Source organism: Nonomuraea sp. NEAU-A123, assembly GCF_018603905.1.
In the GTDB taxonomy this organism is placed as follows: Bacteria; Actinomycetota; Actinomycetes; order Streptosporangiales; family Streptosporangiaceae; genus Nonomuraea.
This window is the reverse complement of the sequence record NZ_JAHFZZ010000003.1, coordinates 338,778-393,466: the sequence shown is the minus strand read 5'-3', so window position 1 is coordinate 393,466 and position 54,689 is coordinate 338,778. Positions and strand designations below refer to the sequence as shown.

Here is a 54,689-nt window from a genome sequence, read left to right as displayed (position 1 = left end):
ACCGCGGCGTGCTCGCCCAGCTCCAGGTCCACGTCCATGAGCGTCTCGACCACGCTGATCCGGCGCTCGACCAGCCGGTCGCGCTGGTGCTCGGCGTACGGCCCGACGGCTCCGGCCAGCGGCTCGCCCTCGAACAGCGACAGCGCGGCCCGCAGACCCTGGGCGGCCTCACGCGGCTTGCCGGCCCGGCGCGCGGCCTCGGCCTCGTGGGTGCCGCGCTCGAACCGGGTCAGGTCGAGCGATCCTTCGGGCAGCCGCAGCGCGTATCCGCGGCCGACGGAGGTCAGCAGCTCGGGTCGCGAGCGGGCGGCCCTGCCGGGCTCCAGGACGGTGCGCAGCCGGGAGACGTACGTACGCAGGGCGCCGAGGGCTCTCGGTGGCGCTTCCTCACCCCAGACCGCGTCGATCATCTCGGTCGGAGTCACCGCACGGCCCTCCCGCAGGAGCAGCATGGCGAGAATGGAACGCTGCAGCGGAGTGCCCAGGTCGATTTCCTTGCCATCGTGCCACGCGCGGACGGGACCGAGCACGGCGAACCTCAGCTCGCCTTCGAAGCTCTGACCAGCCATGTCGCCTGTCTCCAACGCAATGGAAAGATTTGTTACCAAATGATAGGTCCATCCTTGCCCAACACATAGGCATCCGCCCATTCGTTAACCGAAGCGTTGATCGGTCGTTAATCGAGCGTTGAGTCGGGCGATGGATCCTGAGAGTCAACAGTGACATGGCCCCAATTACACGGGGGCGGCCATGACGCTGGCATATATGGCGCAAGACACAGGCCCCGCCGTACGGCGGGGCCTTGGCGGACGGTGCTTATGCTGCTTCGGCGAGGCCGAGCCTCTGGGCCAGCCGTTCTCGAATCCCGGGCCATTCAGAGTTCAGGATCGAGTAGAACGCCGTATCTCGGACGGTGTCATCGGCGCCCCTGCATTCCGCCCGGCGTATCCCGTCGAAATGCGCGCCCAAGGCGGCTATGGCGGCCAGCGACCTGTTGTTGCGGACGTCTGACTTGAGCGTGATGCGGTGGACGTTCCACGTCTCGAAGGCGTGCGAGAGCATCAGGAACTTGCTCTCCCGGTTCGCACCCGTGCCCTGGGCGGAAGCGCCCAGCCAGGTGTAACCGATGTCGGCCACGGACGGGACATCGCCTACCGCGCTCCGCGTACCCGGCGGCCAGGGCATGGGGCCCTGCCAGTACTCCAGGTGCATGAGACGGGTGGCACCGACGACTCGGTCGGTGTTCAGCCACCGGACGGCGAAGGGCAGTGTGCGGCCCTCCGCCTGCTCAGCCAGCGCGGCCTCCACATAGGAGACCATCTCGTCCCGGCTGGCCGGGACACGGGTGAAGGCATACGTGGAGCGGTCTTCACTCGCCGCGGCGACGAGGTCGTCGATCACCGCGAGGCTGAGAGGTTCCAGGCGCACGAGGCGCCCGGACAGGGTGACAAGAGCGGGCATGAGCACATGATGGAGGCTGCTTGGTATGCGGGAGAACAGTACTCGTCCAGCATTCTTTGCAGCTTGTTGCAACTCGGGTGTTTATGCAGCTCAGCGGGCCGATTGCGGGGTCACCGCACCGGCCCGTGGACAAAGTTTCGCCTAACTGTGACATGGCGTCGGCACGAGCGCCGGGTGCCGTTCACGCACCGGGCTCCGCCGTTGTGCGGAGAGCTCCGTCAAGCCCATCGACAGCAGGTCGAGATTGGCCGCGATCCACGGCAGTTGGAGCGGATCTTGACTGTTCAGTGCGGCCAGACGCTCCTCCGAGGTGTCCCCGTAGAGCAGGCTCACCGCGACCCGCACCCGCGCGGCGCTGGGATCGTCGCCGAACGCGTGGCCGGGCAGCACGCCGATGCCGTGGTCGTCGAGCAGGAGGCGGGTGATCTCCGCCGAGCCGCCGAGCCGCAGGTGGCTCAGGTCCGGGTAGAGGTAGAACCCGCCCTGGGGAGTGGGCACCGAGGCGCCGATCTCGACGAACCTGTCCCGCACCTCGTGGGCGAGCATTCCGTGCAGCCTCCGGCTCCGCACGATGCGCTCGACCAGCTCGGGCGGGTCGGTGAAGGCGTAGGCGGCGGCTTCCTGCACGGGAGCGGCCGGGGCGGACCAGATCTCGCTGGCCACCGCGAGCATTTTGGCGCGCAGGTCGTACGCCTCGTCGGGCAGCCTGGCCACGCCGATCCGCCAGCCGCCCAGCGCCAGGCTCTTGCTGAGCCCGGTGGTGACGACCGTGCGCTCGGGCGCCAGGTCGGCGGGCGAGGTGAACGGGAGCAGCGGGTCGTGCAGCAGGTCCCGGTAGATCTCGTCGGAGATGATGTACAGGTCGAGCTCGCGGGCGACCTCCACCAGCCGCCGGATGGTCTGCGGCGGCGCGAGGCGCCCGGTGGGGTTGTCAGGCAGCGTCACGAGCACCGAGCTGACGGTCCTGCCCTGAGCGCGAGCGTGCAGCACGGCCGAGGTCACCCGCTCCGGATCCGGTACGCCGCCCTGTCCCGCGGGGGGCGGAACCAGGATCGGGCGGGCGCCGACCAGGTCGGCCTGCGCCGCGTAGCTGACCCAGCTGGGCATGGGCAGGACGATGTCGCCGCCGATGGCCAGCAGCACGCCGTACAGCAGGGACTTGCTGCCGGGCCCGCAGACGACCAGCTCGGGGTCGGTGGAGAGCCCCCGTCGGGTCCAGTAGCCCGCCGCCGCGCTCCGCAGGTCGGCCGCGCCCGCGACCGGCCCGTAGCCGTTGCGTTCGGATGCGGCGACCAGCTTGTCGCGCAGCGCCGGGTGGACGGGCAGCCCGGCCTCACCGAAGGCGAGGTGCAGCACCCGTTCCCCGGCGCGTCGTCTTCGGTCGATCTCTTCGTTGGCCGCCAGCGTGGCGGAGAGGGTAACCGTCATGGTTGTCACGTTCCCAGCGTGGTTTGATGAAGGCATCAGCACAAGCGAGGCTTTTTGTGGGTAGGCGTAAGGAAGTCCGATGCTCGAATTACGGCGTTTGGTGTTGATCTGCGAGTTTGCCCGTCGGGGCAGCATCGCGGCGACCGCTGAGTCACTCGGATACAGTCCTTCGGCCGTGTCCCAGCAGTTGGTCGCCCTCGAACGCGAGACCGGAACCGCGTTGATCGACCGGACCGCGCGCAGCGCCGAGCTGACCGACGCGGGCCGCCGCCTGGTGACCCATGCCGAACGCATCCTGTCCATGGTCGAGGAGGCCGAATCCGACCTTTCGGCCCACGCGGCGACGCCGTCCGGCCGGGTGGTGGTGACCGCCTTCCCCACGGCGGCGGTCGCGTTCGCGCCCGCGCTCGCCCGCTCGCTGCGCCGTCACACCGAGCTGACGCTCAGGCTCGGGCAGAGCCGGTCGGGGCGGGGCATGCGGGAGGTGCAGTCGGGCGAGGTGGACATCGCGCTCGTGGACGACTGGTACGGGCGGGTCGGCGACAGCGACAGCCTGCGGGCGTTCCCGCTGCTGTACGACCCGCTGGTGCTGGTGGTGCCGCGCAAGCACCGGCTGGCCGACCCGGAGGTGCCCCTGGACCTGCGCGAGCTGCGTGACGAGCCGTGGATGGCCACCCCGGACGGGGAGCCGTCGCGCCTAGCGGTCGACCGGCTCTTCGTGGACGTGGGCGGCACCAGGCCGACGCCGTGGGAGTTCGAGGGGCTGGGCACGATCCTGTCGCTGGTCGCCAAGGGCATCGGGATCGCCGCCGTGCCCGCGCTCGCGCTGGCCGCCGGCGTCCGCGGCATCGCCGTACGCCAGTTCGCCGGCAACCCGGTGGGCCGCGAGGTGCGGGCCGTCGCGCGCGGCTCCAGCGTCCACCGCCCGTCGGTGTCGGTGACCCTGCGGGCCATCCACGTCGCGGCGCGCTACCTGGCCGCCGATCTGGATCCGGTACGCCTCGCGGAGCGATAACGTCTGGTGCCCATGGCGCCCTCCTACGACATCGAGCACCTGCTGCTCGCGCAGCGCAGCACGACCACGGTCGCGGGCCTCGACGAAGTGGGCCGGGGCGCCTGGGCCGGCCCGGTGACGGTATGCGCCGTCATCACCGACCTGTCGGACCCGCCCGCCGGGCTGACGGACTCCAAGCAGCTGTCGGCCGCCAAGCGCGGGACGGTGGCCGCCGCGCTGGAGTCATGGGCGGTCGGCATCGGCTTCGGCGACGCCACCCATGCGGAGGTCGACGAGCTCGGCATGACGGAGGCCCTGCGCCGCGCCGCCCGTCGCGCCCTGGCCGCGCTCCCGGTGCGGCCCGACGCGCTGATCCTCGACGGCTCGCATGACTACATCGGCGCTCCGTGGCCGGTACGCCTTGAGGTCAAGGGCGACTCGGCCAGCATCTCGGTGGCGGCCGCCTCGGTCCTGGCGAAGGTACGGCGCGATGCGTACATGGGGACGATCGGTTGCGAGGAGTACGGCTTCGCGGACAACGCCGGCTATCCGTCACCGGTCCATCAGGAGGCGTTGGCCCGCTTGGGGCCTACGGAGCATCATCGGTTGTCGTGGTCCTACCTGGACGGCCTGCCGCGCTGGCGGCACCTCAAAAGGCACCGGGATCCGGCGGTGGGCGCGGGCCAGGCGAGCCTCTTCGGCTAGTTCTGTTTGGTGAGTCATTATCGGTGGGGTGCGAATCGGGATCTTTCTGATCGTGGCCCGATTTCCGGACCTGAGATCAGAGCATGTGCTGGCGAGTGCCCTTCGGCATCAGTCCGGCCCGCCTCGGATCTGGGGATGCTCAGCCGTTGGCGTCGTCGGTGGCGCGGTAGGTGGCGGAGGCGCTGCCGAGGCGCTCCTCCTCACGCTGGGCGGCCTGGGTGAGGAGCTTGAGGGCGGCGCCGATCGCTTCCAGCCGCTGCCCGTTCACCTGCCAGTACGCGCGCGCGTAGTCGTCGTCACCGAGCGCCTTGCGGGCCGCCTCCTTGTGCGTCTCGTACCGGTCTTCCACGCCCCGCAGTCTGTCCGCGAGATCGCCCATCGCCCCCGCCAGCCCTTTGATCCGGCTGGCGCTGTAGCTGGCGCCGTCGAGTTCCATCCGGCCGCACCCTCCCTGACTCACCGACTTGATCGATAGTATGCGAGCGTCCTGATGGCTTCGTGGGGTTGATGCGACGATGAGTGATTCATGGGATTTGCTCCGACAACTCGTCCAGGACGTCGATCGGCAGACCGAACAGGTCAAGGAGATGCACCGCAAGGTGCGCGACCTGACGGGCTCCGCGCAGTCCGACGACGGGATGGTCACCGTCACCGTCGGACCCCGGGGTGAGCTGCGGGCCGTCGACTTCGATCCCCGCGTGTACCGCGAGCGGACGCCCACCGAGCTGGCAGCGTGCGTCGTCGAGCAGGCCGCCATCGCCACTCAAAAGGTCTCCGCGGAGCTCAGGACCCTGGCCGGGCCGATGGTCGCCGAGGACGTCTCGTTCGAGGATCTGTTCGGCGAGGGCACGAGCTTCGAGTCGTTCCTGCCGGGCGCCGACCGGCGCGGGCCGGGCGCTTGACGGTCCGGGAAGCCGGCTGATGGGGCTGGATCTGGGGTTGGTCCCCGAGCTGGTCAGGCATCTGGCGTTGCCGCTGACGGCCGGCGCGTTCCCGGAGGCCGTTCCGGACGCGCTGGTGCGGGAGGCCGAGGCGCTGGAGGCGCTGGCCGACGAGCTGGCCGCCATATGCGTCGAGGACGCCGAGCCGGTGCTGCGCTACCTGAAGGGCTCGGAGTGGGACGGCGCCGCCAAGGACGCGTTCCAGCGGGTCCTGAACCTGCTCGCCGGTGACGGGCGGACGGCGCCTCAGCTGGCGAACCTGGAGGGTGACGCGCTGCTGAAGCGGGTGGAGAAGGCCATCCGCGAGGAGGCCCGGCGGCTGCGCGACCACGCGGAGGACATGGAGCACACCCAGTGGATGCAGTACGCGGCGCTGGCGCTGCTCGCGCTGGCCATCGCCCGGCTGCTGGTGTGGGTGTACCTGTACGGGCCGTCAGTGCTGAAGCTGATCCAGGTGCGCACGCTGATGACCCGGATGTCGATCCAGGCGCTCAAGTGGCGGCTGCTGATGAACATGCTGGGCTTCGCCGCGGTGATGGGCGGCCTGGACCTGGCCGTGCAGACGGCGCAGCTCCTCTTCGGCAACCGGGACAAGCTCGACCTCGACTCGTTGCTGCTGTCCCTGGGCAACGGGGCGCTGACCGGCCTGGTGTTCACCGGGGTCGACTTCGGGCTGTCGCGCCTGGCCACCCGGGAGCTGGTGTTCATCGTGTCGCGGGCCGAGCTGGGGGTGCGCGACCAGATCGCGGCCATGGCGCAGAGCGTCTACGGGCGGGCGCTGGTCGGCGGCGTGTCGGGCACCGTGGGATCGATACCCGGGCTGGCCCTCAGCGACCAGCTTGACCCGGCGCACCTGTTCTACTCGTTCGTGGCGGGCACGGCCGGAGGCATCGACATCCCGCTGAGCGCCCGGACCCACTACATGCCCATGCCGGCCGGCGAGCTCACGGCCGGGCCGGTCCCGTCGGGCCATTCCCCGTCCGGTCCTCCCCCGCCCGCCCCTCCTCCGTCGGGCCACATCGCGTTACTGGGGGCCGGCGACACGCCGGACCTGGTGCACGGCGCCGAGCCGGTCGCGGGCGGGCGGTCCACCGGCACGGACCTGTCCTCCGCCCGGCACCCCACCGGTCCGGACCCGCTCTCCGGCGGGCACCCCGCCGGTCCGGAGCACGATCTGACGCACGGTCAGGGGCGCGGCCCGGGCGGAGAGGCCGCAGGGGTCAGAACCGCGGACGGCTCCGAGCCGCGGCGGGTCGTCGAGCCGACCCAGGTGGTGCTGAGCGGTGAGAGGCCCCAGGCTCCGGGCGGGCCGGAGCAGCGGATCGGCCCGAGGGACGCGCGTCCGGCCGGGGACGACGGCTCCGTGCAGGCTCGTCCGCACGAGGCGCGGGTGATCACGGGCGAGGCCGTCCGCGCGCCTGACGCGCCGCCGGAGGGCAGGGGGAATCCGTCCACGGGCACACGGGCCTTGCCCGGCCCCGCCCACGAGCCCGTCGGCGTCGCCCCGCGGGCGGGCGACGGCACACCCGGTCTGGCCGGGAACGCCCAGCCGACCGGCCAGGTCGCTCGCCCGGCGCTCGGTCCAGCAGACGGACAGGCGGTCCACCAGGTGTCCGGTGTGGCGCACGGCCAGGCGGGCGTGCTGGGGCACGTATCCGGCGCGTCGAACGCCACGCCAGGGCACCCGCAGCCCCTCTACGACCTCCCGCTCCGCACGCCGTACGTGCCGCCCACCCCGCCACCGCCTGGCCCGGACGCGCAGGACGGCCGCCCCGACCAGGCGGACTCACAGCAGGACGCCGACCACAGGACGCAATCCCCGGCCGCTCTCGACCAGACTCGGGATCCGGTGAACACGGCTCCGGAGCTGGCGACGCACGCCCAGGACGTCGCCTCCGGGCGGACCGCGGACGGGCACGGCGGCGTCCCCGCGCACCGGACCGACGACGGGCAGGGCTTCGCCGCCGGACGCGTGGGCGACGGGCAGGAGGGCGCCCCCGGACGCACCGGTGACAGGCACGGCGCGGGCGGCCCCCGGACCGGCCAGGCCCAGGACGGGCCTGTCGTCCCCATCGGCACGGCACACGAACCGCCCGCTCCCCGCCCCGGTGCCCGCGGGGAGACCGCTCTCGGAGGCGGCGCCCGCGACACCCCGCCCGGAGGCGTCCGCGAGACCCCACCCGCCCGCACCGGCGACCAGCGCACCACGCCGCCGGCCGGTGACCGGCACACCGAGCCCCACTCCGCTGCGGGCGACCAGCGCACCACGCCCCCGGCCCGCGCCTCCGACGCCCATGACGGGGCCCCCGCACTGCGCGAGGGCGCGCCCGCCGGAGCTCACCACGCAGACGGCGACGGCACGGGCAGGGGCCGCATCGACCAGCTCATCAACCGGGACGGCGCACCCCCGCCGCCCCTGGATCCCGACGTGACCTCCTTGGGCCGCCGCATCGCGGGCAGGCTGCGGATCGAGGTGCCGGACGAGGCGTTCGCGCATACCTTGGGGACGATGGCCCGCACCCTGACCTCCACAATGCAAGACCCCAACATGAGAGACATGATCACCCACGTCCACAAGCTGTCGCGTGGCATGGGCATGCCTGCCGCCTTCGACGGGCTGGTACGCGTCTTCGACGAGGCGCAGCGGCAGGGATTCGATCCTGCCGGGGCGACGGACAGGTTGGACCTGGTCGATCGGCTGGAGCTGTTCCGGCAGACGGACCCACTGCTTTTTCCCGGCCTGTGGCTCGCCAACGGGGAGCTCGTGCGCCCCTCCTTCCGGCTCGCGCGGGCGTTCGGCCAGATGGACATGGCGATCGGCACCACCAACGGCACCACGCGCGAGATCAGGGTCAACCAGCTTCGCAGCCTCACGTTCGACCTGGACCTCGGGCTCTACTCGCTTGATCACTTAGGGCGCCTGTTCCTGGACGCCGAGGCGAGGGGCGTGGACGTCCAGGGCGTGGCAGGGCGGCACGACCTGGTGCGCGAGCTGGAGCGGGCCCGGGAGAACGACTCCGAGCTGTGGGACGGGCTGCGGATCGCGGACGAGCACGTCATCGCCGGGCTCGGCGACCCGGCCGCGCGGGCGATGAGCCGTACCGACCGGGCGCTCCGCTCGGTCGCGCCCGATGGTCGGCTGCGTGACCTGGCGGCCGAGGCGGGATTCTCGCACGCGCTCCGGACGTTCTCCGAGATGCTCGTGGAGGTGGACACGCACGGTGCCCTCCCGGAACGGCCGGCGACCCACGCGGAGCTCGTGGAGAGCCTCACGCGGCACCGCGAACGCGACATGGACGGCTGGGACGTGCGTGTCATGGACGAGCGATTCCCCGACGCGAGCCTGGACCCGGCGAAGGCTGCGCTCCTGGGCCGGATGGACCGCGTCATCGTCGGCGACGGCGCGCCGCGTCCCCCGCTGGACCCTCTGCTCGGACTGTCGCGCGAACTGGGCCTCGGCGACCGGGTCGGCCGCCTCGTTCACGTGGCCGAGCGCGCGCAGCGGCTCGGCTTCGACCCGGTAGGCGCTCCTGACCGGGCGGCGCTCTTGGAGGCGCTGCGGGGATACATGGACACCACCCCGGACACCTGGGCAAGGCTGCGGGTGTCCGACCGGTACGCGACCAGGCTCGGCGAGCCCGAAACGAATGCACTGGCGCGCATGGACCGGATCGTGGGCGCGCAGGGCGACGCCCCGGCGTGGGTCCTCGATCCCCTGCGGAAGCTGGCGGGCGACCTCGGCCTGGAGCACTCGGTCAAGCGGCTGGCCCACGTGTTCAGGGGGGCCGAGGAGCGCGGGCTGGACCCGGCCGGTGCCGCCGACCGGGCCGACCTCGTCCACCGGCTGAACTCCTATTACCGGGCGCCGGCGGAGGAGCCGTACCGCTTCACGCCGACCTTGATGCGCCTGGCCGAGGAGGCGCTCACAGACCAGCTCCGCCAGGGGGCCGCCCGTGACGCCGCCGCATCCGGCGCGTCGACGGTGAGGGCCCGCGACCTCGTCTCCGACCTGGAGGCGGAGCACGCTCGTGCGCTGGAGGCCCGCGCCCGCGCCTGGGACAGCCGGCCCCGCGAACCGGAGGTCTCCTATCGGTGGAACCCCGAGGCGTTCGAACGCGACCTCGCGGAGGCGTTCGCGCGGGCGGAGCGCGGCGAGCCGGTCGTGCCCTACCTGACCGAGGACGCCACCGGCGGACTGGCCGCGCCCGGGACCGGGTTCAAGTTCGGCCGGGAGATAGAGTACGACCTGCCCGAGTCGCTCAAGCCGCACCAGGACGCGATCAACCAGGCCATCGCCCGAGACCTGTACGACGCGGGGCTGACTCGGGATCCGTGGACACACCCGTACCACACCGGCCACGACGGCGGCTACTACGAGGGCGACAACGGCTGGCGGCTGGAACAGGACGAATCGGTCGCCGGAGAGCTCGTCTCACCACCGCTGTACGACACGCCGCGCACGTGGGAAAGCATCCAGCTCGTGTGCGAGATCATCAAGTCGCACGGCGGCGTGGCGACGGGGAGCACGGGGGGCCACATCCACGTGGACACTTCCGTGTTCGACCATATCCCCGCCTTCTACCAGCGGCTGCTGAGGCTGGTGAACAGAAACTACTTCGACACGTTCCTACGGCTGATGACGAACCCAGAGCAGGGCCACCACCGGGGGCTCGACTACTGTAAGCCCAACATGTTGGACTCCGCCGGGTACGTCACACTGGACGAGCTGGTGAGCTCGCAATTCGAGCGCGAATCCGTGATCAACGTGCAATCGGTCGAGGGCGGCCGGACGGACCACACGGAGGTCCGCCTCCCCGACGGCTCGTTGGACCCCGGCGTCATCCAGACGCAGATCAAACTGGCGCTGGGAACGGTGGGGCTGGCGCTGCGGCTCGGCGACGACCAGTTCCCGCTCAACCACGACGTCAAGGATGTCGCCGGCAACCATACTGAGCACCGCAAGCGCCTGGACTATTCGTCCTATCTGGAGCTGGCCGACCACCTCTACCACCGGGCGGCCGACAAGGCGCAGCTCACGGCCCTGTTTGCGATCACCCGATGGAACGAGAAGCCGAAAGATCCCTGGTGGCGATGAGTGAAGCGAACCGCGCGGCGGTCGTCATCCGCAACACCTCGGCGGCGGACCGGCCGCCCGCCATGCCGGTCAAGGTCGACGGCTCGTTGTACAGGTACGAGATGATCTTCTCTGGCGGCGGCTCGCGGGCGTACGCGGACGAGCCGGACGCGCTGGTCGGCGCGCTCAGGCCCGGCTACGACGCGCTCGGCACTCCGGAGGAGCGACGCGAGGCGCGCGAGCGGATCGCGCTGGACGCCCAGGTCAGGGCGCAGGCGGAGCTGGCCGCAGCCGGGCCGCTGGAGGAGTGCACGCCCGAGGAGCGGGCCGTGCTGCTCAGCGGCAGGCACGTGCCGCCGGCTCCGGAGGAGTGGGTCGCGCCCGTGCCGCTGGTGCTGGTCACGTCGTTCTACGAGCCGGCCGGGTCACTGCCCCGGCCGCGCGGCCCCGAGGAGCTTCAGGTATGGCTGGACCCGGCGGACGACTGGACGCTCCTGACCAGCCTGCACGCCGCCGGGACGATCCAGGTCGCGATACTCCAGGACTCCCCCTAGCAGCAACCTCAACGCAGTTCCCGCCCCCGTTGCCACTGCGGGAACTCTTCCTCCACACAGCCCCGGTGAGCTCTGTAGCGGTCAGGTCTTTGCGGTCCATTGCTCTGCTGCTTCCTTGATCACTTCGGGTGAATCGCCTGGGCGGTTCGCCGCCGCCTTTACCTGCGGACTCCACGGACAGGTGGTTGGCGCGTTGATGGGACTTGGCCAGCATCTCGGTGGCGGCCGCCTCGGTCCTGGCGAAGGTACGGCGCGACGCGTACATGGGGACGGTCGGTTGCGAGGAGTATGGCTTCGCGGACAACGCCGGCTATCCGTCACCGGTCCATCAGGAGGCGCTGGCCCGCTTGGGGCCTACGGAGCATCATCGGTTGTCGTGGTCGTACCTGGACGACCTGCCGCGCTGGCGGCACCTCAAACGGCACCGGGATCCGGCGGTGGGCGAGGGCCAGGCGAGTTTCTTCGGTTAGTCAGGGCTTGGTGCCCGGGAATCGGTCATTATCGGTGGGGTGCGAATCGGGATCTTTCTGATCGTGGCCCGATTTCCGGGCCAGAGATCAGAGCAGGTGCTGGCGAACGCCCTCGAGCTCATCGTGGCCGCCGAGGAGGCCGGGTTCGCCGATGCCTGGATCGCCGAGCACCATTTCATGTCTTATGGCGTCTGCCCTTCGGCCACCACGTTGGCGGCCGTGGCGATCGGCAGGACCAGCCGCATCGGTTTCGGCACCGCCGTGAGCGTCCTGTCCACCCAGCACCCGGTCGCTTTGGCCGAGCAGGCGGCCATGCTGCACCACCTGTCGGGCGGCCGTTTCACGCTGGGCGTCGGCCGGGGCGGTCCGTGGGTGGACCTGGAAGTGTTCGGCACCGGGCTGGCACGCTTCGAGCGGGGCTTCGAGGAGTCGCTGGACGTGCTGCTGGCCGCGCTCTCAAGTGAGCGGGTGTCGGCGGCGGGGGAGTTCTTCAGCTTCCGCGAAGTGCCGCTGGTCCCGCCGGCCCGGCTGCGCCCGGTCGTGGCGTGCACCTCACCGCCGACCGTGGCACTGGCCGCGAAACGCGACCTTCCGATGCTGCTCGGGATGCACATCGACGACGAGCAGAAGAAGTCGATGATCGCCAGGTACGAGTCTCACGGGGGTGGGGCGCAGGCCCACATGGCGGCGGTCGTCGGATACGTGGCGAACTCCACCGCTCAAGCCAGAAACGATTTGCGGGAATCCCTGCCCCGCTGGCTGAAGCCCGGCCTCGCTGGCTACATCCCGGTGGACAACAGAGAACCACCATCGCGGGATGTTTCGGCATATATAGACTTCCTGACCCGCGTCCACCCGGTCGGCTCGCCGGACCGATGCGTGGAGTCCATCATGCGTACGTCGGAAGCGACGGGGATCCAGCACCTCATCCTCATGGTCGAGGGGATGGGCGACCACCAGCGCACCTTGGAGAACATCCGTCGCCTGGGGGCAGAGGTGTTGCCGCAGGTCACCGGCTGAGCGGCGCGCTACCGGGGGCGGTCAGCCCAGCTGGTCGAACTCGCCGTCCTTGACGCCGCCCAGGAAGGCTCTCCATTCGCCGGGTGTGAAGGTGAGCGCGGGGCCACCACGGTCCTTGCTGTCGCGGACAGCGATGATTCCGCGGATGTTGCTTGCGACCTCTACGCACTGGCCGCCGTTTGAGCCGGACCGGGAACTCTTCCGCCAGACGGCCCCGGACAAGTCAATGTCGCTCAGGTCTGCTGCTTCCATTGGTTCCGCGCTTCCTTGATCATCTGTAGAGACGGACCGGGGCGGAGCGCCTCTGTACGCAGTTTGTCATAGATGTCCCAGATCAGAGTAACGAGTTTATGGTCTGCAGAGACTTCCGCCTTTGCTGCGGAGTCTACTGAGACAGTGGTCGGAGCGTCGGAAAGCTCGGCAATCATGAATGCGGACATCATGCCTGTCGTGCAAGTGGTGTCATAGGGGACGATCTGTATCGTCACGTTGGGGAGTTCCCCGGCGGTGAGCAGGTAATCAAGCTGCTCCTCCATAACCTTGGCGCCGTCGATGGGGCGACGAAGCACCCACTCGTCCAGGAGCACGAGCAAGGTGGGCGACTTGTCTCGTAGGAGGATGCTCCTACGCCGCATACGGGCATCAACCTTGTCTTGTATGTCCTGCTCAGAAACGAATAGGCCACCGCGAAAGACGGCTCGCGCGTATGCCTCCGTCTGGAGGATGCCGGGAATCTGGAGAGGGTCCCAACTTCGGAGCGTCCGTGCGTAGGGCTCGATTTCCTCTGTCCAACCGATGTACCAGTCGGGGCCGGTGGGAGAGGTGATATTGCGACATAGGCGTTTGAATCGGTCACCTGTCCCGAAGATCTCGTCACACCCTGCGGCAAGGTCTGGCTTCGGGGTCCTGTCACCTTTTTCGAGATGCGCTATGAGTGATGACGAGCAGCCCAGGTGTTTGCCCAGCCGGACTTGTGTCATGTTCGCCTCTTTGCGAACGCGGGCGAGCTCCTTGCCAAAGCGCTGAGCTGCCGTCAGACGCGGGTCAAGATCATTGGCCATGTTCGTCCTCCACTTGTGTCTCCCCAAGCGTGACGTACCTTTGACAAGTATTGACAGCTATCCCCGCTCGTAGGGGAGTTTTGGGCTCCGATTGTGCGCCAATTTCGTCTACTACACAAGCTTCTTCGTGGGCATTCTTGAAGCGCAAGACGTTAGGTCTAAGTGTGGCCATGACGATGAATGGACAATTCGGTCATATGGCCGGAGTAATCGTGACAGGCCAAGATCTCGGATGGATGGCCTCAGGAATGCGGCGGTGATTGTGAGGACGGTGTCTCGTTCGGTCCGTTCGGCACGTGGAGAAGTCCGTCATGCGGTACTTCAATCATGAATACGTTGGTCTGGGAGGTGGCGCGGTGAGCGAGCGGTTTCTTGGTGAAGTCGTGTTGCCGGGGGTGGCGTATTCGGTGGCGGTGGCTCGTCACTGTGTCGGGGAGATGTTGGCGGCGGCAGGGCACCGGGACGTGGAGAATGCGCGGCTGATCGTCAGCGAGTTGACCACCAATGCGCTGCTCCACACCGCCTCCGGGCTGCAGGGCGGGGTGGTCACGGTGGAGGCAGTCGCCGTTGATGCCGAGATTGTTCGCGTTGAGGTGACCGATGACGGGGCGGACACGGTTCCACGAGCGCGCGAGTCCGGCGATGACGACTGTCACGGGCGGGGTCTGTGGCTGGTCGAGCAGATCTCGCTCAAGTGGGGCGTACGCCTGCTGGGTGCGGGACAGCGCGCGGTCTGGGCGGAGACGTTCACGGGTCAGGCCATGCCTGCCTGCGCCGGGGAAGGCGTGACGGTCGGGGCTGCGCGCAGCGGGCGTCAGGTGAAGGGATGAGTTGGGTGCTCGTCCACTGGCGGTTTCCGCCTCGCTGCACGGCACCGCACGTATCAGCCGTGCAGTCGCACTACGACCAACTGGCATGGAACCCTCCACGCGGGGGCGAGCCGGACGGCCGGGTTATGCAGTGGACCTGCGACTGCAATGAGGTCGTCTACGAACTGATCACGCTCGGCGGGTTGCGGTTCATTCGCCGGACGGCTTTCCAGGCCGGGAAGACCGTCATTCATGAGAGTGATCGCTGGTCCTTCCGCATGGCAGATGCCATGTGGAGCGCTCTGCTGACGGGGAACGCGAGATGACCGGGAGATCATCGGATGCCCAGCGCGAGGGGCGCTTCACCGAGGATGGCTGGCCACAGAGTGACGGGAATGGGCCGATGGGGAACTCGCCCGCGCCTGCCGGACAGTACCGCGTGTGGATGTGAAAATGCGTGCCCGCATACGGGACGGCGATCAACGAGCATTCGAGGAGCTTTTCGACCAGTACGCCAAAAGCGTTTACAACCACGCCTACCGGCTGACCGGTGACTGGTCGGTGGCCGAAGACGTGGTATCGCTGACGTTCCTGGAGGCGTGGCGGTTGCGGGAGCGGCTCGCCCCGGACGGCGGTTCGCTGCGGCCGTGGTTGCTCGTCGTGGCCACCAACGTGGCTCGCAACCTGCGACGGGCCAGGCGGCGTCACGAAAACGTCATGGCCAGGATGCCCCGTGACGACGCCGTCCCGGATTTCGCCGAGGAGTTGGTCGGGCAGATCGCCGACAAGGAGCGGCTGGCCGAGGTGCGTACGGCGATCGGACGGTTACGCAGACATGAGCAGGATGTGCTGTTGCTGTGCGCCGGGGCCGGGCTCGACTACGCCGAGGCGGCCGAGGCGCTGGGCATCCCGGTCGGCACCGTCAAATCCCGGTTGTCCCGGGCCCGGAAAAAGCTGGAACTGGCCGTGACCCGACGACAGATAGATGGCGACCGCGGCACCGCGGTCCGGTCCACCCAGGAGAGCACCCCATGACCATTTTTCCGGAGGAACGGGATCTTCCTGAGGGCCGTCACCAACTGCTCAAGGAGTTCGTGATGACCGCTCTGCAGGACGAGTCCAAGCCGGCCAAGCCGCGCCGCAAGCTGCTGCGCGCCGGCGTACTGGCCCCCGTGCTGGGTCTGGCCGCCGCGGCCGCGGTGGCCCTCCCGCTGATGTTCGGCGGCACCCCCGCGTTCGCGGTGGCCAAGAACCCCGACGGCACCATCACCATCACCATCAACGAGGCCAAGGACCCCAAGGCCCTCGAGTCCGACCTGAAGAGGATGGGCTACAACATCGTCGTCGACTTCCTGCCCAAGGGCAAGAAGTGCGCCACTCGCCCGCGCGGCGAGAACTGGCTGTCGAAGGAGGAGGCCCCGCTCGCCGTCTTCCCGCCCACCGTCGAGACGGCCCTTGGCGGCCGCGGCTTTCAGATCGACCCGCAAAAGATCAAGCCCGGCCAGACCGGCGTACTGGAGTTCGCCGTGGACGATGACCCCAAGCCGGGTGACGTCGTGGCAGCAATCTGGGCGCGGGTCTCCAACGGCCCTGTAGCACCGTGCGACCTCGTCGACGGCAACTCGCCACTCGGCGACTATTAGCAGACGGGCGCCGCTCTGTGGCGGGCCGGGAGAACCGGCCCGCCACAGGGGAATCAGCAGTCCACCAGTTCGGGTTTCTGGTTGAGGATCTGTGCGCGCGGAGTGACGAACGCTCGCAACGCGGCGGTGGCCGTCGGAGCGAACACCGCCACCCGGTGGCAGTTCTGGAAGGCCAGGCGGATGCCGAAGTGGCGCTCCAGAGCGCCCCGCATCGAGTCGCTGGCCAGGCAGCGCAGGAGCTGGCCGCGGGCCTCCTCGTCCGGTGGGGGCACCTGGTTGTCGGCGAAGTCGGCACCGGTCCTGTCGCGGTGCTGGACCAGCTCGCTGATCACCGACCAGGCGTACGGCAGAGAGTCGCGGACGCAGGCGACGAACGCCGCGTCGTCGACCTCGCCCGCTCTGGCCTGATCGAGTAGATCGTTCGGAACGGTCAGCGACATGCTGTCTCCTCTCAACGGGGATTGACTTGAACGCTAGATGGGCTCGGCGGGGGCTTCCAGACGACCGGAGGGGACAGTCATGTGGTCGGGCAGCCGCCGTAGACGAACTCCGGGTCGATCTGGTCGGCCAGGTCGAGACCGGTCTTGGCATTGGCCCAGGAGCGGGCGTTGCGCAGGTGGAACTCCTCGGCCTGGCGGCCGAAGCGGGACCAGTCCTTGGTCTGCGCGTCGAGGTGCTTGAGCAGCATGGCCAGCGCGTCGGTGTTGGCGGGCTCCAGGTCGTCGAGGGCGAAGCGGCGGCCCTGCTCCATGGCGCGGACGGCGGCGGAGTGCTCCATCCAGGTGAGCAGGTCGTCGCCCACCTGGCCGTGCAGGAAGTCGACGTCGGACTGGTCGTGCACCTTGTTGCCGATCACGGCGAGCGGCACGTCGTAGTCGGTGGCGTACTCGCGATATTGCCGGTAGACGCTGACGCCCTGCCTGGTCGGCTCCGCGACGAGGAACGTCAGGTCGAAGCGGGTGAACAGGCCCGAGGCGAACGAGTCGGCCCCGGCCGTCATGTCGACCACCACGTATTCGGCCGGACCGTCCACCAGGTGGTTGAGCAGCAGCTCGACGGCTCCGACCTTGGAGTGGTAGCAGGCCACGCCCAGGTCGTCCGCGCTGAAGGGGCCGGTCGCCATCAGCCGCATGCCCTCGCTCGTGGTGACCGCGAACTCGCTGGTCGCCAGGTCCTTGAAGCTCAGCAGCCGGGAGCCCCGGCCGGGCGGGGTCGTCTTGACCATGGCCTGGGCCGAGGGGATGCGCGGGTTGTCGCCGCGCAGCAGCTCCTTGATCTCGGTGAGCCGGGAGCCCAGCGGCTCCGGCGGCTCCTCGACGCCGAGCACCAGGGCCAGGTGCTGGTTGATGTCGGCGTCCACGGCCACCACCGGGCCGCCCTGGCTCGCCACGTATCTCGCGAACAGCGCCGACATCGTCGTCTTGCCGCTGCCGCCTTTCCCGACGAACGCCACTCTCACGAGCACCCTCCCGATGATTATGAAAACCGTTACCGTTTCAGGTCACGCTCATCATGGCACACTGAGCGCGTGCGTGACGATGAATTGGCGCGGGCCGTGGGGCTGCGCGAGGCGGGCGAGCGCGACGAGGCCCGCGAGCTCCTGGTCGCTTTGGCGGCGCGGCATCCCGAGGACGCCGAGGTGGCCTATCAGGCCGCGTGGGTGCACGACGCGCTCGGCCTGGAGGCCGAGGCGGTGCCGTTCTATGTACGCGCGCTCGCGGGTGACGGGCTGAGCGCCGAGGACCGGCTGGGCGCCTTTCTCGGGCTGGGCAGCACCTACCGGGTGCTGGGGCGGGTGGCGGAGTCGCTGAAGACGTTCGAGCGCGGGCTGGCGGAGTTCCCCGGCGACGCGGGGCTGCGGACGTTCAACGCCATGGCGCTCTACAACGCGGGCCGGGCGCGCGAAGCCGTCAGCGCGCTGCTCACGGTCGTCGCCGAGTCAGACCGGGCGGGCGGCTACGCCAGGGCCATCTCCCACTACGCCGAGAACTTGGACGAGACGATCTGAGCGAAGGTGACTTCGGTGAGCAGTCGTTCCTCGTGCTCGCGCAGCGCGGTCCAGACGTCGGCCAAGGGTCCCGCGACACCTGGATAGCCACCGTGCGCGGGATATTCGGGTTTGCCCTCGATGACGGCGATCACGTCGGCGAGCGTGATGTCGTCCGCCGGGCGCGCCAGCCAGTAGCCGCCGTCGGGGCCGCGCAGGCTGTGGATGAGCCCGGCCCGTCTGAGCTGCAGCAGGATGTTGTCGAGGAAGCGGCGCGGGATGTTCTGGGCCACGGCGATGCGTTCGGCCGGCACCGGCCCCGGCGGTGCGGCGGCTAATTCGCTGACCGCCCGCAGCGCGTAATCGGTTCGCGCGGAGATCCGCATCACACCGGATTGAGGCCCCAGCGCCGCCGCAAGGCGCTGTCGGCCGCCTCGAATAGCATGTCGATCACTATACCGATCACCAGGATCACGATCATCGTGCCGATGAGTCCCGGCGAGTCGGACAGTTCTCGCGAGATCGCCAACTGCTCGCCGAGTGACGACTGATAGGCGATGATCACCAGCAGCTCACCGGCCATCAGCGAGCGCCAGGCGAACGCCCATCCCTGCTTCAGCCCCGCCAGGAACGACGGCAGCGAGGCGGGCAGGATCACATGCCGATAGAGCTGCAGCCGCCGGAACCCGAGCACGTGCCCGGCCCGCAGGAGCAGCGGAGGTGTGTAGTCGACGCCGGTGATCAGGCCGTTGGCGATCGACGGCGCGGCGCCCAGGATCACCACGAACGTGATGGCGCTCTCGGTCAGCCCGAACAGCAGGATCGCGAACGGGAACCAGGCGATCGACGGCATGGTCTGCAGGCCGGTGATCAGCGCGCCGAAGGCGGCCCGCAGCACCTTCACCCGCGACACGGCCGCGCCGACGACCAGTCCGACGAGCACGGCCAGCGCGAAGCCGGTGACGGCCCGGCGCATGGTGGTCGCCACGGCCTGGTAGAACTCGGGGTCGCCGAGGCGGTGCCCGAGGTCCTGGAACGTGGTGATCGGCCCGGCGAAGACGTACTCGGGCCAGCGACCGCTCAGCACGACCAGTTGCCAGGCGACCAGCACCAGCGCGATCGCGGTCAGCATCGGCCAGACCCGCGCCCAGACCCGGGACGCTATCCCGGCGCGCTGGTCACCGGCCAGCTCCAGCGCGTCGAGCCCGGCGATCTGCCGCGCATGCGTGTCAACGGCCATCGCTCGCCTCCTTGCGTCGAGCGGCCGAGCCGTCAGTAGCCCAGCCTTCAGCAGCCCAGCCTTCAGTGGCCATGGCGCATGACCTCTTCCTTCAGCCGGTCGGTGATCTTCGCGGCCAGCTCGGCGACCTCCGCGGAGTCGGTGCGGCGGGGCCGGGCGAGCTCGATGGGGAACTCCTCGACCACGCTGCCGGGACGGCTGCTGAGCAGCACGACCTTGTCGCCGAGCCGTACGGCCTCGCGGACGTTGTGCGTGACGAACAGGACGGACAGCCCCCGCTCCCGCCAGATGCGTTCGAGCTCGTCGTGCAGCAGGTCGCGGGTCATCGCGTCGAGCGCCCCGAACGGCTCGTCCATCAGCAGCACCGCGCCCTCCTCCGCCGAGGACGCCGAGGACGAGGACGACTGGGCGAGCGCGCGGGCCAGGGCGACGCGCTGGCGCATGCCGCCGGACAGCTCGTGCGGGCGCTTCTTCCCGAACCCGCCCAGGTGCACGAGGTCGAGGAACTCCGCCGCCCTGGTACGACGGTCCTGCTTGGACAGGCCCTCAGCGCGGAAGGCCATCTCGACGTTGGCCGAGACCGTGAGCCACGGGAACAGCGCCGGCTCCTGGAACATCATCGCGACCTGCCGCCCGACCGTGGAGATCTCCCCCTGCGTCGGCTTGTCGAGCCCGGCGACCAGCGAGAGCAGCGTGCTCTTGCCGCAGCCGGATGCGCCCAGGAGGCAGACGAACTCGCCGGGCCGTACCGACAGCGAGACCTTGTCGAGGGCGAGCAGCCCGTTGCCGCCGTGACCGTAGACCTTGGAGACGGCCTCCAGCCGGACCGCCGTCGTGCGATCGACCAACTGCGTCGTCATGTGCGTCACCTGTCCGAAATCGACTGCTGGCCCTGCGCGGCCAGCACCTCGTTGAGGGGCTTCAGGTTGTAGATGCCGTTCAGGTCCACCGGCTTGAGCAGCCCGACCTTGACGGCGTGGTCCGCGCTGCCGGTGAGGGAGGAGGCGATGGGGTCGTTCGTGAACGTGATGTTCTTGAACGCGCTCTGCAGCACCTCGGGCTTGAGCGGCTTCTGGGTGAGCTTCTCGATCGCGGTGTTGACGGTCTGCGCGGCCGCGGTGGGGTCGTCATTGAGGTACTTGGTGGCCTCGACATGCCCTTCGAGCAGCTTCTTGAGCAGGTCGGGGTTGGCCTTGGCCCAGTCCTGCCGGACGATCAGGTGGGTGATCACGAACTGCTTGTTCGGCCACAGCTCACGCTCGTCCTGAAGGATCTTGCCCTTGCTCTCGATGACCAGGCGGCTGGCGAACGGCTCGGGCACCCAGGCGCCGTCGATGTCGCCGGTCGCGAAGGTCTGCAGCGTCTGGGCGTTCTCCTGGGGCACGATGTGGACGTCGCCGCCGCCCTTGGTGTCGGTCTTGAGCCCCTTGCTGTCCAGCCAGTAGCGCAGCGCCACGTCCTGGGTGTTGCCGAGCTGCGGCGTGGCGATCTTCTTGCCCTTGAGGTCGGCGGGGGAGTTGATCCCGGGCTTGACGACCAGGTAGACACCGCCGGACGCGGCGCCCGCGACGATGTTGATGGCCTTGCCCTTGGACTTCTCCCAGGCGTTGATCGCCGGGTTCGGGCCGATGTAGGTGGCGTCGATGGCGCCGGAGAAGAGCGCCTCGATCGCGGCCGGGCCGGCGTTGAACGTGCTGGTCTTCACCGGTACGCCGAGGTGCTTGGCGTAGAAGCCCTTCTCGACGCCGACCAGGGCGGTGGAGTGGGTGATGTTCGGGAAGTAGCCGAGGCGCAGTTCCTTGGCGGCACCGGCGCCGGTGGGAGACGCGCTGCTCCCGCAGGCCGCCGCGAGCGCGGTGAGTGCGGTTGCGGCCAGAGCGGCGAGCACCCTGCGAGCGTTCATGCTCTACTCCCTATTCCCTACTTAATAAGTCGGCTATGTGCATATGAAACCCTCCAAATTCCTACACGTCAAGTTGGTATAGGGGGATAACTAGGATCTGTCCATATGGAGAGACAGCTGATCAGCCACCTCGCGCACGCCGACCACCCTGTCGCCTCCCCGATCAGCGAGGCGAACCTGACCCGGCTGCTGCGCCGGGCCAAGCTGCCGAGTGGCGTGGCTAGCGGCAGGCGGAGTCGAGGGCGATCGGGGTCTCGGGGCTCGGGGTCCGTGGGGTGGTACGCGGGGGTGTGGTGCTCGGGACCTGTTCGGCCAGCGCCTGGGTGACCTCGCGCCGGATCAGGCTCCAGTCGGGGTAGACCGTGCTGATCAGCGGCGGTACGAAGCTCAGACTCCTGATCTTGTTGGCCTTCACCCGCTGCGCCAGCTCGACCAGGTCGGGCAGGACGTTCTGGGGGATGTCGGTGGAGATGGCGCGCTTCGTCGCCACGGCCAGCTTCTCGAAGCTGTTCAGTACGGTGACCGGGTCGGCCTGCTTGGCGACGGCGTTGAGCAGGCATTTCTGGCGGCCCATGCGTACGTAGTCGTCGCTGTCCGTACGCGAGCGGCCGAACCAGAGGGCGTCCGCGCCCGAGAGCTTGCGGGTGCCGGGGCGCAACAGGCCCTCGCGGTACTTGCCGTAGACGATCGGCTGTTTGATCGTGACCGTCACGCCGCCCATCGCGTCGATGATCTGCGCGAACCCCTTCATGTCGACCATGGTGTAGTAGGTGATGGGGATGCCGAGGATGCCGCTGATCGTCTTCTTGAGCAGGGTCGGGCCGCGCTGCCCCTTGCGTATGCCGGGCTCCATCTCGGGATAGTCCTCGGCGTACTGGAACACCTCGTTGAGCAGGCCGGGCGTCTCGGGGCCCGCGCCGGTGAAGCCGTCCGGGAAGCGCTCTCTGGGAGGACCTTCCGGCAGGCGCACCCGCTGCAGGTTACGCGGCAGGCCGAGCAGGATCGTCGAGCCGGTGGCCACGTCGACGCTGGCCACGGTCATGCTGTCGGTACGTACCCCGGGCCGGCCGGGGGCGGCGTCGGCGCCGAGGAGCAGCAGGTTGACCCGCTTCGCGCCGTCCCACGGATCCTGGGACACGACAGGGGAGACGTTGGCGGTGAACAGGCTGTTGACCACGTCACGCGACACGTAGGTCACGCGGGCCGCGTAGACGGCCGGGGTCAGGATGAGCGCGCACAGGGCGATGGTCAGCGCGCTGGTCAGCGCGCGGCCCACGCGGTTCGCGGGCGCCGGCCGTACCAGTACAAACGACCAGATGACCACTCCCGTCCAGATGATCGCGATCGTGGCGATCATGATGGAGAAGGCGGTGAGCCAGGCGGGCTGGACGGCCAGCGGGAGCAGCTTGCTGCCGAACACGGTGATCACGGTGAGGATCATGGCGAGCATCAGCACGTGCGCCGCCATGAGGGCGATGCCGGTCTTCCGGCGGTCGGCGGCCAGGTGGGCCACCCCCCACAGCAGCGTCGACGCGAGGGTGAGGATGATGCTGAAGCCAAGCCCAAAACCCCGTGTTCTTACTGTCATCCCTGGTAAGCCCCCTGTTCTACGAATTACTCCCAAGGCTAGTAACGGGTTGCACGCGGGGTATTTGCGGAAAAGGCAGTGTCACGGCAAGTTTCGGTGAAGTCCATCTTGCGATATAACGTGAGTGTGAAGCGCGGTAGCTATGGATTCGACGCGCCATGGGCCCTTGCCGGACTCTTCTTCGGGGCAGTGGTCCTGTTGGTGCTGGCAGCGGTCTCGTACGTCAACGATGTCCCGGCGGCGGCGATCGCGTTTCTGCTCGGCGCGGTCTACACGCTGGCCAGCGCGGCCAGCTACCTCTATACGACTCGCCGGGGGAAGTTCGCGGTCTGGGCCGAGGAGCTCGGCCGGATCGAGGGCGACGAGCGGATTCTCGACCTCGGCTGCGGGCGCGGGATGGTGCTGCTGCTCGCGGCCCAGCGGCTGCGCGAGGGCCGGGCCACCGGCATCGACCTGTGGCGCGGCGTAGATCAGTCGGGCAACGCCGAGGGCGTCACCAGGGCCAACGCCGAGGCCGAAGGGGTGTCGGATCGGGTCGAGCTGGTCACGGGTGACATGCGTGAGCTGCCGTTCGACGACGGCCGGTTCGATGTGATCGTGTCCAGCCTGGCCATCCACAACATCCCGACCGTGGAAGGACGCGAGCGGGCCGTCAAGGAGGCGCATCGGGTGCTGCGTCCGGGCGGGCTGATGCTGATCGCCGACTTCCAGCACACGCCCCAGTACGAGAGCGTGCTGCGCGAGCTTGGCGTGGTCGACGTGCGCAGGCGCGACCTGGGGTGGCGGTTCTGGTACGGCGGACCGTGGTTCAAGTCGGAGATGCTGGAGGCACGCAAGCCAAGCTCGAACGGCGGTGAGGCGGTGCTTCGCCGGCCTCACCAGGACGCGGCGCCTGCGAAAGACGTCGGCGAGGGCGCGTAACCGAGTCGTTCGCGGGCCGCGGTGATGTCCAGGGTGCGCTCGACGGCCAGGTGGCCGACGGCGTAGCGGGTCAGGCGCGGCTCGCGGGTGAGCGTCTCGGAGATCGCCGCCAGGCCGTGGGCGAGCCGTCTGGGCAGGTAGAGCGGGGTCGCGTCGATGCCCTTCTCCCGCAGTACGGCACGGAGCGCGTCGTCCAGGAGCACCGGCTCGGCGTCGGTGACGTTGTAGGTGCCGAGAGGACCCGTGACGGCCAGCAGGCAGGCCTGGGCGAGGTTGGCCACCGAGGTCAGGCTGACGCGCTGCCGCCCGTCGCCGACCGCGACCAGCCTGCGGCCCCTGACCGCCCGCAGCACCCGGGGGAGCAGCGTGGTGTCGCCGGGACCGTAGACGGCGTGCGGGCGCAGGATCACCGCCCGCCCCTCGACCAGCCGCTCGGCCGCCGCCTTGGACGCGCCGTACGCGTTGACGTACCGGCTCACCGGGGCCTCGTGCTCGCGGGCCATGACGGTCGGCCGTCGCGGGTCGTACACGCTGGCCGTGCTGACGTGCACGAACCGGGCGCTGGGGAAGGCGGCCATGGCGTTCCGGGTCCCGTCGAGGTTGGCCCGCCAGATCCCGGCCGGCGGGCCCCAGTCGGTGACGCTCCCCGCGCAGTGGATCAGCGCGTCGAGGTCGAGGTCCGGGTGGTCGCGGCCGGTCAGGTCCCAGGTGAGGTACGGCACGCCGCGGATCTCCGTGGGCCTGCGCCCGAAGCCGTACACCTGCCACCCCCTGGCCACGGCCGCCCGGCAGACCGCGCCACCCACGAAACCGGACGCCCCGGTGACCCCGACCCTCATGCGGCCCTGATCAGCAGCCGCTCGTAGGTCGGGATGAGCACGCCCCTGGCCGCCCGCCGCGCCACCACCTCGACCGGGCGGGCGAGCACGACCCGGGCCACCGCGCGGATCTCGGCCAGCGCCAGCGGGTAGCCGATGCAGAAGTGCGGCCCGGCGCCGAACCACAAGCGGCGCAGCTCGGGCGGATGCGGCCGGGACGGGTCGAACGGTCCGTACGCGCGGGCGCAGTTGTGCGTGACGATCACCACGCGGTCGCCGGGCCTGGCCAGGACCCCGCCCAGGCGTACGGGCTCGGCGACGGAACGCAGCATCACCGGGGTCGGCGTGGTGACCCGCATCGCCTCCTCGATCGCCAGATCCAGGGCGGCGCCGAAGGCATCGTGGTCGTGCAGCAACGCGACCAGCCGGGGCACGAACGTGGCGACCGTCTCCGTGCCGGTGAGGAAGAACGCCCCGGCCGCCCCGCGGGCCTCCGCCGCCGACAGCCCGAGCTCGCGCATCCGGCCCATCACCGTGGCGGGATCCCCCGCGTCGTAGGCGGCCTGCGCGATGTCGCCGATCCCGTCGAGCACCTCGCGGGCCACGGTGAGCTGGCGGGAGTTCAGTCCCCGGGTACGCAGCGAGACCATCGACACCACCCGCTCCCCGTCGGCGAACAGCCGCCTGGCCCTGGCCGCCGGCACCTCGCCGAGGCCGATGACCCGGCAGATCACCGCTCCGGCCAGCAGCCGCATCTCGTCCACCAGGTCGACCGTGTCGCCTTTCGCCAGCCGTACGCGGAGATCGTCCAGCGGGCCGGCGAGCACGTCGGAGACCAGCGTGGCGACGGACGACGGCGTGAACAGCGGGGCCAGCTTGGCGCGGAGCGCCGCGTGCGGCTCGCCCTCCATGTTGAGCAGCACCGACGGGCCGAGCACGGGCGTCCACAGGTCGCCGGGCGAGCCGGGGCCGTCCTTCCGGAAGCGGCCGTCCATGAGCACGCGCCGGGCCAGTGCCGCGTCGTTGACCACCACGCCCAGCCCCGGAACCCGCACCACCGCGCCCAACCGGGCCAGCAGGCGCATCAGCGGGTAGGCGAAAGGGTGGGCGGCGAGGTAAAGGCGAGTCTCGTGTCGGGGATTCAGGGGGCCGTTGATGCTGTTCACAGGTCCGCCAGCATGACGCCCAGGCTGATGCCGCCGCCGAGGCCGAGCAGTGCCACGCGGTCGCCCTCGCGGGCGTGCGCGAGTTGGAGCGGGAGTGTGGCCGACGCGCAGTTGCCGTGGTCGGGCAGCGTGATCACCAGCCGGTCCTCGGGGATGTCCAGCGCCTGCGACAGGACCTTCAGGTACGGCAACGCCACCTGGTGCACCGCGATCACGGCGAAGTCGTCCCAGGTCAGGCCGGTGCGTTTGAGGGCGTTGAGGAAGAGGTCGGGGCCGATGAGCTCGAACGCCTCCTTCAGCCTGCGGCCGTCGCCACGGAAGTAGGAGTATTCAGGGTCGCGCGGGTGCATGGAGCCGCCGCCAGGGAGGGTGCCGATGCCCCACGCCCTACTATCAGCCGAAAATTCGCGATAAAAGATGCCGCGCGTGGGGTCGGCCTCCACGAGCACCGCCGCGCCCGCGTCCGACAGCGTGTATCCCGCGAACGCGTCCACGAACTGCGCCCGATCCCTGACCCGCCAGCGGATCGCCCGCGAGGGCGTCTCGCCGGAGCACACCAGCACCCTGCGGTACGACCCGGAGACGATCAGGCCCTCGGCCACCTGGATCCCGTTGAGCAGGCTGTTGCAGGCGTTCTTGACGTCGAACACCGGGCACGACAGGCCCAGCTTGGCGGCCACGATGTGCGCGGTCGCGGGCTCGACCAGGTCCTGCGAGGCCGAGGCGAAGATCAGCAGATCGACGTCGGTCGCCAGCTCCTTGGCGGCCTCGACGGCCAGGTCCGAGGCCTGCTGATCGTCGGACGCCACATGCCGGCGCCTGATGCCGGTCATCCGCTCGACGATGCCGCGCGGCGGCCGGTACCCCCGGATGCGTCGCTCGACCTCGTCGCTGGTCAGCGTGCCTGCGGGGAGGTACGTGGAAATCCTGGTGATGCGGGCCTTCATCTGCCGCAACCTAGCGGGTCGCCCTTGCAGAACGTTTGCCGGCCGTTCACTGAGGTGCCTATAGGCGATGCGGAGACGGCGCGGGCCGCATGACGCGCAGCACCTGGGTGCTGTCGGCGAGGTACAGGTGCGGCACGTCCACGAACACCCGCATCGGACCGGTGCCCAGCCCCAGCCGTCCCGCCATCCCGGCCTGGACGTCCGCGAGCGGCAGGTAGTTGAGGTAGCTGGTGAAGGCATTCTGCGACCGGAACGTGGCGGTCATGACCAGCGCGTCCTCCCTGATCCTGAAGGCCAGTCCGATCAGGCAGGGCACCGAGTCGTACGGCTCGCCGGGGGTGGTCAGCGAGATCCAGGCGCTCTTGCTGTACGGCTTGGCCCGCAGCAGGTCGGCCGCCCATTGGAGCTGGCCCTTGATCCTGGCGCCGTAGCTGTACTTGAACGGCGGCACGATCGTGTCCTGGCTGAACTTCCTGCGATACAGCGCCAGCCGGTCCGTGTCGCCGTACCTCTCGATGATGGGGTCGTTGCCACTCGTGACCGCGATCTCGAACAGCACGGACGGCGCCTCGATGACGGGACCCCGGTCATCGTCGGCGAGCGCCCCCGCCGTCCAGACATGGCGCATCAGCCATATCCACGCCTCCCCACACGACGCCCAAAGTGTTGGGCCGGGCATTCAGGTCTCCAGGTTCGGGAATTCGTAGGGATTGTGCGGGAGCCGGCGCCGCCTGCTGACGTTGCAGCGCACGTAGTAAACGGAGTAGTGGACGAGAGCCACCAGCGTGATACTGCTCAGCAGTATGGGCAGGTTCGGATCCTGCCCGCTGAGGCCGCTGACACCCACGGTCAGGTACGTCGAGTTGACGATCGCCAGCATCATCACGTTGATCCCCGGCCAGGCCAGAGGCGCGTACGTCTCGGGAAAGCGCGGATCGACCGGCAGGTTCGGCGACCAGTTCAGTTCGTCCTTGAGCCGGGCCACGTACAGCAGCCGGAAGTTGTTGATCGCCCTGGCCGTTCTGGCGTGCGCGTTGACCGCCTCGATGAGCCGCAGGAACGGCAGCACGCTGAGCAGGCCGAACGCCGCCACCAGGGCGAACAGGTACCACGGCACCCGGTGCCACTCCGTCAGGCTCTGCGGGTCGACGACCTTCGCGCTGGTGAGCGCGATCGTGGCCAGGAACGGTCCAGATAAAAGGCTCATCGCGAGCCTTGTCATCTTCAGACGCTCTTCCTTGGCGGCCAGGTGGACCGCGTATACGCCGCTGAAGTCGATCGCGGCGAGTTGAAGGAAGTGGTTTGACTCCAGCCTTGACTCCGGAGCCATGCGTGGGGGTGTCTTCCGCATGATCGTGCTCCTGTGGGACCAGCTTCCCCAAGTATGAGCACACCGTTCCCGGATTTGACAGGATTTCTACCAATCATTCCAACAAATCGCCATGGGCGGTCGGCTGTTCTTTAGTGAAGGCGGTTCTCCATCCGATGCTCACGGCGGTCTTACATCCCACGGTGACGGCGGTTGTCCGTCCTGCGACCACGGTTGATGTCCGTCCCACGGCTCGCCGGTACGCGGGCGGACGGTTCGACAGCGTCCGACCCGGCTATCCTGCTATCCGGTGCACTGCTCCGAATGCCCAGCCTGGAGGCGAGCCGAATGGCGGACACGATGCGCGCGGACGGCCGCCGCAACTACGACCGGCTGCTCGACGAGGCCCGCGCCGCGTTCGCCGAGCACGGCACCGACGTCTCCCTGCGCGACGTCGCCCGCCGCGCGGGGGTCGGCATCGGCACGCTGTATCGCCACTTCCCCACCCGCGAGGCGCTCATCGAGGCCGCCATGCGTCACGGCCTCGACGCTCTCTGCGCGCGGGCCGACGAACTCATCGACACCGAGCCGGCCGGCGAGGCGCTGACCGCGTGGCTGCTCGCCTTCGCCACCGGCTCGACCCGATATCAGGGCCTGCCCGCCTCAATCCTCGACGCTCTCGGCGACGAGACCTCTGAGCTGTACCGCTCCTGCCACGCCATGCGCGCCGCCGCCGCCCGGCTGCTCCACCGGGCCCAGCAGACCGGCCAGGTACGGGGCGACCTCGCCGTCGACGATCTGCTGGCCCTGGTGGTCGGGGTCGCCTGGGCGGGCCAGCACGCCCGCGACGGAGCGGCCCTGACCGGCCGCCTGCTCGGCCTGATCAGAACCGGCATCGAGACCCCCGGCGGTCAGTGAGGGCGCCAGGAGGCCAGCAGTTCCTCAGGCCCCCACGCCTGGTCCAGCGGAAGGCCGGGCTCGAACCCGGCTCTGGAGACGGCGATGGTCGGCGTGTCGCTCGAGACGCCCGGTACGAAGGCGGCGCCGCGGACCAGTTCCGCATGATCGCGCTGATCGAACAGGCGGTTGTCGTACCACTTGATCGATCCGACGAAGTGCACGTCTCTCGCGACCGGACCTCTGTCGGCGCCCACCAGGTCGATCTCGGGATTGTTCCGGCGGTTCCACCAACTGCCGATCTCCTCGGTGTCCGGCCACCGGTCATCCGGCAGCGTTCTGGCCAGGGTCTCGCGGATGATCGGCTCCACGGCGCGTCCTCGCCAGGCCGTCCAGGATCGTTCGATGCGCCGCAAGGCCAGATCCGGGCGACCTCGCTCGCTGTCGGCGATGGCGCGCTGCAGGAACGCCAGCCAGAAGCGCAGATAGTGATCGGATATCCGATATCGCTTGTTCTTGGTGTCCGGCTTGGTGGACAGGGGCAGGTCGGTGGCGATCACTCGCTTGGCCGCCAGACTCGTCAGGATCGGCGCGAGTGTGCCGGGCAGGAGCGGGGTTCCGCCGCCCGTCTTGGCGGCGATGTTGGAAAACGTACGCTCGCCCGTACCCACCGCTTCCAGGACGGCGCGAACGTGCGAACCCGCGGGAAACTCGCCCAGCATCGAAAGCTCTCCAGCGGCGAGCAGCGGGGACAACGGCGAGTCGAGGCTCCTGCGCAGGAAGTCGACACGTGACAGCGCCTGCTCCCAGGAGCGGACTATTTCCGGGAATCCTCCTGTGATCAGGAGCGCGTCGATGGCGTCGGCCGCCGGCAGTCGCGTCATCTCCGCGACGTCGGCGAGATTCAACGGCTGAACGGTCATCCGGGCGGCCCGTCCGAAGAAAGGCCGGCCGTATTGCTGTAGCGCCTCCATCATCGTCAGATCGCTGCCCACGAGGAGGAGCAGGATGGGTTTGGCGGAGAGGAACCTGTCCCAGACGGTTTGCAGCGCCCCCTCGAACTCGCCGTCCTGCTCGACCAGCCACGGCACTTCGTCGAGCACCACGATGCACGGGGCGGTGGCTGCGGCTGTCACCAGCGACTTCAGCGCCTGGTTCCAGTCCTGCGGCTGAGTGTCCTGGACCAACTCCGACATCGGGAGCCCCGCGGACGCCACCTCTCCGATGAAGTCGCTTCGCTCCGCGCCGGGGGCTCGCCCACGAGATGCTTGGAAGACGACGTACGGCAGCCCGGAACGATCGCAGAACTCTTGCGCGAGGCGTGACTTGCCGACCCTGCGGCGCCCGGTCATGATCACCGCTCGACCGCGGGTGGTCAGCTTGCCGTCCAGGGCCAGGCGCAACTGTTCGTCGAGCGTCCTGAGGTCGTGGGACCGTCCCGAGAATTCGGCGACCATCCTCGCTCCAAACTATGATCCAGTCATACTATGAACGATACATAGCTTAGCTCAGAAGCGCATGATGGCGTGGTGATCGGACACATCGGGATCAGCGTCCCCGACCTGGCGCGAGCCAAGGCCTACTACGACCGGTTGATGCCGCTCCTGGCCTTCGACGAGTTTCTGAATGACGCCGACCAGTTCGCCTACCGGCCCGCCGGGGGCAAGCCCGGCACCTTCCTGTTCTTCTATCCAGCGGCCGTCGGAACGCCCGGCTACTCCCGCGACCACCCAGGCCTGCAGCACCTGGCGTTCATGGTCGGGAGCCGGTCCGCGGTCCGTGCGGTTCACGAGCTGGTGGTCTCGCTGGGGGATGTGGTCGTGGAGGAGCCGCGCGAATTCCCCGAATATCCGCCGCCCTACTACGCCACATTCTGGCGGGATCCGGTTGGATTCCTCCTGGAGGCCGTCTGCCACCATGATCGCGATTGACCATCACACCATGTCAGGCCGTAGACAGGGAAGTCCCAGCGAAGAGGAGGTCGTCATGACATTGGCGGATCGAGTGGACAGTGTCCTGCGGGCGGGTAAGGCGCCGAACCTGCACGGGCTCGTGGTCGTCGAGAACGGGCAGATCATCCTCGAACGGTACGGTGCGGGCCAGGACTTCCAGCTCAACGAGCCCCTCGGGCACGTCACGTTCGAGCCGGACACACTGCACGACGTCCGATCCGTCACCAAGAGCGTGGTATCGCTCCTGTACGGCATCGCGCTGGCCGAGAAGCTGGTGGCGCCTCCGGAGGAGGGCTTGCTCGCCCAATTCCCGGAATATCCGGATCTGGCCGAAGACCCCGAGCGGGCCCGCCTCACCGTCGAGCATGCCCTGACGATGACGCTCGGGCTGGAGTGGGACGAGAGCGTGCCGTACACCAGCGCCGCCAACAGCGAGATCGCGATGGAGTACGCGCCCGACCGCTACCGCTTCGTGCTGGAGCGGCCCGTCGTCGAGGAGCCGGGGCAGCGGCGGACGTACTGCGGCGGAGCGACGGCCCTGATCGGGCGGCTGGTCGCCAAGGGAACCGGTCGGTCGCTGACCGAGTTCGCCAGGGGCGCGCTGTTCGAGCCGCTCGGCATCGGCGAGTTCGTGTGGACGCGGGGCGATGACGGCACCGAGCTGGCGGCCTCGGGGCTGCGGCTGGCGCCGCGCGACCTGGCCGCCATCGGCACGCTGCTGCTCGACGGCGGGCGCGGGATCGTGCCGCGGAGCTGGATCGAGGAGCTGTCGCGGCCTCGGGTGCGGATCGACGACGAGTCCGCGTACAGCTACCAGTGGTACGTCGGCACCGGTGCGCACCCCTGGCTCGCCGCGCACGGCAACGGGGGTCAACTGCTCCACCTGGCGCCCGAGCGCGGGCTGGTCGTGGCCATGACGGCGGGCGAGTACAACCTCGAATCGCTCAGCTCTGCAGCCGTGCGCGACGCGGTCCTCCAAGAGGCTTGACGGCTTCGACATCGGCTGGGACTCCTACACGCGCGTCGACGTGGCGGGTGACATCCTGCGGCCGCTACGCCGCGGTGATCCAGGTCCCGGACCCGGCGACGGCCGAGGCGGGGGCGCGGCTGATCGACATCCTGGTCGCGGCCCTCAGGGCGTACGGACTGGAGGGCTCGGACGCGATCCACGCGGCGCGCTCCCTGCGCGCGGCCGCCCACGGTTTCTCGGTGCTGGAGGCGGCAGGCGCGTTCGGGCTTCCCGAGCAGCTCGACGAGAGCTACGAGCTGCTGATCCACATGATCATCTCGGGCCTCCACCCTCCCCGCTAGGGGGTCAGGATGATTCTGCCCAGTGCGGTGCGGCTTTCGAGGCGGCGGTGGGCCTCGGCGGCCGACTCCAGCGGCAGGGTGTCATCGACGTACGCGCGGCTGCGCCCGTCGGCCACCCTCGCCAGCATCTCCGGGTAGTGGACGCCGAACACCTCGGCTCCCCACGCGGGCCCGCCGCACCCGATGACGGTCACGCCGCGAGCCAGCAGATCGGCGGCGCCCACCGCGGCGGGTTCGCCGCTCAGTGAGCCGTAGCAGAGCATGCGCCCGGAGCCGGGCGTGAGGTGATCGAGCACCGGCTTGGCCGACGCCCCGCCGACCGACTCGAAGACCACGTCCACGTCGGGCAACTCGCCGGGCCAGCCGGGCTCGCGGTGGTCGATGACCTCGTCGGCCCCCATCTGCCGGGCTCGCTCCCGCTTCGCCGGGGCGCCCGCGGTGGCGATCACCCGTTCCGCGCCGAACTCCTTGGCATGGCGCAGCAGGTACGTCCCGATGGAGCTCGCCCCGGCCTCCACCAGCACGGTCTCCCCACCCTTGAGCCCGGCCCGGTGCAGCAGCCCCAGTGCGATGGCGCCCGGCGCGGCGGCGGCGACGGCGTCGACCGGCGATACACCCTCGGGCACCGGGCAGATCAGTGACGCGGGCACCACCGCGTACTCGGCGTAGGAGCCGACCCCGCCCGTCACGCAGGCGATCGTGGCGCCCAGCAGGGCCTCGTCGACTCCGGCCCCGACCTCGGTCACCACGCCGGCCGCCTCGGCGCCGAACACCGTGGGCAGCGGCACCGGCAGCGGGTAGATGCCCGTCCGCAACTGGGTCTCCGCGTAGCTGACCCCGATGGCCTGCGTACGGATGACCAACTGCCCTTCTCCCGCCTTCGGCTCCGGCCAGTCCTCGGCCTTGAGCACTTCCGGACCGCCTAGTTCGTGGACAACGATCGCGCGCATGCGACACCCTTCTAAGTGAACCGTTGGTCCAGTTAATATATGGACCGTCGGTCAACTTGTCTATAGGGAACAATGATCTGATGGAACGGCGGGAGCGGGCCGACGCGGCACGCAACAGGCGGGCGATCCTGGAGGCCGCCGAGGCGCTGCTACGCGAGCATCCGCCGGGGGAGGTCTCCGTCGAGCGGGTCGCCGCCGCCGCGGGCGTGGGCAAGGGGACGGTGTTCCACCGGTTCGGCAGCCGTGTCGGGCTCATGGAGGAGCTCATGACGGAGCGGGCGCGTGCGCTGGAGCAGGCCGTCATGGAGGGGCCGCCGCCGCTGGGGCCGGGTGCTCCGGCGGGGGAACGGCTGGTCGCCTTCCTCGACGCGGTGGTCGCGATGGCGGCCGGGAACGTGGGGTTGATGGCGGCGCACGAGCACGCCAGGCTGACCCAGAAGGCCGGGGGCGGGTCGCGGCTGGCCAACCCGATCTACGTGGCGTGGCACGAGCACATCTCGGCCCTGATCGCCGAAGCGCGGCCGGATCTCGACGCCGAGCTGGCCGGGCACGTCCTGCTCGGCACGCTGCACACGGAGCCGATCGGCGGCCTGCTGCTCGGCGGCCAGTCGGCCAGGGTCGCGGCCACCCTCGGCGACCTCGCCAGAGGCCTGCTCGGTGAGGGAAAGGGTCCGCTCAGAGAGGGAGGTGGGTGATCGCGGTGTGGAAGGCCGCGATGGCCGCCTTGATCGCGGGGTGCTCGCCGTACCCCCGGCGGAAGGCGGCCAGGGTGCGGCGGCTGAGGGGCAGGCTGGTCAGCGTCACCCCGTGCGGCGGCGTGAGCGCGGCCAGGCGCGGCACGAGCGCCACGCCCTGACCGGCGGCGGCGAAGGCGAGCACGGTGTCGAAGTCGTCGATCTGGTGACGGACCCGCGGCTCGAAACCGGCCGCCTGGCAGGCCCGGATCGCCATCGCGTGGCACAGGGTGCCGGGCTTGCCGACGATCCAGGCGTCGTCGCGGGCGTCGGCGATCGTGGCGCGGTCAGTGAGGTACATCCGCTCCCCGAACAGCGGCTCCGTCTCCAGCGACGCGTCGGTGACCGGCGGCACGAAGTCGTACTCGTGCACGAGCGCGACGTCCACCTCACCCGCCCGCAGCGCGGCGGAGACGTCGGCGGGGTCGATCTCGGAGACCATCGGCCGCAGTCCCGGATGCGCGCGGGACAGCTCGGCGAGGGCGGGCGGCAGCAGCACGCGCGCCGCCGACGGGAACGCGCCGACCCGCAGCGGCCCCGACGGGCCGCTCCGCACCGCGGCGAGCGCCGCGGACGCCCTTTCCAGCTGCTCGAGTATGTCCTGCGCGTGCTCGACGAGCAGGTGTCCGGCGGGCGTCAGCGTGACCGTACGGCCCGTGCGCCGCAACAGCGCCACGCCCGCCTCCCGCTCCAGGGCGCTGAGCTGCTGGGAGATCGCCGACGGGGTGAAGCTGAGCGCCTCGGCGACCGCGGCGATGGTGCCGCGTTGGGCGAGTTCGCGCAGGAGGTGGAGCTTACGAGGGTCGAGCATCAGACAAGCTTAAGCTCAACAGCAGAAATCCGCGCTGGACCTAACGTATTGTTCCGCGTCATGCTGAAGCATGCTGACAGGACTTCATGTGCCACTGGTCACGCCGTTCACCGAGACGGACGAGGTGGCCGTCGAGGCGATCGACAAGCTCGCCCGCCACGTTCTCGACCAGGGCGCCGCCGGACTGGTCGCGCTGGGCACGACCGGAGAGGTCGCGGCGCTGACGCCCGCCGAGCGGGCGCGGGTGATCGAGGTCTGCGTCCGGGTCTGCGCGGAACGCGAGGTGCCGCTGACCGTCGGCATCTCCGGCAACGACACGCGCTCGACGGCCGCGGCGTTGCAGGACCTGCCCGCGGGGGTCTCCGCCGCGCTGGTGACCGTGCCGTACTTTCTGCGGCCCTCGGAGCGCGGTGTCGTCGCGCACTTCGAGGCGCTGGCGGAGGAGACGCCGGTGCCGCTGGTGATCTATCACATTCCCTACCGGACCGGGCAGGCCGTGAGCGCGGCGACCCTGCGTCACCTGGGCGGGCACCCGATGATCGCCGGGGTGAAGTACGCGGCGGGCGGGATCGACCAGGACGCCGTGGACCTGCTCGGGGACCTGCCTGAGGGGTTCGAGGTGCTGGGCGGCGACGACCTGTTCATCTCGCCGCTGCTGGCGCTGGGCGCCTCGGGCGGCATCCTGGCCTCGGCGCATCTGGCCACCGACCGGTTCGCCGAGCTGGTCGCGGCGTGGCAGGCGGGTGACGTGGCCAGGGGCAGGGCGCTGGGTCACCGGCTCGCCCGGCTGTCGGCCGCGCTGTTCGCCGAGCCGAACCCGACCGTGATCAAGGGGGTCCTGCACGCCCGGGGCCTCATCCCGACCCCGGACGTGCGCCTGCCGCTGCTCCCCGCGAGCCCGGAGGCCGTCTCACAGGCTGACGTGGTGGCGGTACATCCAGGACAGTGACTCCTGGCTGGCCGTCTTCTTGAGGAAGAACGGCATCATCAGGTCGCGGAACACCCGGCCGACGGGCCCCGCGGCCTTGCTGTTGCTGATCGTCCGCGAGTAGGCGACGACCCGCTCAGCGCGCTCACGCCGCTCGGCCTCGAATCGCTCGAACGCCTCCCGGTGGTCCGCCGCGTCCCGCAGGCACCTGGCCAGCACGATCGCGTCCTCGATGGCCTGTGAGGCGCCCTGCCCCGAGCTCGGAGAGGTGGCGTGCGCGGCGTCGCCGGTGAGCACCACCCGCCCCTTGTGCCAGGTCCGCAGCGGCGGCAGGTCGTAGACCGGCAGCGCCAGGTCCACCTTGGAGCGGCTGACCAGCTCGGCGGAGAAGTTCGCGTCGTCCTTGAACGCCTCGACCAGCAGCGGCTTCCAGTCCGGTGGTACGTCCCCGAGTTCGCGCGGCAGGTTGGCGAACCACCAGGTCTCCCCGGAGGCGGCCACGGTGTAACCGAAGAACGCGCGCTTGCCGAACACCATGTTGTAGACCCCCGGCTCGCCCGTGAAGTCGCTGTCGCGGACGATCCCGCCGAAGCTGTACAGGCCGCTGTAGCGGGGCGCGGGCGCGCCGGGGTCGAGCTGGGCGCGGGTGCGCGAGTGCACGCCGTCGGCGGCGATCAGCACGTCGCCCGTCTCCTCCGTGCCATCCTCGAAACGGGCCGTCACCTGGTCGCCCGTGTCGTCGAAGGAGACCAGGCGCTTGCCGTACGAGATCGGGATGCCGCGGGAGGCGGCCTCGTCGCGGACGATGCGGTAGAGGTCGGAGCGCAGGATCGTGTGGCTCACCGTGCCGTCGTCGAGGGCCAGGCCGTTGGCCACCTCGCCGAGGCGCTTGCCGGAGCCGCTCCACATGACCATGTGCGGGGTGGGGATGCCGGCCGCCATCACCTGGCGGTGCGCGCCCAGCACCCGCAGGGCGTCCAAGCCGTTCGAGGCGACGTTGAGGAACGAGCCGACGCCTTCCGCCTTATCCTGGTACGCCTCGAAGATCGCGGCGTCGATGCCGGCCTCGCGCAGGGCCATCGCGGTTGCCGGGCCACCGATGCCGCAACCTATGATCAGAGCCTTCATGGTGATAACCTTTCGTTCGGTCGAACGAAATATATGCCGGGAAGGAGGGCCATGTCCAGAGATATTTCGGAGCACCGAAAGAAATTGCTCGAAGCCCTGTTCGTGGCCGGGCGGGACAACAGCAACGCCGCCGTGATGTTCCACACCGCCATCGGCGAGCGGCTGGGGGTGGGAATGACCGAGGAGAAGGCCCTTGACCTGCTCCAACGGCTGGGCCCGCTGACCGCGGGCGAGCTCTCGAAGCACACCGGCCTGGCGCCCGCCTCGGTGAGCGGGCTCATCGATCGGCTGGAGAGCAAGTGGCTGGTGCGCCGCACCCGCGACCCCAAGGACCGGCGGCGGGTGATCGTCGAGGTCAACCACGAGCAACTGGCCGGGGGCGCCGAGCTCTTCGCGCCGTTCGTGGCCGGGCTGTCCGAGCTGTACTCCAGCTACTCGGACGAGCAACTGGAGCTGATCCTCGACTTTCTCGACCGGGCCACGGCCATCCAGCGAACCTGTACGACGCAGCTGACCTCGTCGCAGTGACGCGTCAGTCCGCCGCGTTCTCCCTGATGGCCGTGCCGACCTCGCCCACCCGGTCCGCGAGCAGGCCGATGGCGCCCACGGCCCTGGTCATCGGGTCGTCCTCGGCGCCGCCGAGCGCTTCGGCGCGCAGGTAGGCCGCCTTGATGTCACGCCAGCGGGCCGCCTGAGCGGGAGTGAGGCGGCCGCGGAGCTCGGCGAGCTTGAGCAGGTTGGCCTCCGCGTCGCTGGTCAGGGTCTGGGCCTCGCCGAGGTAGTGGTCGTCGATGACCGCCTCCAGCTCGGCGTCGTTCATGGCGGGCACGATCCGTTCGGCCAGCTTGTTCATGTTCCGGTACGAGCCCTGCAGGCGGAACGGCGGCTCGGTGCGGGCGGCGTCGGACTGCCCGGCCGAGGCGATGTAGGCCTGGTTGTTGGCCAGCACGACCTCCTGCACCCGCACCAGCTTGCGCAGCACGCTGAGGATCTGGTCCAGCTCGGTCTTGGCGTACGGGTGCCGGAGCTGGTCCGGCCGGGCCGTCTGGTCACCGCGGGCCAGGCGTACCAGCAGCTCGACGTCGGCCCGGTCACGGGCGGAGAGCGGCGCCAGCACCGGGTTGGAGGTGAGCGCGTTGTCGATGTAGCTCAGCGCGAACAGCTCTTCCTTGCCCGACAGCACGTCGCCGAGGTTCCACACGTCGGCTCGGTTGGCCAGCATGTCGGGGATGCGGAAGCGCCGGCCCGACTCGGTGTACGGGTTGCCCGCCATGCACACCGCGAACCGCTTGCCGCGCAGGTCGTACGTACGGGTCCGGCCGTCCCACACGCCCTCGATGCGGCGCTGGGCGTCGCACAGCGAGATGAACTTCTGCAGCAACTCGGGCGAGGTGTGCTGGATGTCGTCCAGGTACAGCAGCGTGTTGTTGCCGGTCTCCAGGGCGAAGGAGATCTTCTCGACCTCCTGCCTGGCCGTCGCGTCGGGCGCCTCCGCCGGGTCGAGCGAGGTGACGGCGTGGCCGAGCGCCGGGCCGTTCACCTTGACGAAGACCAGGCCGAGGCGGCTGGCGACGTACTCCATCAGCGTCGTCTTGCCGTAGCCGGGGGGCGAGATGAGCAGCAGCAGGCCCATCTGGTCGGTCCGCTTGTCCGCTCCGGCGGCGCCGAGCTGCTTGGCCAGGTTGTCGCCGATCAGCGGCAGGTACACCTCGTCGAGCAGCCTGTTGCGGACGAACGCGCTCATGACCTTGGGCTGGTACTCCTCCAGCCGCAGCCGGGCCCGCTCGGTGGCCACCAGCTCGGTGCGCCGCTTCTGGTAGGCGCGGTAGGCGGGGACGCGTTCGGTACGGAAGCGGCGGGTCCTGGCCAGGGTCTCGTCCAGGCGCAGTTCCAGTTTGCGGTCGGCGACGCGCGGGTGGGTGCCGAGCAGACCTTCCACGGTGGCGGTGAGCGCGGCGCTGGAGTCGTGCCGGGGCAGGTCGCAGAGCAGTACGGCGATGGACTCGGGCACCTCGGGGCCCTTGCCGAAGGCGCCGATCCAGGCCCGGGCCAGCTCCAGCCGATCAGGCAGCGCCACGGCCTTGAGATCCTCCTCGAACTCGCGTGACTTGGCCGGGCCGAGCGCCTGGTGGAAGCCTTGGAGGAGGGTACGGGCCGCCGCGCTGGTCACGAAGCCGGCGGGTTTGGCGGCGAGCTCCTCGACGAGGTACTCCCCGGCGAGCGCGGCCGTCTCGCCGGGCCCGGTGTGGAATGCGGCGATTTGTGCGCCCAGTTCCGTTGCCAGAGCGGCGATCTCCGGTGTGGGGCCGAAGACCGAGCGGGCGCGCACCAGGGATACGGCCCGTGTGGCGAATGTTTTACGTGAAACCTCGTCCGCCCCGAACGCCCAGTACAACTGCGCCGCCGCCCGGGCATCCGGCGGATACCGCAGCAGCCCCGCTCCCTCCCGGAGCCGGAGCAGCGTGTCGAGAATGGCGGTCGCGTCGTGGTCGTGGACGCCGCGCTCGTAGCCCTCGTCGTAGCGCTCTTCGGCGGCCTGCCGTACGAGATCTTGGAGTGGCCCGCCCGGCACCGCCACGTCGAGCAGCGAGGCGGCCAGATGTTCGGCGCGGTAGACCTCCGGCGTCTCGGAGGCGAGCAGTTGGTCCCAGAACGGCTGGGTATCGGCGAACGAGGTAGGGGCGGGGGACCGGTAGTCGGTGCCGGTGATGGCGAAGTGCATGGCGCCGTCGTGCGGCACCAGCGTGAGGTCGATGGGCTGGGTGTTGACCGCGAACCGGTGCCGGCCCAGGCGCAGCGTCTCGCCGCCGTCCGAGAACAGGTCGAGGCGGTCGCGCAGGGCCCGGCCCGCCTCCTGCTGCGCGGCCTTGATCCTGCCGTCCAGCTCCTCGGCCCGTACGGCGTCGCCGAGCCCGCGCAGCTCGACGGAGACCGAGCGGAGCTTGGCCACCATCGGGTCGGTGGCGAAGAAGGTGTTGACCTCGTCGAGCGAGCCCAGCGACGGCAGCCGTCTGGTGACGCTGCCCAGGATGCGCTCGGCCGAGGCGAAGATCCGGTCGGCCCGGCGGGCGAGCTCGTCGAGCTGCGTCTGCTTGCGGGCCGAGAACGCCTCGTAGACGTCGTCCCGCTTGCCCGCGAGCCGGGCGGCGAAGTCGTCGAACTCGCCGAAGCGCGTCTCCAGCGCCTCCAGCCGCAGCATCAGCTTCCCGAGCTGCTCGTCGCACCGCTGCGGCGTGTCCGCCACCGCCAGCGCGCCGGTGATGGCCTGCCCGAGCAGCGCGAACTCGGCCGCGAACGCCGCCCGTCCCTCGGCCCCGAGCAGCTCGCGCCGGCGGCCTTCCAGTACGGCCCGCGCCCGGTTCACCCCGCCGAGCACCTCGGCGATGCGTTCCAGGATGGAGGTGCGTACGGTGGGGTCGGCGATCTCGAGCGAGCCCACGACCTCGGTGACGACCTCCAGCCCCTCCGACTGGGTGGCCAGGCGTTCTGTGACAGGCTCGGCCTCGGCCACGGTGGTGATCGCGGCGGCCTCGGCGGCCAGCGCCTCCACCGCCTCGTGGTAGCCGGTGAACGCGTCGGCCCCCTGGAGGAACGCCACGGCCCGCTGTCCGACGGAGACCAGCTCCTCGGCCAGCGATCCGGCCAGCGTGTCGAGCCGGGCGAGGTCCAGGTAGCGGACCTCGCGCAGCGTCACCAGGCGGCCCTGGGCCCGGCGCAACGTGGCCAGCAGCGTCACCCAGGCGTCGGCGGTGGCGGGGGTGTCGCCGCGCGCGTGCCGTACGAGCCGGGTGGTCTCCTCCGTGGCCTCGGCCAGGGTGCGGGCGGCCTGGCGGGTGAGCGCCTCCACGTGCTCGTACTCGTCGAGCACCTGCTCGGCGGTGGCCCGTACGTCGGCGAGCGGGCCGCGCAGGTCCTGCTCGCCGAGCCAGTGGTAGTGGTCGAAGGCCCGCGTGCAGGCGGCGATCAGCGCCTCGAACGTGGCGGCCGACGGCGCCATCTCGCCGATCATGCGGGCCACCGACAGGCAGTCGGAGATGCCGCGCACCAGCTCGGCGTTGCCGATGCGCTCCAGCGGGCCAGTGCCGGTGGGCTGGGCGGCGGCGTAGGTGTCGGAGACGTACGGCGTCTGCCAGACCTGCATGGGGTGGACCCGCGTCGGCTCCTCGGAGGTGGCGCGGAAGACCACCATCGTGCCGTCGTCGAACAGGGAGTAGCCGTGGCAGACGATGGGGTTCGCCACTTCCTTCCTGATGACGTTGTACGGCAGGAGCAGCGAGCGGCCGTCGCCTCTGGCGTGGAAGACGTACAGGACGTCCTCGCCGTTGGGGGAGCGGACCACGCGGTCGAACTCCAGGTCCGTGACGTCGGTGTCGAACGTCTTGCTGACCCCGGTGGCCAGGTAGTAGCCGCCGGGGAAGATCAGCCCCTGGTCCTCCGGGAGCCGCTGACACGCCTGGCCGATGCCGTCGAGCCTGGTCACGGCCTTGGTACGGATGTTGAAGACCAGGTGGCGCCAGCCGGTCTCCTTGTACGGGCGGATCCTGATCAGGATGAGCGGGCCGATGACGGCATGCTCGACGTCGGCGTCGGCCAGGCTCTGGAGGGGTTCGGTGACGGGCTCGGCGTAGATGCCCTCGCCGGTCTCGGTGTTGTTCTCGATCTTGATGGTCAGGTCGCCGCCGACCGTCTCGACGAACACCTCGTCGCGGATGGAGATGTGCGGGTGACGGCCGAGCACGTGGTCGTCCCGGGTGGCCGGAGTCCACACGAAGTCGTGCGAGGGCGGGAAGGAGTGGTCCCGCTCACCCCTGTTGTCCTGATATTTCGTGACTCCTTGGGGGTCGACCGTCCATCTGAAGACCCGCGTGTCGGCCGGGCCGGTCTGGAAGACGGCCAGCAGCTTGCCCTCGACGCGTCTCAGATGGTGGAGCCTGGACTCCTTGTAGTAGCGGTACAGCTCGGCGAAGTCCTTCTGGAACCCCGGATCGTCGAGGGCCGGCAGCCGGTCGGGGTCGAACCTGAAGGCGTCGCCGTCCCTGGTGAAGCGGTGCACGGAGAAGACGTCGGCGACCGTGGTCTCGGGTTTCAGCCCGATGAACACGTTGTAGCCGAACAGCATGACGCCGCCCAGCGAGACGATGTCCCGGGGGACGCAGTTGTTGTCCGTGCGGATGCGTTCGGTGCCGAGCAGGCGGAGCTCCGTGCCGCCGAAGACGGTCAGGCGCTCGGCGTTGACCGCCTCGGCCGCTCTGGCCAGGGCCTTGGCCTGGGCTTCCAACCGGGACTTGAGCACCTCGTAGGTCCCGGCCGCCAGCCCGCTCGGGGCGGCCGCGCCGGGCTCCGCCGTACGGGAGCCCTGGCGCTGTACGTCGTCGGTCACGCGCGATCAGACCTTCGCGGCGGTGAGCGCGGCCACCGGGGAGTCGGCCACGCCCAGGCGGCGGGCCGTCTCCAGGAGCTCGCTCAACGGGACCGAGTCGGGCCCGCCGTTCTGGATGAGCCGCATCAGCAGCGCCGACACGGTCAGGTTCTTCAGGTCCTCGGTGCTCACCCCGCCGACCAGCGCGCTGAGGTCACCCGCGAGACTGGCCGACCCGTTGAGGTACGGCGCCGCCAGCGAGCCCGCGACCTGCGAGTGCTCCACGAACCCGTCCACCACCTTGCCCGCGGTGATCGAGCCCACCACCTTGTCGAAGAACATCGTGTCGCCGCCGACGATGTCGATGTTCGCCTTGGCCAGGCCGGCGGCCAGCACACTGGCCTGCGACTCCGCCACCTGCCGGGTGACGTCGATCTGCTTGAGGCGTACCTCCGTGTCGGCCTCCAGCCGCAGGCGGTACTCCTCGTGCGCCCGGCTCGCGTCGTCGAGCGCGGCCATCGCGGCCGCCTTCTCGGTCAGACCCTCGGCCTCGGCCTTGAGCTTCTCGCCCACCGCCGTCGCGGCGGCCAGGGCCATCGCCTGCTCGCCTTCGGCCCGCGCCTTGAGCCGGTCGCCCTCGACCGTGGCCATGGACCTGGCGCCCTCCGCCTCGGCCCGCAGCTTCTCGGCCAGGGCCACCGCCTCCGCGCGGCCGACCTTCTCGATCGCCTCCGCGTCGCGCTCCCTGACCTGGACCTCGGCCAGCCCGGCAGCCGCCGACTCGGCCTGCACGCCTTCGGCCAGCCTGATCTTGGCCCGGGTGTCCAGCTCGGCGGCCTGCTGCCTGGACTCGGCGAGCGTCAGCTCCTCACGGGCCTTGAACTTCGACGCGGTCTCGGCGGCCTCGGCCGCCTTGATGTCCTTGACCAGGTTCTCCTGCGCCTCGGCCTCGGCGGCGATGATCACGACCTGGCGGGTGCGCTCGGCCTCCTCGACCACGCGCAGCCGCTTGATGCTCTCCTCCTGCTCGGCCACCGTCTTGTCGACGGCGATCCGCTCGCGCACCACCTCGGCGATCAACCGCTTCTCGGTCTCGACCTCTTTGTCCTTGGAGATACGCGACAGCTCGGTCTCCCGCTCGCGGGCGATGACCTCCAGCATGCGGTCCTTCTCGATCCGCTCGGTCTCGATCGCGATCACCCGCTCGCGGTTCTTCTCCGCGACGGCGACCTCGCGGGCCCGGTTCTCGTGCTGGACGCCGAGCTGCTCGTCGGTCTTGATGTTGGCGGACTGCGACTTCAGCCGCTCCTCGGCCGCCACCCGGGCGATCTCCGCCTCCTCGCGGGCCTTCATGGTCTCGATCTCCCGATGCTGCTTGATCTCGGCGTCGGCCTGCCGGCGCTGCAGCTCAAGGATCGCCTCGCGGGCGTCCACGTTCTGGCGGGTGATCTCCTTCTCTTCGCTGCGCTGGAACTCGTTGGTCCGTACGTGCTCGATCGCGGTCAGTTCGGTGATCTTGCGGATGCCCTGGGCGTCGAGGATGTTGCTCTTGTCCAGCGCGGTCAGCGAGGTCTGCTCCAGGTAGTCGATGGCCGCGTCCTCCAGGCTGTAGCCGTTGAGGTCGGTGCCGATGAGCCGGACGATCTGGTCGCGGAACTCATCACGCTTGGTGTACAGATCCACGAAGTCGAGCTGCTTGCCGGCGGTCTTGAGCGCCTCGGAGAACTTCGCGCTGAACAGCTCCTGCAACGTCGACTCGTCGCTGGCCCGTACGGTGCCGATGGCCTGGGCGACCTTGATGACGTCCTCGGCCGTCTTGTTGACGCGTACGAAGAATGTGATCTTGATGTCGGCCCTGATGTTGTCCTGGCAGATCAGCCCCTCGCGACCGGTCCGCTCGATCTCGATGGTCTTCACCGAGATGTCCATGATCTCGGCCTTGTGAAAGACGGGGAGCACCGTGGCCCCGGTGAACGTCACGTCGACCTTGTTGACCTTCGAGATGATCAGCGCCTTGCCCTGCTCGACCTTCCGGAAAAGGCGGCTGATGACGGCAAGCAGGCCGATCACGATGACCAGCACGACGGCCAGGAATAAGCCGAATCCAGTGGAGATGACGTCCATCAGTGCTCGCTTTCGTAAGGCATGACCCAGAAGAATTCGCCGTTGGCGTCGTATTCGAAGATGAGCGCGTTGTCGCCGCGCGCGAGCCGATCCTGGCCGGTTGTCCTGACCTGGACGACCGCAGAGGAGCCGTCGGACGCGGTGACTTCGGCCTGGCCGAAGTCGGCGCCTGCGTGGCCGGTCCGGATCACGCACATCCGGCCGACGAAGTCACCGCGTGACGGGCGCCGCGCGTCGGGGAACAGCCGGCGCAGCGGAATGAGCAGACCCCGCATGCCCAACCAGGCCCCGAGCAGGGCAAGGATGGGTACGGCCAGCAGCGCGCCCCCGTGCGCCACCTGGCTGCCGATCAGGGTGAGCAGCCAGGCCAGTGCGATCAGCAGCGACAGCGCGATCCCGGCGGGCACTCCGCCCAGCCCCAGCCAGGGCGCCTCGCCGTCTTCGAAGTCGAAAAGACCGGATATGACAATGAACCAGTAGCCGGCGACCACGACGAGAAGGAAGGTGAATACCACTGTCGGGAAGCTCAACGCGACATGTAAGAACTCGGTCATCAGACCCCGGTTACCCCGCCCCCTGCTGTGCCCCCGTCGGACTATATACAGATAAAGCCGGACTAAAGCTGAAAGTTCCCGAACTGCGATCTGGCTTGACCTCAAGTGCGGTCGGGGATGCAGGGTCGGCGGTATGACCAGCGGAAATTTCATGAAAGCGGCGGCGTTTGCCGAGTTCGGGGGACCTGAGGTGCTTCGCCGGATGTCCCGACCCCTGCCGGAGGCAGGGCCGGGACAGGTTCGGGTGCGGATCAAGGCCGCCGGGGTTCAGCCCTTCGACGCCGCGGTACGTGCCGGGTGGACGCCGCCCGGTTTGACGGACCCGTTGCCGCGGGTCCCCGGCAACGAGTTCGCGGGCGTGGTCGACCAGGTGGGTCCGGACGTGACTCTGGGTGTGGGGGAGGAGGTGCTCGGATTCTCCCTGCTGAACAGCTACGCCGAGTACATCGTGGTCCCCGCCACCGACGTGACGCCCAAGCCGCCGGGTGTTCCCTGGGAGGTGGCGGGTGCGCTGACCGCCGCGGTGCAGACCGCCGAGATCGCCATCGACCAGCTGAACCCGGCCGCCGGTGACACGCTCCTCATCCACGGCGCGGCCGGAGCGGTCGGCGGGGTCGCCGTCCAGATCGCCGTTGGCAGGGGCGCCACGGTGATCGGGACCGCTCGCGAGGAGAACCACGCCTACCTGCGCGACCTCGGCGCGATCCCGGTCGTGTACGGGGAGGGTCTCGCCGCCCGGGTACGAGCGCTCGCGCCGGGCGGGGTGGACATGGCTCTCGACGGAGCGGGCGGCGCGGCGCTGGACGTCTCGCTGGAGCTGGTTTCGGACCCTGGCCGCGTTGTCACGCTGGTCGAGCATGGCAAGGCGGCCGGGCTGGGGGTCATGACCACGCGGGGTGTCCGTACGGCTGAGCGTCTTGGCCGGTATGCGGCGCTTTATGCGAAGGGGGAGCTGAAGTTCTTGATCCGCCGGACGTACCGGCTGGAGGAGGCGGCGGACGCGCACCGCGAGATCGAGACGGGCCACGGTCGCGGCAAGCTCGCCCTCCTCATCTGACCCCGGTGATTTGTCCTACAGGCGGTGGTGGACCGCCTCGGCCACGGCGAGTTGGATCTCGTGGAGCTCCCGCTCGCCCCGTGCCACGTCCCAGAGTGAATTCTGCAGCACCCGGCCGAGCGTCCACCCCGCAGCCCGCTGCCGCTCCAGCCCGAGCCCATCCACCATGAAGTCGAACCGCCGCAACACCGCCCGCCGCACATCCCCCGTCGCCACGGCCTCCTCCCACCGGTTGTGCAGCGCGGGCAACAGGTCGAACCCGGGGTCCCCGGCGAGCGGCTTGGGATCGATGGCCAGCCACGGCTCGCGTTCCCCGGCCAGTACGTTGTCGTAGTGCAGGTCCCAGTGCAGCAACCGATCGCCCGGCTCATCCACGAGCTCGCGCACCGCCCCCGCGCAGACCCGTAACCAGTCCCGATCCCGCTCCCTGCGCAAGGCCGCCACCGCATCGGGAACCCCGCCGAGCATGTCACCCGCGATATCCCCCAGCCGCCGCATCCCCTCGGGAGCGGGCAGCGCCACCAGCCGCCGGAGCAACTCGGTGAGGATCCCGAGCGCCTTCATGACATCGGGTTCGGACGACAACGGGCGCCCGGCGTCGAGCCGTTCGAGCAGCAGAGTGCCGGTGGCAGGGTCCTCGTCGAGCAGCAACACCGACCCGCCACCCGCCCAGGCCCGCAGGCCCGGCCCCTCGCCGGCGTTCTCGTGGCTCACGGGCTGCAACTTGAGCGCCGCCCGCGTGCCATCGGCCCGCACCACGGGCAGCACCAGCGACACCATCCCGTGCGCGGGCCCGCCATCGAGACGCAGCTCCCATCGCTCGAGATACCGCTCCGCCAGCGCGGGCAACCCCGCCGACCAGGCACGCCCGGCCTCTCCATCGTGCTTCACGTGAAACTCGGTCAAAGCGTCAGGCACAACGATCTCCACCCACACAGTCTGCCGCAGGCACACCCATTCCCCGGCAACGTATGCAGTTGTTACACTCAATCGTATGCAGACGAAGGACAAGCGAACCAGCTTCTCCCACACCGAGGACGTCGGCAGGCAACTCAAGCAAGCCGCAGCCGCCCACGGCGTCACCGTCTCCACCTACATAGACGAGGCCGTCGCCGAGAAACTCGACCGTGATCGCAGAATGGCGGCCTGGCGCGAGCTCGTCGGCTATGACCTCAACGACGCCCCCATGGACACGCTCACCCGCGTCCGCGCCATGTTCGACCGTATCGAGGAGAGCCACCGATAGCCGTGCGCTTCCTGGACACCGGCCTGGTCCTCGACCACGCCGCCCTCACCGACTGGCTCGCCAAAGACATCGAGATCGAAGTGATCATCGGCGAAGCCGTCCGCCGTGGATACCCCATCGTCATCCCCACGATCGTCGCCGCCGAGGCCGCCCGCCAGGTCCGCACCGAACCCGCCCGCGAACGCCTGCAGGGCCTGCTGTACATGATCGCCCACCACGTCGACTCACTCGACACCGATGACGCCGTCACCGTCGGCTCGCTGGCGGCAGAACACGACGTCGCCTCACTGCCCGCCGCTCACACCGCACTCGCCGCATCACACCGCCGCACCGACGTAGGCAACGCCACCGACTGGCGCATCATCACCCGCGACGCGAGCCCCTACCAGCGGCTCTGCCCGGACGTCCCGGTCAACTGGCTTTGACGCCGAGCACTCCATCAGAGCCCAGCGGGAAACCACCCATCATCTGGTCCGGGGCAGGGCACGGGGGTGAGCCGCCGACGTTCCCAGGCTCCCGGGCGTCTATCAGCAACAGACGGGGGTCGATCGTCCGGGTGAGGCGGCCGCGGCGGCTGAAGACGTGCCGGCGTTCGCCTCTTGGTCTTGGGCGATGCGGCCGCGCAGCATGGTCGCCATGAGGATCATCGTTGAACCTCATGAGCACTTGAGGTCAAGATGTGGCGACATGACACACATCACAGCCGGATCTGGTGGGTGATCGAGGGGTCGGTGATGGCGGTGTCGTTCGCCAACAGGAAAGCCTTGCTGAGGATGAGTGCCAACCGGCCGTCCTCCTCGAAAGGGAGGAACAGCCCCGCGTGGGGGTCGACCGCGGAGACGATGCACAGGTAGGCGTCGTTGGGCTCCATCAGGATGTTCGCCGACCCCAGGTGGATCTTGTAGGTGCGCAGGTCACCCTGGACCACCAGGAAGCGGTCGGTCATGGCGCACCGGTCGGCGATGGCCGTTCGCCCGATCAACCGAGACAGCACGTCCCGGCGCACCTCGGCGGAAGGGGGCAGCGCCGCGAACGAGCCGGTCCGCCAGTAGTCCTGCAACCGGTCCGGCCCGCTGTCGGCCCACTGGGGATCGGTCGTGATCGAGGTGACGGCAACGAACAGGTCCACGTCCCGCATCGCCTCGCTGAACACCAGCGCCGGGACCTCCGTCAACGGCGCTTGGTGCCACCCGCCCTCGGCCAGCCGATGGAAGCGGAGCTGGTCGGTGACCGCGTAGCCCTCGTCGTACAGACCGTGATCCAGCGTCGCCCGCCACCGTCCGCCGGCCAGCAGCCGCTGGGCCTCCCCGTCGCCGCCGCCGTCCCACGGCCCCAGGAAGTTGGACTGCCAGCCGCGCTGCTTGAACAGCGCACGAAGTCTGCGGTAGTCCACCACGTGCCCGGCGAACCGGTTGGAGTAGGTCCCGGTCGCCTCCTCGGCGGGGGTGAGCAGGTAGATCTCGCGGAAGGCCTGCTTGTACGGCTGGCGCAGCTCTTTGCCCTGCACCACCTCCCGCCAGGCGCGCACCTCCTCCAGAGACGCGCGGGCCGGATGCCACAGCCGCACCGGCACGTCCGGCACGGTCAAGCCCAGCTCGCTGCGCCACACGCCGGGCGAGACCTCGAACTCCCAGATCAGCCGATCGGTGACCGGGCGACCCGCCAACTGCCGGTACGGCGGAGCCATCTCGCTGGTGTATCCGGCTTCCAGTGCCCTGACCAAGGTGGCCTGCTGCTGCAGGGTCTGCTTGGCCAGTTCGCGCAGCCGTTTGACCTCCTCGGGGTGCTCCCGCCTGGCCGCTGCTGGGACCGCTTTCAGCTTCTTGTCCCCGTGCCACCACGACAGCTCGACCTCGCCGTCGGTTGAGATCACCGCCGTGTGCGCGCCGACGGCCTGCCGTACCCGCCCGTCGGGCAGCCGGAACGCCACCTCCAGCCGGTTGACCAGGGCGGCCTCGATGCGCTTGAACATGCGGTCCAGTTGCTTGGGCACCCCGGCGTGCCGGGTGGTCTGGCGGGCGGCCCGCAGCGCGGAGATCGCCTCGGGGATCGGGTGATCCTCCACCGCGCGGGCGATCTCGAACAGCAGCCCTTGGGAGGGCAGGGTCTTGGCCTGGGTGGGTGCCACCGCGATCCCGCGCAGTAGCCTGTCCAACAGCTCGGGCAGCCAGGGCTCATCCCGGAAGAGCGCTAACCGTACGGCCCGGCCGATGGTCGCCTTTTCCCCGTCATCGAACGCCTTCTCCGCTTTGTAGGGAATCTCGCCGGCGTGGATCGCCGCGACGCGGGCCTCGGCCGCCTCCAAAGCCGTCCGGGCGAAGTTCAGGTAGCCGGGCAGGCCGCTGCGCCATTCGGTCACGCCGGGCAGCGGCGGGGCACCATAGGGCAGTGCCCTGACCGTCTCGGCGAACAGCGCCCGCAGCTCCACGTCCCACCCGAGCAGCACGCCCATCTCAGCGACCGCGATCGGCCCAAGCTCCTCGGCGAGCCGGGCGCTCACCTCTGCGTCCAAACCCGCGAGCCCTGCCGCCACCAGCATGGAGAAGGAGCCGCTCGGTCGTCTCTCGGCCCGCAACAGGAATCCGACCAGCTCGCGGGCCGGCTCGGTCAGCCGCTGCCTGGTCTGCTCGTCGATCGCGTATCGCGCCGATGTCGAGACCGGCGAGCCCAGCCCGACGCTCAGTTGGGAGGCGTTGGGCCAGTACGTGGGGTCATTCGCGGCCCCGGTGAGCAGATCGGACAGGCGCTGCGCTGGAGGGGAGAGGTGCATGCCGAGGGTCCCTGTCAGAGGTGGATCTGGCGGGTGATGGATGGGTCGGTGATGGTGGTGTCGGCGGCCAGGAGGAAGGCCTTGGACAGGATGATCGACAGCATGCCGCCATCCTCCTCGAAGGGCAGGAAGACCTGGTCGCCGGAGCCGCGGGGGACGATGCACAGATAGGCGTCGTTGGGTTCCATGAGGATGTTGCCCGAGCCGAGGTGGATCCGGTATGTGCGCAGGTCACCGCGGACACGCAGGAACCGCTCTTCCAGCGTGCAGTGGTCGGCGATGGTCAGGCGGGGCAGCAGCCGCGTCAGGGCGTCCCGGCGGACCTGGGCGGACTCGGTCAGATCGCCGAAACTGTAGGACTGCCAGTAGTCGCCGGTTCCGTTGGGGTCCAGCCCGGTGGAGGTGACGCCGACGGCCAGGTCGGCGTCGCGCAGCGCTTCCGACAGGATGAGCGGCGGCACCTCGGCCAGCAGGACTGTCTCGCCCTCGGAGGTGAAGCGGAGATCGCCGCTGACGCAGATGGAGGCGGTGCCGTAGTCGTCGCGTTCGTAGGAGTGCTCGTCCAGGTGGAAGTCCCAGGCGGCGGTCAGGCCGCCGGGCAGTTCCTTGGTGGCGGTGCACCATCCGGATCCTCCCGCGCCGTCCCAGTGGCCCAGGGTCATGCCGGTCCAGCCGCGGCTGGTGAGCAGCGCCTTGGCCTGGCCGTACCGGAGCAGGTGGTTGGAGAAACGGCGCGAATGGTCGCGCGTCTCCTCCTCGGCGGGGGTGAGCAGGTAGAGCTCGCGGAACGCCTGCTTGTACGGCTGGCGCAGACCGATCGCCATCAGGTGGTCGCGCCAAGCCCGAACCTCGTCCGCCGTGTGTGAGATGGGGTGCCACAGCAGGACAGGAGTGTCGGGGCGGGGCTGGATGCGACGTCCGGCCGGGTCGGTCAGCTCCCAGGCGCCGTCGACGCGGACGGGAAGCCCGGCCGGACCCTGGAGGATCTCCCAGATCAGGGTGCGGGCGAAGAAGCCGGTGACCGGGTGGTCCAGGTAGAACTCGCACACCTCGTGCCAGCGCCAGAGCCGCTCGGACGCCAGGGCGCGCTCGACGCGGAATCGTTCGGCCGGCATCGCCTTCTTCAGCTCCTTGGCCGTGGCCTTGAACTCGGCCAGCAGTCCGCGGTCGACGCTCTTGGGGATGGTCTTGCGGCCGTTGAAGGTGATCGTGCCGTTGACTGAGAGGGTGACCCCCTGCTCGGAGCGGGTGCCGTCCGGGCTCAGGCCGAAGGTGGGGACAGTACGTTCCAGCAGTTGTTCCGGAGACAGTCCCGTACGTACGGCTACCGCGTCCAGCATTCGGGTGACCTTGGCCAGGATGCTCTTCTTGCGCACCTTGGCCTGGACCCTGGCCAGCTGGGGCACCACCTCCAGCCCGCCGCGCCTGGACAGGGCTCCGAGTGCGGCGTTGGCCACCCGCTCGCTGCGTGAGTTCGGGCCGGACCCGCCCATCCCGGTGCCGGTGGCCACGGCCACGTCGCCCAGTAATCCGGCCACCCAGGGTTCGTCGATGAGCTCGCAGGTCCAGATCATCCCGCGCACAAGCTCTGCGGTGCGCTGCTGGAGATAGGTGATCTCGTCCCGGTAGGCGGTGTTCCAGAGACTCTCGCGGTAAGCCGGGATGCGGCCGAGGATCTCCCGGGACAGCGCGACGGCCTCGGGCGTGAGCAGCTCGCGTGCTTTCGCAGTCCACTTCGGCCCGGGATCGGGCGAGGTGGCGGTGACCCAATGCCTCAGGATCGGGAGCACCTCGGGGACCTCGAGCCGCTCGATGTACTCCCCGCGCACCAGGGCGGCGAAGCCGTCGCACTCGGGCACCAGGGCGCGGATGGCTTCGCCTGGCTCGCCGGTCGGGTGCTCGGACATGAGGATGTCCAGGGTGCGTTTTGCCGGCCAGAGGTGGGCGAAGGGCACCTGGTCCAGCTCCCGATGGGCCTGGCGGAGCTGAGGCAGCAGCAGTCCGAGCTCAGCCGCGGTCAGGCCCTTGATCGCGGAGATGGGGAGCTGGAGCAGGTAGCCGGGTTCCGGCGCGGCGAGGGTGGTCCGCCACAGCAGCTCGCGTTCGCGGGCGGTCCAGCCGATCTTGCGGCGGGTCAGTGACTCGAGCACCGCGAACGAGGGCATGCTGCCGTCAGTGGTGCGCAGGGCGAGCTGGGTCCACAGTGCCATGGCCCGCCACCCGGCCTCATCGACGGCCAGGGACGTCAGCCGGGAGTCGTCGGGATAGCGGTAGGGATGACCGCCGCCCTGCAAGGTCTCGTCGAACTGCCGGAACCGCTCCAGGGTGGCCGGATCGAGTTCGTCGAGCACGTGCCGGACCTCGGGCGGAAGGCCGTCGAGAACGCCCATGTCAGCCGCCGACCAGCGGGACGAGCTTGACGAAAGAGACGACGGGATGGGCGATCAGGCCGCGAAAATGGTGGGAGGGGGCAGCGTTGTATCGGGCCACCTCATCGCGAAACATCACCAACGCCATTGAAAACCCTGCCTCCGTACGAAGATCGGATAATGGCGTCATTCATAACAGCGGTGGCCGACAGAATCGCGATCACGGCTGCTGTTTCGGTCCCTTGTTCAGGGCTTGGCCGCGGAGCGGCGGCGCATGAGCAGGCCGCCGATGCCGGCCGCTGCCATCAGGGCGGTGCCCGTCAGCACGAACATGCGTCCGTCCGGACCGGCGTCGCCGCCCGCGCCCGTGTCGGCTCCCGCCTTCGGGGTTTTCGAGGTCTTGGAGGAGGTCTTGGCCTTGGGAGTCGAGCTCGGGGTCTCTTCGGGATCAGGAGTGGAGGAAGCCTTGCTGCCTGCGCCGATGGTGAGCGGGTACGTCTTCAGGGCGGAGGCGCTCTGGACCTCACACTCGATGGTGGGGACGGTCGGTGAGGTGCCGATGTTGATGGCCGCCGGCTTCACCGTCGCCGAGCCGGAATTCTTGGACGTTGTCTTCATATCGACGCTGGTGGGCAGCGTGATGGGGCCGCCTGCGGTGACGGTTCCCAGTTCGCCTACTCCGGTGGCGGAGGTCAGTTGGGAGAGGCCGGAGATCGAGGCGTAGGCGTACAGCTTGCTGCCCGCGGGGAGCCCGGTGGACGGGGCCTCGAGTTCGGAACCTGTCTCATAGGTGCCCGCCCAGCCGATGGAGAACTGTTCGCCGGTCTTGGGGGCGCTCGTCGGCATCGTGAGCGTGACCCGGATCTTGACGGTCTGGGGGGTGGCTTCCGTGCCGGTCTTGCACGAGTAGGTGACCAAGTCGCCAGTTCCGGTGTCGGTCCCGGTGCCTTGCCCGACCGTGACCACCACGCTCGTCGTGCTGGTCGTCGTGCACGAGGTCACGTCCGACGGCGCGCTGGCCAGGCTCAGCTTCAGGCTGCCCTGGTCGGTGGCCCCCTTGACCGTCACCTCGTCACCCGTGGTGGCGGTGACCGACACCGTGCTCGTCACCTGTCCGGCCAGTACGGACGTGGATCCGGTGGTGACGCTCGCCCCTGTCTTTTCGAGATCCGTGTGCGTCCCGCCGGTCACCGCGAGTTTCCCGGCGACGTGGACCTGGGTGGTGGTGTTCGGCGGCGTGCGCAGGGTGAGGGCGGGAATTCGCCACTTGACGTCGAACGTGCCGGTCGCCGTATCGGGCAGGGTGAGCGGGACGCTGAGCGACGTGTCGGTGAACGGGCCGCCTGTACAGGTGTAGGCCAGAGTGAGGGTCTTGTCGGCCAGGGCTTGGGCGGGAGACGGCAGGGCTAACGCGATCACCGCGCCGACGAGCCAGAGAGCGGACGCGTGCCTGACGAAGCGGCGCCACACCCTGGATGCCGGCAACTGTCTCATCCCCATCCCATGGCCGAGTCAAATGACGTACCAGAATTGCAGCCCATGGTCACGATTGGGTGGAGATAGGCAGTAAAGAGACCGGAATGCTCACCACCGCCAGCGCCAGAAGCGGTGCTGGTGCCGGACGAGCAGCCGACCGGCTCGCTGCTTGCCGCGGACCACGAAATGTCGCCCATATCCCGCGATCGGCGAGCTGGGGACACCCTGCACCTTGGAGGGGCTCGCGATCAGCTCGACGTTGTCGATGTCCACGGTGGCGCCGGGCGGCAGTATGAGCGTGGTGGAGCCCGCCCACACGTCCAGCTCGATCTCCACGACCTGATGGGCCATGACGGCATCGGTGAAGTCCAGCTTCACCGCCCCGGCCTTGGCCGACACCCGCAGGAGCCGGGGCACCACCCATTGGCCGCGCCGCTTGAGAGCAGCCGCCGTGGAGCGCAGTTCGCCGCTCTCCGGTGCCGATGCCGCCACCCGGCTCCCCGGCAGGTCGGCGACGAACGGCTCAGCCTCGCCGAACGTCCGGGCGCCGAGCACCCCGCTCAGCCGCTGCTCGAACTCCTCCATCGTCAGCCGCCCCTCGCTGACCGCCGTACGCAGCCTGCCCGCGACTCGCTCGCGATCCGCGTCGGACATCCGCGACTCTGGCGGCTGTGGGACTAAATCTCCGCTCACGCCGCAACTCTAGATAATCGGGGACGGATTTCCGCGCCATCGGTCGGTGAATCACGGCATGGGTCCCCAGAGCGGCGGCAAGCGGATCAGTAGTGCCAGGGAAACGGTGACCAGTCGGGAGAGCGCTTCTCCAGGAACGAGTCGCGCCCCTCTGCGGCCTCGTCCGTCATGTATGCCAGCCGCGTCGCCTCGCCCGCGAACACCTGCTGCCCCACCAGCCCGTCATCGATCATGTTGAAGGCATATTTCAACATCCGCTGAGCCGTAGGCGACTTGCCGTTGATCTTGCGG

The 54,689-nt window shown here is 69.4% G+C and carries 54 protein-coding genes and 2 pseudogenes (2 of these 56 cut by a window edge); 23 read left to right on the top strand and 33 right to left on the bottom strand.

What is annotated here, in order from left to right; genetic code table 11:
• The 3 genes from KLK06_RS10060 to KLK06_RS10050 form a co-directional block, all read right to left on the bottom strand.
• Positions 1-569, bottom strand: the beginning of a protein-coding gene (locus KLK06_RS10060; RefSeq protein WP_214635078.1) for an AfsR/SARP family transcriptional regulator. It extends 2,440 nt beyond the left edge of the window; the window shows 569 of its 3,009 coding nt (coding positions 1-569); the start codon lies at positions 567-569; the stop codon falls past the left edge of the window.
• Between the two features lie 247 nt (positions 570-816).
• A complete protein-coding gene (locus KLK06_RS10055) occupies positions 817-1,461 on the bottom strand; it encodes a GNAT family N-acetyltransferase (protein WP_214635077.1) in 645 nt (214 codons plus the stop codon).
• 141 nt (positions 1,462-1,602) lie between these two features.
• Positions 1,603-2,889 (bottom strand): pyridoxal phosphate-dependent aminotransferase, encoded by a 1,287-nt coding sequence (locus KLK06_RS10050; protein WP_214635076.1) that lies wholly within the window; start codon positions 2,887-2,889, stop codon positions 1,603-1,605.
• Positions 2,890-2,968: 79 nt separating this feature from the next.
• Here KLK06_RS10050 and KLK06_RS10045 point away from each other — a divergent pair, with 79 nt between their 5' ends.
• Both KLK06_RS10045 and KLK06_RS10040 read left to right on the top strand, forming a co-directional pair.
• A complete protein-coding gene (locus KLK06_RS10045; RefSeq protein WP_214635075.1) occupies positions 2,969-3,904 on the top strand; it encodes a LysR family transcriptional regulator in 936 nt (311 codons plus the stop codon).
• Positions 3,905-3,916: 12 nt separating this feature from the next.
• A complete protein-coding gene (locus KLK06_RS10040) occupies positions 3,917-4,588 on the top strand; it encodes a ribonuclease HII (protein ID WP_214635074.1) in 672 nt (223 codons plus the stop codon).
• 139 nt (positions 4,589-4,727) lie between these two features.
• Here the strand turns inward: KLK06_RS10040 and KLK06_RS10035 are convergent, their stop codons facing one another.
• On the bottom strand, positions 4,728-5,024 hold the full coding sequence (locus tag KLK06_RS10035; RefSeq protein ID WP_214635073.1) for a hypothetical protein: 297 nt from the start codon (positions 5,022-5,024) through the stop codon (positions 4,728-4,730).
• Between the two features lie 79 nt (positions 5,025-5,103).
• Between KLK06_RS10035 and KLK06_RS10030 the strand changes: the two genes are divergently transcribed.
• Genes KLK06_RS10030 through KLK06_RS59720 form a run of 3 tightly spaced genes read left to right on the top strand, consistent with a single transcriptional unit; the run spans position 5,104 to position 11,157 of the window.
• Positions 5,104-5,490, top strand: coding sequence for a YbaB/EbfC family nucleoid-associated protein (locus tag KLK06_RS10030; RefSeq protein ID WP_214635072.1), 387 nt, complete (start codon positions 5,104-5,106; stop codon positions 5,488-5,490).
• Between the two features lie 19 nt (positions 5,491-5,509).
• On the top strand, positions 5,510-10,624 hold the full coding sequence (locus KLK06_RS10025) for an amidoligase family protein (protein WP_214635071.1): 5,115 nt from the start codon (positions 5,510-5,512) through the stop codon (positions 10,622-10,624).
• A complete protein-coding gene (locus KLK06_RS59720) occupies positions 10,621-11,157 on the top strand; it encodes a hypothetical protein (protein WP_250905166.1) in 537 nt (178 codons plus the stop codon). Before KLK06_RS10025 ends, KLK06_RS59720 begins: the two co-directional genes overlap by 4 nt.
• 25 nt (positions 11,158-11,182) lie before the next feature.
• Here KLK06_RS59720 and KLK06_RS59715 read toward each other — a convergent pair.
• Positions 11,183-11,257, bottom strand: a pseudogene (locus tag KLK06_RS59715) (hypothetical protein); the annotation flags it as partial.
• A gap of 100 nt (positions 11,258-11,357) precedes the next feature.
• On the opposite strand from KLK06_RS59715, the pseudogene KLK06_RS10015 reads away from it, so the two are divergent.
• Positions 11,358-11,627, top strand: a pseudogene (locus KLK06_RS10015) (ribonuclease HII); the annotation flags it as partial.
• A 39-nt stretch (positions 11,628-11,666) separates the two neighbouring features.
• On the top strand, positions 11,667-12,647 hold the full coding sequence (locus KLK06_RS10010; protein ID WP_214635069.1) for an LLM class flavin-dependent oxidoreductase: 981 nt from the start codon (positions 11,667-11,669) through the stop codon (positions 12,645-12,647).
• 21 nt (positions 12,648-12,668) lie between these two features.
• On the opposite strand, the gene KLK06_RS10005 is transcribed toward KLK06_RS10010, so the two are convergent.
• Positions 12,669-12,899: a DUF397 domain-containing protein gene (locus tag KLK06_RS10005; protein ID WP_250905165.1), complete on the bottom strand. Its 231-nt coding sequence runs from the start codon at positions 12,897-12,899 to the stop codon at positions 12,669-12,671.
• Positions 12,881-13,708: a helix-turn-helix transcriptional regulator gene (locus KLK06_RS10000; protein ID WP_214635068.1), complete on the bottom strand. Its 828-nt coding sequence runs from the start codon at positions 13,706-13,708 to the stop codon at positions 12,881-12,883. The genes KLK06_RS10005 and KLK06_RS10000 overlap by 19 nt, the downstream gene beginning before the upstream one ends.
• 311 nt (positions 13,709-14,019) lie before the next feature.
• Between KLK06_RS10000 and KLK06_RS09995 the strand changes: the two genes are divergently transcribed.
• The 4 genes from KLK06_RS09995 to KLK06_RS09980 all read left to right on the top strand — a co-directional run bounded on the left by KLK06_RS09995 (position 14,020) and on the right by KLK06_RS09980 (position 16,160).
• Complete coding sequence (locus KLK06_RS09995; protein ID WP_214635067.1) at positions 14,020-14,538, top strand: ATP-binding protein; 519 nt, start codon at positions 14,020-14,022, stop codon at positions 14,536-14,538.
• On the top strand, positions 14,535-14,843 hold the full coding sequence (locus KLK06_RS09990; protein WP_214635066.1) for a hypothetical protein: 309 nt from the start codon (positions 14,535-14,537) through the stop codon (positions 14,841-14,843). The genes KLK06_RS09995 and KLK06_RS09990 overlap by 4 nt, the downstream gene beginning before the upstream one ends.
• 127 nt (positions 14,844-14,970) lie before the next feature.
• Complete coding sequence (locus tag KLK06_RS09985) at positions 14,971-15,552, top strand: RNA polymerase sigma factor (protein ID WP_250905164.1); 582 nt, start codon at positions 14,971-14,973, stop codon at positions 15,550-15,552.
• A complete protein-coding gene (locus KLK06_RS09980) occupies positions 15,549-16,160 on the top strand; it encodes a hypothetical protein (protein ID WP_214635065.1) in 612 nt (203 codons plus the stop codon). Before KLK06_RS09985 ends, KLK06_RS09980 begins: the two co-directional genes overlap by 4 nt.
• A 53-nt stretch (positions 16,161-16,213) precedes the next feature.
• On the opposite strand, the gene KLK06_RS09975 is transcribed toward KLK06_RS09980, so the two are convergent.
• Positions 16,214-16,600, bottom strand: a complete 387-nt coding sequence (locus KLK06_RS09975) for an SCO5389 family protein (RefSeq protein ID WP_214635064.1) — start codon at positions 16,598-16,600, stop codon at positions 16,214-16,216.
• A gap of 77 nt (positions 16,601-16,677) precedes the next feature.
• Positions 16,678-17,619, bottom strand: coding sequence for an ATP-binding protein (locus tag KLK06_RS09970; RefSeq protein ID WP_214635506.1), 942 nt, complete (start codon positions 17,617-17,619; stop codon positions 16,678-16,680).
• Between the two features lie 69 nt (positions 17,620-17,688).
• Between KLK06_RS09970 and KLK06_RS09965 the strand changes: the two genes are divergently transcribed.
• Positions 17,689-18,168 carry a tetratricopeptide repeat protein gene (locus KLK06_RS09965; protein ID WP_214635063.1) on the top strand — a complete coding sequence of 160 codons (480 nt, stop codon included), beginning with the start codon at positions 17,689-17,691 and terminating at the stop codon, positions 18,166-18,168.
• On the opposite strand, the gene KLK06_RS09960 is transcribed toward KLK06_RS09965, so the two are convergent.
• The 5 genes from KLK06_RS09960 to KLK06_RS09940 all read right to left on the bottom strand — a co-directional run bounded on the left by KLK06_RS09960 (position 18,138) and on the right by KLK06_RS09940 (position 22,878).
• Positions 18,138-18,533 (bottom strand): Rrf2 family transcriptional regulator, encoded by a 396-nt coding sequence (locus tag KLK06_RS09960; protein WP_214635062.1) that lies wholly within the window; start codon positions 18,531-18,533, stop codon positions 18,138-18,140. The genes KLK06_RS09965 and KLK06_RS09960 overlap by 31 nt on opposite strands.
• Complete coding sequence (locus tag KLK06_RS09955; RefSeq protein ID WP_214635061.1) at positions 18,533-19,387, bottom strand: ABC transporter permease; 855 nt, start codon at positions 19,385-19,387, stop codon at positions 18,533-18,535. The genes KLK06_RS09960 and KLK06_RS09955 overlap by 1 nt, the downstream gene beginning before the upstream one ends.
• A gap of 62 nt (positions 19,388-19,449) precedes the next feature.
• The gene (locus KLK06_RS09950; RefSeq protein ID WP_214635060.1) at positions 19,450-20,247 is read right to left on the bottom strand and encodes an ABC transporter ATP-binding protein; all 798 of its coding nucleotides are present in this window, start codon (positions 20,245-20,247) and stop codon (positions 19,450-19,452) included.
• Between the two features lie 5 nt (positions 20,248-20,252).
• A complete protein-coding gene (locus KLK06_RS09945; RefSeq protein ID WP_214635059.1) occupies positions 20,253-21,290 on the bottom strand; it encodes an ABC transporter substrate-binding protein in 1,038 nt (345 codons plus the stop codon).
• A gap of 220 nt (positions 21,291-21,510) precedes the next feature.
• Positions 21,511-22,878, bottom strand: a complete 1,368-nt coding sequence (locus tag KLK06_RS09940; RefSeq protein WP_214635058.1) for an LCP family protein — start codon at positions 22,876-22,878, stop codon at positions 21,511-21,513.
• Between the two features lie 126 nt (positions 22,879-23,004).
• On the opposite strand from KLK06_RS09940, the gene KLK06_RS09935 reads away from it, so the two are divergent.
• Entirely contained in the window at positions 23,005-23,799 is a 795-nt protein-coding gene (locus KLK06_RS09935; RefSeq protein WP_308168187.1) for a class I SAM-dependent methyltransferase, read from the top strand.
• Here KLK06_RS09935 and KLK06_RS09930 read toward each other — a convergent pair.
• Genes KLK06_RS09930 through KLK06_RS09910 form a run of 5 tightly spaced genes read right to left on the bottom strand, consistent with a single transcriptional unit; the run spans position 23,754 to position 28,081 of the window.
• A complete protein-coding gene (locus tag KLK06_RS09930) occupies positions 23,754-24,638 on the bottom strand; it encodes an NAD(P)-dependent oxidoreductase (protein ID WP_214635056.1) in 885 nt (294 codons plus the stop codon). The genes KLK06_RS09935 and KLK06_RS09930 overlap by 46 nt on opposite strands.
• The gene (locus KLK06_RS09925; RefSeq protein ID WP_308168186.1) at positions 24,635-25,783 is read right to left on the bottom strand and encodes a cytochrome P450; all 1,149 of its coding nucleotides are present in this window, start codon (positions 25,781-25,783) and stop codon (positions 24,635-24,637) included. The genes KLK06_RS09930 and KLK06_RS09925 overlap by 4 nt, the downstream gene beginning before the upstream one ends.
• Positions 25,780-26,730 (bottom strand): 3-oxoacyl-ACP synthase III family protein, encoded by a 951-nt coding sequence (locus tag KLK06_RS09920; RefSeq protein ID WP_214635055.1) that lies wholly within the window; start codon positions 26,728-26,730, stop codon positions 25,780-25,782. Before KLK06_RS09920 ends, KLK06_RS09925 begins: the two co-directional genes overlap by 4 nt.
• Positions 26,731-26,788: 58 nt before the next feature.
• Positions 26,789-27,358 (bottom strand): hypothetical protein, encoded by a 570-nt coding sequence (locus KLK06_RS09915; RefSeq protein WP_214635054.1) that lies wholly within the window; start codon positions 27,356-27,358, stop codon positions 26,789-26,791.
• 51 nt (positions 27,359-27,409) lie between these two features.
• Positions 27,410-28,081: a hypothetical protein gene (locus KLK06_RS09910; protein ID WP_214635053.1), complete on the bottom strand. Its 672-nt coding sequence runs from the start codon at positions 28,079-28,081 to the stop codon at positions 27,410-27,412.
• Positions 28,082-28,363: 282 nt separating this feature from the next.
• Between KLK06_RS09910 and KLK06_RS09905 the strand changes: the two genes are divergently transcribed.
• On the top strand, positions 28,364-28,957 hold the full coding sequence (locus tag KLK06_RS09905; protein ID WP_214635052.1) for a TetR/AcrR family transcriptional regulator: 594 nt from the start codon (positions 28,364-28,366) through the stop codon (positions 28,955-28,957).
• Here the strand turns inward: KLK06_RS09905 and KLK06_RS09900 are convergent.
• Complete coding sequence (locus KLK06_RS09900; RefSeq protein ID WP_250905162.1) at positions 28,951-30,393, bottom strand: DUF234 domain-containing protein; 1,443 nt, start codon at positions 30,391-30,393, stop codon at positions 28,951-28,953. The two genes, KLK06_RS09905 and KLK06_RS09900, sit on opposite strands and share 7 nt — an antisense overlap.
• A gap of 72 nt (positions 30,394-30,465) precedes the next feature.
• Between KLK06_RS09900 and KLK06_RS09895 the strand changes: the two genes are divergently transcribed.
• The 3 genes from KLK06_RS09895 to KLK06_RS09885 are packed head-to-tail and all read left to right on the top strand — an operon-like array spanning position 30,466 to position 32,199.
• Entirely contained in the window at positions 30,466-30,867 is a 402-nt protein-coding gene (locus KLK06_RS09895) for a VOC family protein (RefSeq protein WP_214635051.1), read from the top strand.
• A 55-nt stretch (positions 30,868-30,922) separates the two neighbouring features.
• Complete coding sequence (locus KLK06_RS09890) at positions 30,923-31,876, top strand: serine hydrolase (RefSeq protein ID WP_214635050.1); 954 nt, start codon at positions 30,923-30,925, stop codon at positions 31,874-31,876.
• 47 nt (positions 31,877-31,923) lie between these two features.
• Entirely contained in the window at positions 31,924-32,199 is a 276-nt protein-coding gene (locus KLK06_RS09885) for a TetR-like C-terminal domain-containing protein (RefSeq protein WP_214635049.1), read from the top strand.
• Here the strand turns inward: KLK06_RS09885 and KLK06_RS09880 are convergent.
• Complete coding sequence (locus KLK06_RS09880; protein WP_214635048.1) at positions 32,196-33,149, bottom strand: zinc-binding dehydrogenase; 954 nt, start codon at positions 33,147-33,149, stop codon at positions 32,196-32,198. The two genes, KLK06_RS09885 and KLK06_RS09880, sit on opposite strands and share 4 nt — an antisense overlap.
• A gap of 80 nt (positions 33,150-33,229) precedes the next feature.
• Between KLK06_RS09880 and KLK06_RS09875 the strand changes: the two genes are divergently transcribed.
• Complete coding sequence (locus tag KLK06_RS09875; protein ID WP_214635047.1) at positions 33,230-33,844, top strand: TetR/AcrR family transcriptional regulator; 615 nt, start codon at positions 33,230-33,232, stop codon at positions 33,842-33,844.
• Here the strand turns inward: KLK06_RS09875 and KLK06_RS09870 are convergent.
• The gene (locus tag KLK06_RS09870) at positions 33,825-34,694 is read right to left on the bottom strand and encodes a LysR family transcriptional regulator (protein ID WP_214635046.1); all 870 of its coding nucleotides are present in this window, start codon (positions 34,692-34,694) and stop codon (positions 33,825-33,827) included. The two genes, KLK06_RS09875 and KLK06_RS09870, sit on opposite strands and share 20 nt — an antisense overlap.
• 70 nt (positions 34,695-34,764) lie before the next feature.
• On the opposite strand from KLK06_RS09870, the gene dapA reads away from it, so the two are divergent.
• Positions 34,765-35,643: a 4-hydroxy-tetrahydrodipicolinate synthase gene (dapA, locus tag KLK06_RS09865; RefSeq protein WP_214635045.1), complete on the top strand. Its 879-nt coding sequence runs from the start codon at positions 34,765-34,767 to the stop codon at positions 35,641-35,643.
• On the opposite strand, the gene KLK06_RS09860 is transcribed toward dapA, so the two are convergent.
• The gene (locus tag KLK06_RS09860; RefSeq protein ID WP_214635044.1) at positions 35,605-36,750 is read right to left on the bottom strand and encodes an FAD-dependent monooxygenase; all 1,146 of its coding nucleotides are present in this window, start codon (positions 36,748-36,750) and stop codon (positions 35,605-35,607) included. The two genes, dapA and KLK06_RS09860, sit on opposite strands and share 39 nt — an antisense overlap.
• Before the next feature lie 51 nt (positions 36,751-36,801).
• Between KLK06_RS09860 and KLK06_RS09855 the strand changes: the two genes are divergently transcribed.
• A complete protein-coding gene (locus KLK06_RS09855) occupies positions 36,802-37,278 on the top strand; it encodes a MarR family winged helix-turn-helix transcriptional regulator (protein ID WP_214635043.1) in 477 nt (158 codons plus the stop codon).
• Between the two features lie 4 nt (positions 37,279-37,282).
• Here KLK06_RS09855 and KLK06_RS09850 read toward each other — a convergent pair whose 3' ends face one another.
• The 3 genes from KLK06_RS09850 to KLK06_RS09840 are packed head-to-tail and all read right to left on the bottom strand — an operon-like array spanning position 37,283 to position 44,787.
• A complete protein-coding gene (locus KLK06_RS09850; RefSeq protein WP_214635042.1) occupies positions 37,283-42,130 on the bottom strand; it encodes a DNA repair ATPase in 4,848 nt (1,615 codons plus the stop codon).
• A gap of 6 nt (positions 42,131-42,136) precedes the next feature.
• Positions 42,137-44,233, bottom strand: a complete 2,097-nt coding sequence (locus tag KLK06_RS09845; RefSeq protein WP_214635041.1) for a flotillin family protein — start codon at positions 44,231-44,233, stop codon at positions 42,137-42,139.
• Positions 44,233-44,787, bottom strand: coding sequence for a YqiJ family protein (locus KLK06_RS09840; RefSeq protein WP_214635040.1), 555 nt, complete (start codon positions 44,785-44,787; stop codon positions 44,233-44,235). Before KLK06_RS09840 ends, KLK06_RS09845 begins: the two co-directional genes overlap by 1 nt.
• 202 nt (positions 44,788-44,989) lie before the next feature.
• On the opposite strand from KLK06_RS09840, the gene KLK06_RS09835 reads away from it, so the two are divergent.
• Complete coding sequence (locus KLK06_RS09835; protein WP_308168185.1) at positions 44,990-45,844, top strand: NADP-dependent oxidoreductase; 855 nt, start codon at positions 44,990-44,992, stop codon at positions 45,842-45,844.
• Positions 45,845-45,859: 15 nt separating this feature from the next.
• Here KLK06_RS09835 and KLK06_RS09830 read toward each other — a convergent pair whose 3' ends face one another.
• Positions 45,860-46,780 (bottom strand): aminoglycoside phosphotransferase family protein, encoded by a 921-nt coding sequence (locus tag KLK06_RS09830; RefSeq protein WP_374197107.1) that lies wholly within the window; start codon positions 46,778-46,780, stop codon positions 45,860-45,862.
• Between the two features lie 58 nt (positions 46,781-46,838).
• On the opposite strand from KLK06_RS09830, the gene KLK06_RS09825 reads away from it, so the two are divergent.
• Both KLK06_RS09825 and KLK06_RS09820 read left to right on the top strand, forming a co-directional pair.
• Complete coding sequence (locus tag KLK06_RS09825; protein WP_214635039.1) at positions 46,839-47,090, top strand: hypothetical protein; 252 nt, start codon at positions 46,839-46,841, stop codon at positions 47,088-47,090.
• Between the two features lie 2 nt (positions 47,091-47,092).
• The gene (locus tag KLK06_RS09820; RefSeq protein WP_214635038.1) at positions 47,093-47,515 is read left to right on the top strand and encodes a hypothetical protein; all 423 of its coding nucleotides are present in this window, start codon (positions 47,093-47,095) and stop codon (positions 47,513-47,515) included.
• A gap of 272 nt (positions 47,516-47,787) precedes the next feature.
• Here KLK06_RS09820 and KLK06_RS09815 read toward each other — a convergent pair whose 3' ends face one another.
• From KLK06_RS09815 to KLK06_RS09795, 6 genes are all read right to left on the bottom strand, one after another.
• Entirely contained in the window at positions 47,788-49,860 is a 2,073-nt protein-coding gene (locus KLK06_RS09815) for a DUF4132 domain-containing protein (protein ID WP_214635037.1), read from the bottom strand.
• A 14-nt stretch (positions 49,861-49,874) separates the two neighbouring features.
• Positions 49,875-52,250 (bottom strand): DUF4132 domain-containing protein, encoded by a 2,376-nt coding sequence (locus tag KLK06_RS09810; RefSeq protein WP_214635036.1) that lies wholly within the window; start codon positions 52,248-52,250, stop codon positions 49,875-49,877.
• A 1-nt stretch (position 52,251) separates the two neighbouring features.
• Complete coding sequence (locus KLK06_RS61365; RefSeq protein WP_284734944.1) at positions 52,252-52,377, bottom strand: hypothetical protein; 126 nt, start codon at positions 52,375-52,377, stop codon at positions 52,252-52,254.
• Positions 52,378-52,475: 98 nt separating this feature from the next.
• Positions 52,476-53,723 carry a hypothetical protein gene (locus KLK06_RS09805; protein WP_214635035.1) on the bottom strand — a complete coding sequence of 416 codons (1,248 nt, stop codon included), beginning with the start codon at positions 53,721-53,723 and terminating at the stop codon, positions 52,476-52,478.
• Positions 53,724-53,813: 90 nt separating this feature from the next.
• Positions 53,814-54,398: a DUF1707 domain-containing protein gene (locus tag KLK06_RS09800; protein ID WP_214635034.1), complete on the bottom strand. Its 585-nt coding sequence runs from the start codon at positions 54,396-54,398 to the stop codon at positions 53,814-53,816.
• An 86-nt stretch (positions 54,399-54,484) separates the two neighbouring features.
• Positions 54,485-54,689: the 3' portion of a 1,4-dihydroxy-2-naphthoyl-CoA synthase gene (locus KLK06_RS09795; protein ID WP_214635033.1), read on the bottom strand. It continues 674 nt past the right edge of the window; 205 of the gene's 879 nt are visible here — the last part of the coding sequence; the start codon falls outside the window, past its right edge — the gene reads right to left on this strand; its stop codon occupies positions 54,485-54,487.

What these genes read in the sequence shown, in the direction of transcription:
- KLK06_RS10055 (WP_214635077.1), bottom strand. Translation starts at nt 1,461, where the DNA reads ATGCCCGCTCTTGTCACCCTGTCCGGGCGCCTCGTGCGCCTGGAACCT.
- KLK06_RS10050 (WP_214635076.1), bottom strand. Translation starts at nt 2,889, where the DNA reads ATGACGGTTACCCTCTCCGCCACGCTGGCGGCCAACGAAGAGATCGAC.
- KLK06_RS10045 (WP_214635075.1), top strand. Translation starts at nt 2,969, where the DNA reads ATGCTCGAATTACGGCGTTTGGTGTTGATCTGCGAGTTTGCCCGTCGG.
- KLK06_RS10040 (WP_214635074.1), top strand. Translation starts at nt 3,917, where the DNA reads ATGGCGCCCTCCTACGACATCGAGCACCTGCTGCTCGCGCAGCGCAGC.
- KLK06_RS10035 (WP_214635073.1), bottom strand. Translation starts at nt 5,024, where the DNA reads ATGGAACTCGACGGCGCCAGCTACAGCGCCAGCCGGATCAAAGGGCTG.
- KLK06_RS10030 (WP_214635072.1), top strand. Translation starts at nt 5,104, where the DNA reads ATGAGTGATTCATGGGATTTGCTCCGACAACTCGTCCAGGACGTCGAT.
- KLK06_RS10025 (WP_214635071.1), top strand. Translation starts at nt 5,510, where the DNA reads ATGGGGCTGGATCTGGGGTTGGTCCCCGAGCTGGTCAGGCATCTGGCG.
- KLK06_RS59720 (WP_250905166.1), top strand. Translation starts at nt 10,621, where the DNA reads ATGAGTGAAGCGAACCGCGCGGCGGTCGTCATCCGCAACACCTCGGCG.
- KLK06_RS10005 (WP_250905165.1), bottom strand. Translation starts at nt 12,899, where the DNA reads ATGGAAGCAGCAGACCTGAGCGACATTGACTTGTCCGGGGCCGTCTGG.
- KLK06_RS10000 (WP_214635068.1), bottom strand. Translation starts at nt 13,708, where the DNA reads ATGGCCAATGATCTTGACCCGCGTCTGACGGCAGCTCAGCGCTTTGGC.
- KLK06_RS09995 (WP_214635067.1), top strand. Translation starts at nt 14,020, where the DNA reads ATGCGGTACTTCAATCATGAATACGTTGGTCTGGGAGGTGGCGCGGTG.
- KLK06_RS09990 (WP_214635066.1), top strand. Translation starts at nt 14,535, where the DNA reads ATGAGTTGGGTGCTCGTCCACTGGCGGTTTCCGCCTCGCTGCACGGCA.
- KLK06_RS09985 (WP_250905164.1), top strand. Translation starts at nt 14,971, where the DNA reads ATGCGTGCCCGCATACGGGACGGCGATCAACGAGCATTCGAGGAGCTT.
- KLK06_RS09980 (WP_214635065.1), top strand. Translation starts at nt 15,549, where the DNA reads ATGACCATTTTTCCGGAGGAACGGGATCTTCCTGAGGGCCGTCACCAA.
- KLK06_RS09975 (WP_214635064.1), bottom strand. Translation starts at nt 16,600, where the DNA reads ATGTCGCTGACCGTTCCGAACGATCTACTCGATCAGGCCAGAGCGGGC.
- KLK06_RS09960 (WP_214635062.1), bottom strand. Translation starts at nt 18,533, where the DNA reads ATGCGGATCTCCGCGCGAACCGATTACGCGCTGCGGGCGGTCAGCGAA.
- KLK06_RS09955 (WP_214635061.1), bottom strand. Translation starts at nt 19,387, where the DNA reads ATGGCCGTTGACACGCATGCGCGGCAGATCGCCGGGCTCGACGCGCTG.
- KLK06_RS09950 (WP_214635060.1), bottom strand. Translation starts at nt 20,247, where the DNA reads ATGACGACGCAGTTGGTCGATCGCACGACGGCGGTCCGGCTGGAGGCC.
- KLK06_RS09945 (WP_214635059.1), bottom strand. Translation starts at nt 21,290, where the DNA reads ATGAACGCTCGCAGGGTGCTCGCCGCTCTGGCCGCAACCGCACTCACC.
- KLK06_RS09940 (WP_214635058.1), bottom strand. Translation starts at nt 22,878, where the DNA reads ATGACAGTAAGAACACGGGGTTTTGGGCTTGGCTTCAGCATCATCCTC.
- KLK06_RS09930 (WP_214635056.1), bottom strand. Translation starts at nt 24,638, where the DNA reads ATGAGGGTCGGGGTCACCGGGGCGTCCGGTTTCGTGGGTGGCGCGGTC.
- KLK06_RS09920 (WP_214635055.1), bottom strand. Translation starts at nt 26,730, where the DNA reads ATGAAGGCCCGCATCACCAGGATTTCCACGTACCTCCCCGCAGGCACG.
- KLK06_RS09915 (WP_214635054.1), bottom strand. Translation starts at nt 27,358, where the DNA reads ATGCGCCATGTCTGGACGGCGGGGGCGCTCGCCGACGATGACCGGGGT.
- KLK06_RS09910 (WP_214635053.1), bottom strand. Translation starts at nt 28,081, where the DNA reads ATGCGGAAGACACCCCCACGCATGGCTCCGGAGTCAAGGCTGGAGTCA.
- KLK06_RS09905 (WP_214635052.1), top strand. Translation starts at nt 28,364, where the DNA reads ATGCCCAGCCTGGAGGCGAGCCGAATGGCGGACACGATGCGCGCGGAC.
- KLK06_RS09900 (WP_250905162.1), bottom strand. Translation starts at nt 30,393, where the DNA reads ATGGTCGCCGAATTCTCGGGACGGTCCCACGACCTCAGGACGCTCGAC.
- KLK06_RS09890 (WP_214635050.1), top strand. Translation starts at nt 30,923, where the DNA reads ATGACATTGGCGGATCGAGTGGACAGTGTCCTGCGGGCGGGTAAGGCG.
- KLK06_RS09880 (WP_214635048.1), bottom strand. Translation starts at nt 33,149, where the DNA reads ATGCGCGCGATCGTTGTCCACGAACTAGGCGGTCCGGAAGTGCTCAAG.
- KLK06_RS09875 (WP_214635047.1), top strand. Translation starts at nt 33,230, where the DNA reads ATGGAACGGCGGGAGCGGGCCGACGCGGCACGCAACAGGCGGGCGATC.
- KLK06_RS09870 (WP_214635046.1), bottom strand. Translation starts at nt 34,694, where the DNA reads ATGCTCGACCCTCGTAAGCTCCACCTCCTGCGCGAACTCGCCCAACGC.
- dapA (WP_214635045.1), top strand. Translation starts at nt 34,765, where the DNA reads ATGCTGACAGGACTTCATGTGCCACTGGTCACGCCGTTCACCGAGACG.
- KLK06_RS09860 (WP_214635044.1), bottom strand. Translation starts at nt 36,750, where the DNA reads ATGAAGGCTCTGATCATAGGTTGCGGCATCGGTGGCCCGGCAACCGCG.
- KLK06_RS09855 (WP_214635043.1), top strand. Translation starts at nt 36,802, where the DNA reads ATGTCCAGAGATATTTCGGAGCACCGAAAGAAATTGCTCGAAGCCCTG.
- KLK06_RS09845 (WP_214635041.1), bottom strand. Translation starts at nt 44,233, where the DNA reads ATGGACGTCATCTCCACTGGATTCGGCTTATTCCTGGCCGTCGTGCTG.
- KLK06_RS09840 (WP_214635040.1), bottom strand. Translation starts at nt 44,787, where the DNA reads ATGACCGAGTTCTTACATGTCGCGTTGAGCTTCCCGACAGTGGTATTC.
- KLK06_RS09835 (WP_308168185.1), top strand. Translation starts at nt 44,990, where the DNA reads ATGTCCCGACCCCTGCCGGAGGCAGGGCCGGGACAGGTTCGGGTGCGG.
- KLK06_RS09825 (WP_214635039.1), top strand. Translation starts at nt 46,839, where the DNA reads ATGCAGACGAAGGACAAGCGAACCAGCTTCTCCCACACCGAGGACGTC.
- KLK06_RS09815 (WP_214635037.1), bottom strand. Translation starts at nt 49,860, where the DNA reads ATGCACCTCTCCCCTCCAGCGCAGCGCCTGTCCGATCTGCTCACCGGG.
- KLK06_RS09810 (WP_214635036.1), bottom strand. Translation starts at nt 52,250, where the DNA reads ATGGGCGTTCTCGACGGCCTTCCGCCCGAGGTCCGGCACGTGCTCGAC.
- KLK06_RS61365 (WP_284734944.1), bottom strand. Translation starts at nt 52,377, where the DNA reads ATGGCGTTGGTGATGTTTCGCGATGAGGTGGCCCGATACAACGCTGCC.
- KLK06_RS09805 (WP_214635035.1), bottom strand. Translation starts at nt 53,723, where the DNA reads ATGAGACAGTTGCCGGCATCCAGGGTGTGGCGCCGCTTCGTCAGGCAC.